Genomic DNA, 53250 nt, shown 5'->3' with positions numbered 1-53250 from the left:
GGGCGGCTGATTACGGCCTCTCCTCTTGGGGGCCTGTCTGCTTACTTTCCGCTCTTCTAAAAATCTCGCTTCGCTGGTTTTACAATATTTTTTGGGCGGCTGATTACGGCCTCTCCTCTTGGGGGCCTGTCCGCTTACTTTCCTCTCTTCTAAAAATCTCGCTTCGCTGGTTTTACAATATTTTTGGGGCGGCTGATTACGGCCTCTCCTCTTGGGGGCCTGTCCGCTTACTTTCCTCTCTTCTAAAAATCTCGCTTCGCTGGTTTTACAATATTTTTTGGGCGGCTGATAAGGGCCTCTCCTCTTGGGGGCCTGTCTGCTTACTTTCCTCTCTTCTAAAAATCTCGCTTCGCTGGTTTTACAATATTTTTTGGCGGCTGATTACGGCCTCTCCTCTTGGGGGCCTGTCTGCTTACTTTCCGCTCTTCTAAAAATCTCGCTTCGCTGGTTTTACAATATTTTTTGGGCGGCTGATTACGGCCTCTCCTCTTGGGGGCCTGTCTGCTTACTTTCCGCTCTTGTAAAAATCTCGCTTCGCTGATTTTTACAATTTGCTGGCTAGCTGGGCGGCGCGCGTCTATGCTCCCTTTTTATCTTGGGGATCTGGGCCGGGCAGGCGTTTCCCGGTTTTACTTTCGCGCCGCCGCAAGGACAAGGTCGCCTCCGGCGGCCAGGGCTTCTCGCCCTGGACCTCGGCAGGAGCATTGCCCCTGCACCCTTCTATCTGCCGGTCTTTTCTGGCGCTTCCTTTCTTTTACACACTATTCTCTTAGGAGTGATTCATCATGTATCGTACCCACAACTGCGGCGAGCTCCGCCTCTCTCACACCGGGCAAACCGTCACCCTTACCGGCTGGCTGGAAAACCTCCGTGAGGTGGGCGGCGGCGTGGCCTTTTTGGTACTACGGGACTTCTTCGGCACCACCCAGGTGGTCATTGAAACCCCGGACCTGCTGGCCCAGGTAAAACCCCTGAACAAAGAGACCACCATCGCCGTGACCGGCTCTGTCCGGGAACGCACCAACAAAAACCCCAAGATCCCCACCGGCGATATTGAAATAGCTCCCAGCGAAATCCAGGTCCTGGGCCGCTGCCGCTACAACGAGCTGCCCTTTGAGATCAACTTCTCCCGGGACGCCGACGAGGCCCAGCGCCTGCGCTACCGCTACCTGGACCTGCGGAATCCCCAGGTAAAGGGCAATATCGTCCTGCGCAGCCGGGTGGTCAGCGCCCTGCGCCACGCTATGGAGGACCAGGGGTTTTTGGAGATCACCACCCCCATCCTCACCGCCTCCTCCCCAGAGGGGGCCCGGGACTACCTGGTGCCCTCTCGCAAGCACCCGGGCAAGTTCTACGCCCTGCCCCAGGCGCCCCAGCAGTTCAAGCAGCTGCTGATGGCCTCTGGCTTTGACAAGTACTTCCAGATCGCCCCCTGCTTCCGGGACGAGGACGCCCGGGGGGACCGGTCGCCAGGCGAGTTCTACCAGCTGGATATGGAGATGGCTTTCGCCACCCAAGAGGATGTGTTCGCCGTGCTGGAAAAGGTGCTGCCCCCAGTCTTTCAGCAGTTCGGCTGCTACAGCCGGACCAGCAGCGGACCCTTTGTGCGCATCCCCTACCTACAGGCCATGGAGGACTACGGCAGCGACAAGCCCGACCTGCGCATTGACCTAAAGCTGCGGGACGTCACCGGTTTATTGGGCGGCTGCGGCTTTGGCCCCTTTGAAAACGCGGTGGTCAAGGCCGTACCTGTAAGCGGCTGCGCCCTGGCCCGCAAGGCCATTGACAAAATCTGCGCCGAGGTAGAGGTGCAGACCGCCCAGAAAGTCTACTGGTTCAAGGTGGACGAGAAGGGGGAGATTGTCGGGGGCATCGCCAAGTTCATGAACAGCGACCCCGCCCTGGCCGCAAAAGTCATAGACGCGTTAGAGCTAAAGCCCGGGGCCCTGGTCATGCTGGCCGCAGGCCCCAAAGCCGCGGCCCAAAAGACCGCCGGCGTGGCCCGCAGGCTGCTGGGGGCCGCCTGCCCGGAGCATATGGACGAGGACCAGTACGCCCTGTGCTGGATTGTGGACTTCCCCATGTATGAGATTGGCGAGGAGAGCGGCCAGCTGGAGTTTGGCCACAACCCCTTCTCCATGCCCAACGGCGGCATGGAGGCCCTCTTAAAGGCCGAGCGGGGCGAGCTGGACCCCCTGGACCTGCGGGCCTGCCAGTACGACCTGGTGTGCAACGGCTACGAGCTGGCCTCTGGCGCGGAGCGGAACTATGACCCGGAGATTATGGTAAAGGCTTTCCAGCTGGTGGGCCTGACCGAGGAGGACGTGCGGGGCAAGTTCCCGGCCATGTACAGTGCTTTTTGCTACGGCGCGCCCCCCCACGCGGGCGCGGCCCCTGGAGTGGACCGGCTGATTATGCTGCTCACCGGCGAGAGCTACATTCGGGAGGTCATCGCCTTCCCCATGAACCAGAGCGCCCAGGACGTGATGATGGGCGCTCCCAGCCAGGTGACCGAGGCACAACTGCGGGAACTGAATATAGCGGTGACAAAAGAGGAGGAGTAAGGGCGGCTTCTCTTAGAAAACACTGGCGGCGCGGGGCCTTGCGGGGCCCCTTTGCCATACCTATATTTTGGGTTATATCTCTGGGATGATTTTTTATTCACACAAGATATAGTGCAAAGCATAGAAAGAAGGTATTGACAGCCCGGCGCTTTTGTCTTATAATAAAAACTGTGCCCTCCCAGGGAAGCTTTCTCCCGGGGGCGTTCTCCAGGGGCTTTTGTCCCGCGCCATTACCGAAACTACCGCTGCATTTAGCTTAAACATATCAGGGAGTTGAATCCATCAAGATGCCAAACATCATTGTCAAACGCAACGGCCAAGAGGTCAAATTCGACGCCACCAAAATTCGCAACGCCATCTTCAAGGCCAACGTCCGCCTGGCCGCCGAACGCTTTACCGAGGCCGACCTGGACCAGCTGACCGCCCAGGTGGTGGCAGAGCTGGAAAAAATGAAGGAAACCCCCACTGTAGAGCGCACCCAGGATATTGTGGAGGAAAAGCTCATCACCGCCGGGTACGCCAAAACCGCCAAGGCCTATATTCTCTACCGGGCCCAGCACCAGCGCCTGCGGGAAATGGACGACGAGCTGGTGAAAATCTACTCGGCCCTCACCTTTGTCCCCGCCGAGGACGTGGACCTGAAGCGGGAAAACGCCAATATTAACGCGGACACCGCCATGGGCACCATGCTGAAGTATGGGTCCGAGGGAGCCAAGAGCTTTTATGACAAGTACGTCATCCCCCCCCACCTGACCAAAGCCGACGAGGAGGGGGACATCCACATTCATGACAAGGATTTCTACACCCTTACCGAGACCTGCTGCCAGATTGACCTGATCAAGCTGTTCAAAAACGGGTTCTCCACTGGCCACGGCTACCTGCGGGAGCCAAAGGACATCCGCAGCTACGCGGCCCTGGCCTGCATTGCCATTCAGGCCAACCAAAACGAGATGCACGGGGGCCAGAGCGTGCCCATCTTCGACTACTCCATGGCCCTGGGGGTGGACGCCACCTATAACAAGGAGTATTTTAAGGCCCTCACCCAGTTCTTTCAGCTTATGAAGGTCATGCCCCACGGCCAGGCCGAGGCCATGGTAGAGGCCGCCCGGGTGGCCCTGCACAGCAAGGTTACCATGAAGAACGTGGACCAGTATGCAGAGCGCTTTGCCAAATTCCTGCCCAAGCACCAGAAAGACAGCGGCTTTGAAGAGGTCACCTGGGAGGAGGCCAGCGACGCTGCGGCCTATGCCAAAGAGACCGCCTGGCGGGAGACGGACAAGGCCACCTATCAGGCCATGGAGGCCCTGGTGCACAACCTGAACACCATGAACTCCCGGGCAGGGGCCCAGGTGCCCTTCTCCTCTCTGAACTACGGCACCGACACCAGCGAGCAGGGCCGCATGGTCATCCGCAACCTGCTGCTGGCCACCGAGGCCGGCCTGGGAGACGGGGAGACGCCCATCTTCCCGGTGCAGATCTTCAAGGTAAAGGAAGGGGTCAACTATAGCGAGGGCGACCCCAACTACGACCTGTTCAAACTGGCCATGCGGGTCTCCGCCAAGCGGCTGTTTCCCAACTTCAGCTTTATTGACGCGCCCTTTAACCTGCAATACTACAAGGCCGGGGACTACGACACCGAGGTGGCCTATATGGGCTGCCGCACCCGGGTGATGGGCAATGTCCACGACCCGGACCGCCAGACCACCTGCGGCCGGGGCAACCTAAGCTTTACCTCTGTCAACCTGCCCCGCATCGGCATTGAGGCCAAGGGGGACGTGAAAAAGTTCTACACCATCCTGGATGAGCGCATCGCTATGTGCGTAGAGCAGCTTTTGCACCGCTTCAAAATTCAGTGCAGCAAAAAAGCCTATAACTACCCCTTCCTCATGGGACAGGGGGTGTGGATCGACTCGGAGAAGCTGGACCGCAACGACTCCGTGGCCGAAGTCTTAAAGCACGGCACCCTCTCGGTGGGCTTCATCGGCCTGGCCGAGACCCTAAAGGCCCTGACCGGCAAGCACCACGGGGAAAGCGAGGAGAGCTACAAGCTGGGGCTGGAGATCATCACCTATATGCGCAAAAAGATGGACGGCCTCTCGAAAGAGACGGGGCTGAACTTCACCCTGCTGGCCACCCCGGGCGAAGGGCTTTCCGGCACCTTTACCCGCATTGACAAAAAGAAGTTTGGGATCATCCCCGGGGTCACGGACCGGGATTACTACACCAACTCCTTCCACATTCCCGTGTACTATCCCATCAGCGCCTTTGAGAAAATCCAGAAAGAGGCCCCTTTCCACGCCCTGACCAACGCGGGGCACATCAGCTATGTGGAGCTGGACGGGGACGTCTGCAAGAATATCGACGCCTTTGAGAGCGTGATCCGCTGCATGAAAGAGGCCGGGGTGGGCTACGGCTCGGTGAACCACCCGGTGGACCGGGACCCGGTTTGCGGGTATAACGGCATCATCGATGAGGTCTGCCCCCGGTGCGGCCGCCACGCGGGAGAGGGCGTGCCCCTGGAGAAGCTGGAGGAACTGCGGAAAAAGTACCACGACGTACCGGACTATTCCAGCCTTATCAGCTAAAAATAGAGGGAATGAGGTCTTTTGGCCCAAAAGCGGTGAATTGCAAGGAGAAAGCCGCGGGCTGTACCGCCAGCGAGAGGGGCTGACCCCGAAAGAGTCCGCTTTCTTGGTAAAAAGGCGGCGCTTGTGATTGTTCCAACAAGTTCTAATACCCCTTTGACAAAATCTTATATTTTTGATATAATTTACTTATAAGGAGGAACTAACTATGTCTAACACTTCTAAGAAAAACGCCATGATTTCCGGCACGGATCAAATCACTGTGGGCGAGGGCCGCGACTTCGAGCGCATTCGCCGCATTACCGGCTACCTGGTGGGCACCACGGACCGCTGGAACAACGCCAAACGCGCCGAGGAGCGGGACCGGGTAAAGCACTCCCTGGCCAGCCGGGGTTAACCCCCGCTATATTTCGGGAAAGGAAGGTCGTACATGAATATCCTGCTTGTAAACGACGACGGTATTAACGCCTCTGGCCTTTGGGCCCTTTCGGGCGCGTTAATGCGCAGTCACATGGTCACTGTGGCAGCCCCCACCCAAAACCGCAGCGCGGTGGGCCATGGCGTCACCCTGCACGAGCCGCTTTTTGCCCACAGCGCGGACTTTCCCCATGGGGTAACGGCCTGGTCTGTTTCCGGCACTCCTGCCGACTGCACCCGCCTGGGCCTGCTGAACTTTGCCCCCGGCCCGGTGGACCTGGTGATTTCCGGCCCCAACAACGGCCAGAACACCGCCCTGGACGTGCCTTATTCCGGCACGGTAGCCGCCGCCCTGGAGGCCGCCATGATGGGCGTAAAAGCCATTGCCCTTTCCGCCCCCCAGGGCACGGACGAGCAGCTGATTGTTGAGACCTTTCTATGCCTGTTTGACCTACTGGACATTGAAAACGACTTTGACCAGGTGCTAAACATTAACATACCGGGCCTGCCCATTCAGCAAATCAAGGGCATCCGCTGGGCCCCTCTGGGCAGCAACCCCTGGAAAGGCACTTATGAATACCGGACCTCGCCCAATGGGCAGAGCTACTACTGGCCGCCCTCCCTGTGCCCCAAGCACACCCCAGGTGAAACCGATGACTGGAACAGCCTGAACGACGGTTACGTAACCCTTACGCCCCTAACCTATCGGCAAGAGCAGTCCATTGAAAACCGCCGCCCCATCCCCTGGCAATAGCAGCCGCCCAGCGCAAGCAACGTGACGTTGCATCCAATGTCGCGGGGGCGTTCGCTTGGGCTCACTTGCCGGTGTTAGCTTCTGGCCCAGCCAGCGCGGACAGGGGCCGAAGGAGTGGGGCCCGTATTGGCTAAAGAGATACATAAAGAAAGGCCCATGCCGGGAGCGTCACGCTGCCCGGGAGTTTCCAGAGGAACGCGCTGGCTATGCTAACGGTTTACACCTGCGAGTGAGCCAGGGCGAACGACTCCGCGACTAAAGGTGCAGCGCTTGCGCTGCCCGGGAGTTTCCAGAGGAACGCGCTGGCTATGCTAACGGTTTACACCTGCGAGTGAGCCAGGGCGAACGACTCCGCGACTAAAGGTGCAGCGCTTGCGCTGCCCGGGAGTTTCCAGAGGAACGCGCTGGCTATGCCAATGGTTTACACCTGCGAGTGAGCCAGGGCGAACGACTCCGCGACTAAAGGTGCAGCGCTTGCGCTGCCCGGGAGTTTCCAGAGGAACGCGCTGGCTATGCTAACGGTTTACACTGACGAGGGCGCAGCTTTGCCCGACTCCGCGACATTGGATGCAACGTCACGTTGCCCGCGACATTGGGTGCAGCGCTTGCGCTGCTGCGCTGTGGAAAGGATGTTTATGACTCTTCAAGTGGCAGGTATTGTAAAGGAATCGATTGTGGATGGCCCTGGTATACGTTATGCGGTGTTTGTCCAGGGCTGCCCGCACCATTGCCCTGGATGCCATAACCCCCAGTCTCTGCCCTTTCAAGGGGGGCGCGAGATGGACACCCAGGACATTTTTGCCCAGTTTCAAGGGAATCCCATCCTAAAGGGTATCACCCTTAGCGGGGGCGAACCCTTTTGCCAGCCAGAGCCCCTGGCCCACCTGGCCCGGCTGGTGCACGGCACGGGCAAAGACGTGGTGGTGTACACAGGCTATACCTATGAGGAGCTGCTGGACCTGCCCAGCCCTGGGGTAAAGGCCCTGCTGGACGAAACCGACCTGCTGGTGGACGGCCCCTTTATAGAGGCAAAGCGCAATTTGGAGCTTTCTTTTCGCGGCAGCGAAAACCAACGGCTGATCGACCTAAAAAGGACCCGGACCAGTGGCCAGGTGGCGCTGTGGGAGCCCATACATTGAATTTATTAAGGAGAAAGCCAGATGTTATACGGCATTTACTACGCCTACTGGGAGCAGGAATGGGGCGGAGACTTTATCCCCTATGTGGAAAAAGTGAAAAGGCTGGGGTTCGATATTTTAGAGGTGGCCTGCCAGAAGTTGACCGAGGCCAGCGACCAGTATTTGCTGGAGCTGCGGGAAAAGGCCCAGGAGGCTGGAATTATTTTAACCGGCGGCTACGGCCCCAGCCGCGCCTATCATATCGCGGACTCCGACCCAGCGGTGGTAAAGGCCGCCTTTGCCAAATACCAGGGCATCTTTGAGAAGATGAAGCTGGCAGGCATAGAAAAGCTGGGCGGGGGGCTGTACTCCTATTGGCCAGCGGACTACTCTGTTCCCCCAGACAAGCCTGGAGACCTGCGGCGTAGCGTGGCAAATACCCGCGCCCTGGCAGATATGGCGGCGGACTACGGCATTACCCTGGGTATGGAGGTTTTGAACCGTTTCGAGGGGTATCTGCTAAACACCTGCCAGGAGGCTGTAGACTTTGTGGTTCAGGTGGACCGGCCCAACGTAAAGGTGATGCTGGACACTTTCCACATGAACATTGAAGAGGACTCCTTTGGGGCAGCCATCCGCCTGGCGGGGCCGTATCTTGGGCACCTGCATGTGGGCGAGGCCAACCGCCGCCCGCCCTTCCCCGGCGGACGCATCCCCTGGGAGGAGATTGGGGAGGCCCTGGGTGATATTGGCTATACCGGCACAGTGGTGATGGAGCCCTTTGTGCGCATGGGCGGAACTGTGGGGCGGGATATTCGGGTGTGGCACGACCTATCCCAGGGCTGCCCAGAGGAAAAGCTGGACCAGGACGCCGCCGCCGCAGTGCGCTACCTGCGGGGGCTTTGGGGATAATGGCGAAAACCACCGCCCCGGCGCAAAAAGAGCTTGCATTTTGGCCGGGTTTGTGGTATGATACATGTTGTATAGTGATGGGTAAGGAGGTGTTACGCTTTGCCAAACATCAAATCTGCAAAAAAGCGCGTGAAGGTCATTGCTACAAAGACCCTGCAAAATAAGGCTGTTAATTCCCAGCTCAAGACGCAGATCAAGAAGGCTAACGTGGCCATTGAGACCAATGCCAGCGATAAAGCCGCCGTTGTGTGCGCAGCTGTGAAGAAAATAGACCAGGCCGCTGCAAAGGGCATTATCCACAAAAATAACGCCGCCAGAAAGAAAGCCGCTTTAGACAAAAAGCTGCACGCCGGTGCGTAAGCTCCGTTTCCTTTTTGTCTCGTCCTGTTGTGATACAGGCTCTATAAATTCGGCCGCAGGGCTTGGGGTTCGTTTTTCGCAAACGAACGCCCGGGCCTTTTCTGTTTATAGGGCGCCTTTGAAGTTTTAAGGAGATGGAAACAGGGCGGTGGGTTTTCGATTTTTCAAACAATTTTCAGTTGTTCACAAGTTTTATATTGACTTTTCCCACAAAAATGAGTATGATTTACATAGAGTCTATTCTTTGGGCGGAAAACGGCCCTTTAGCCGCAATAAACGCCGCCTTTTGGCAAATACTATTTTTCTGCCAGCCTTGCTTCATTCCTGAAAAGAAAGAGGGTCACCACCATGAAAAAAGGGACAAAAATTTCTCTGTTCATCGGTATCATTACCGCCATTGCGGCCGTCGCGGCCTCTATCACTGCGCTGCTGCTCTACCTGGACCACAAAAAGGACGAGGAAGAGCTGGAACACTATCTGGACTGCTCCATCCAGTAAAGGCCCAAAAATCAGGCCCTGCGGCCCTTGTACGGGTGCTTGTCATTTTCGTTATGGCATCATCCGTCCGGCGGGGGCTGGTAAACAGGATAACGGGTATTCGGTGAAAGCCGGGCACCCGTTATTTTTTGCCCATGGATAAAAGCAAGGTCATTCGCCCACATTTTACCAACGATGGAGCCAGAAATGGGCAAGACAAAATCGTTTCAGCCGTCTCACAGCGCTGCGATGAACAGGGAATGTTTTTGCGGGCGTGTCCAAAGGGAATATTTTGGGGTGATTATTATGCTATGAAGTAGCAAATGGTCTCCGGCAGGGAAGAGTTTGCATCCTCATTGATTTATTTACACATGCATGATATAATGAGGGAGTATATAAGCACAGAGGACGGCTTTACAGGGATACTATATAAAAAGCTTTTGAAGCGCAATCATTACTGATTTCTTGATGCCATTGAGAAGATCTGCGGGACGCTTCATAATGGTGTTGAGGATATTCTCGATTTTTATGATGAACCCAGGGAAGGACAAGACAATGCCTGATATAAACGCATTACTTGATTCTATGGTCAATCGCCTTTTTGAAGAGGATTGCCTTGAATGTATGAAGCGAATTCCAGACGCCGCTATTGACATGATTCTTTGCGATTTGCCCTATGGAATGACTCAAAATCAGTGGGATAGCTATATTCCATTAGATTTGCTTTGGGAACAATATTTACGAATTATCAAACCAAACGGGGCCATTGTGCTTACTTCCCAAGGACTGTTTACCGCAAGATTAATTCTTAGCCAGCCAAAGTATTACAAATATAAATGGATCTGGGAAAAATCAAAACCCACAAATTTTCTCAATGCCAAAAAGCAGCCTTTAAGAAAGCACGAAGACGTCTGTGTGTTTTATAAAAAGCAGCCAACGTATCATCCGCAAATGACAAAAGGGGAGCCGTATGACAAAGGGGTTAGAAAAGATCAATTAAGCGGCAGTTATGGAGATTTTCAGCCTGTCCATGTTACCAGCGAAGGGGAACGCTACCCCACTGACATTATTTATGTTAAAACCGCTGAATGCGAAGGCGAGGTGGTCCACCCTACCCAAAAGCCCATTGAGCTGGGCCGATACTTTATTCGTACCTATTCAGACCCTGGAGATGTAGTTCTGGATAATACATTTGGAAGCGGTTCCTTTTTGGTTGCCGCCCTTATGGAAGGCCGCAACTTTATTGGCATTGAAAAAAATGAAGATGTCGCTTTATTCAAAAAGGATGAAATCAACTACATTGAGGTCGCAAAACGGCGCCTGTTTTTGGCCTGGGAACGTTTGGACCAAGAGACGCGGCAGCATATTGCACAAACCAATCTCATAAAAGATTTTACAGAAAAGGCAGGGATTACTGTGGGAGCGACCCTCCGAAAAAACGAACGCAGTTGGGCAATAGAACTGATCTCAAAAATCAATGCTATTACCTCTGCCAATGATTTGATGATCAAGCGGGCTGGGGGTGAAAGCACCATTTCCACCGGGCGGGGAAACGCCATGTTTCCCGATGTCATTCTTTACGGGAACCAGGAGCAGAACATCATTTTACAGGGTTGGGAACTTAAGATGCCTGATGTGCCCATTGAGGATGAAACCTTCATCAAAGATGCGCAGCGAAAAGCCATTGCCCTAAATTTGAATAGTTGTTTAATTTGGAACTTCTCCTACGCGGTTCTTTACATAAGGGACGACCAAAACAATTTTACAAAGTTCAAGCAATGGGACGCAACCAGCCATATTCATTCTAGAGCAGATGTGGAGACATATCGTGGGGATTGGGAAAAGCTTCTGGAACGAATTATCCTTGAGATTAACGGCTATTTTGTATCCGGCCAATTTCGCAATGCCAGTTTTAGGGACGTTATTTCTGAAAGCATGATGGCAACCCTTATTCTTCGGAATAAGGACGCCGTAGCGGATGCTCTAAAAGCGGCTGCTTTCCGCGACTCGGTTATGGCGGCTTATATTGACCGCTGGTGGATGGGAATTAAATCGGAATACGAGCATGACGAAACGGACAAATACAAAGCCTATGCAAAAACCATTATTTTGAATTGGTCAAACCGCATTATCTTTGCTCATGTCATTAAAAACAGACAAAATAGCGCGTTGATGATTCATGATCTTGATTACGCCACCACACCCAATGGAGCAAACGAAATTTTCAAAAAAATTACATCCAGATGCGATTTTTACAATGTGTTTTCCCCAATCAGGTACGATGACGTTTTGCCAGACATGTCTTGGCAGGATTTTGTGGAGTTTTCAAACTTTTTGAAGGATAATGGAATCGAAAAGCTTAACCAAGAGGCCTTACAAAACATCTTGGAGGGAACTGTCGCAACAAGCAAACGGGCTATGAATGGGCAGTATACAACGCCGCCTGAATTGGCAAACCTGCTTGTCCGTTTAGCCGTAAAAGATTGGGCGGATACCGTATTGGATTGCTGCTGTGGAACCGGAACGATTTCAAAGGCTGTTATTCAGATTAAAAAAGAGCGGCTTTCTCCCAAAGACGCCGTTGAAACGGTGTGGGCCTGCGATAAATACCAATATCCTTTGCAAATCGCGAATCTTAGCATGACAGACGCGGATACCATCCATCTTGCTAACCGGCTGTTTCAGCACAACGCGCTTTCTTTATCCATTGGGGACGATGTGGCAATTGTCAACCCAGAAACAGGCAAGGAAATGCATCTTTCCCTTCCCGCTTTTGGATCAGTAGTTTCTAATTTTCCCTTTGTCCCCTTCGAGATCATTCCAGAGGACGACAAGGATGAGATATCAAACATGGAATGGGTCGGCGAACTGAATGTAAGATCAGATTTGTATTGCTATATTGCCGCAAAGATCGCCGATGTGCTTAAGCCGGGCGGTACGCTGGGCATGATTGTTTCCAATTCATGGCTTGGCACCAACGCGGGCGTTGAGTTTATTGAGGTCTTAAAGCAACGATATCATATTAAACAAGTTCATATCAGCGGAAAGGGCCGCTGGTTTAAGAACGCCGATGTTGTGACAACCATCATTGTATTAGAGAAGAAGTCCAACACCCCAAGCCCTCATACAGATTTCTGGCTTTGGAAACGGTCTTTGGAAGATTTATCAAGGGACCCTGATGGGGAAAAAACTCTGCTAAATTCCGCTTTACTTGGAACAGAAATTGACAAAACCGTTTCCAAACTGTCAAGGTATTCTCAAAAACAGATAGAGGACATTTTAAGCCTCAATGTTTGTTATAACACACTATTTCACAACGTGGAATGGTTACTGGATGTAAAAGACAAGATGGTTCCTCTTAACAAAGTTTTTCGTGTTTTTAGAGGAAGCCGCCGTGGGTGGGACGCCTTATTCTACCCACAAAAAGGGCAGCACAGAATTGAAAACACCTATTTAAAAAAGGTCCTGATCAATGCAAGAAATGTAACCGGGCTTACCGCAACCGCGGACCACGACGCGTTTTGCTGTAACGCGTCTTTAAGCGAATTAAAGGCACTTGGGCACACCGGCGCATTGGAATGGATTTCTAAATTTGCCGACCAAAAAAACGGTGTTGGAGAACCGCTGCCAAGCGTTTTGAAGAGAAAGGGAATGGAATGGTACACGCTGCAAGACCATGAGATCGCGGAGATATTTACCATGATGAATCCCGACCAAAGACTGTTCTTTGCAAAATTTGAAACTCCGTCTTTTGTGAACCAGAGGTTGATTGGTCTAACACATAAGGCGGCCTATCCCGATGAAGAGCTGAACCATGCTTTGCTGAACTCAATATTCACGATGTTTTATATTGAAGCCTCGGGTTTTGGGCGGGGGCTTGGGGTTTTAGATATAAACAAAGACAATATCGCAAATTGTTATATGCTAAACCCGAAGTTGGTAAGCGCTTCGGACCGCCAAAAAATTTTGGAGGCTTTTGAAAAACTGAAAGCAAGAAAAATTAAGAAAGTCTCTGAAGAACTATGTGATAAAACCCGTTCCGCTTTTGAGTATGAGGTTCTGCGCAGTTTTGGCATGGATGAATACTTTGATAAGATAAAATCTTCGCTTCTTTCTATGCAGGAGGCAAGAGCAACCGCCAGGGAATAGTATAAAAATAGAGGCGATCAACCATATAAGTTGGTCGCCTTCTATTATGCTAAACAGAAACAGCTATCATGGGAGAAATATTCACAGAAAAGGGGGAGCAATACCATCCGCTGGAAGTCCCGGACAAGTTCCGCCGCGGAATATTTGTATTTCTTAATGGCCTTGCGGGCTTCCTCCTCATAAAACAACGGCGAAAACAGAAAACGGCAGGCCAAAGCCATGCCGCTCCTGAAAAAACCATGGTCCTCTCTTAGGCCTCTAACCGCTTGCCGCAAGCCGGTCTTTATGACTTATCCCGAGACTTGGACAGAAGCGCGGCTAAATAGCCGAAAAACACCGCCGCCGTGGTGCCCGCCGCGCCTGCTGTAAGGCCGCCGGTAAAAACTCCTATAAACCCCTGTTCCACCACAGCCTTGCGAACCCCTTCGGACAGCGCCCAGCCAAAGCCGCACAGGGGCACCGTGGCCCCGGCCCCAGCATAGTCTACCAGGGGGCCATACAGCCCCAGGCCCCCCAGCAACACCCCCAGAGTGACAAACAGCACCATGATACGGGCAGGGGTCAGCTTGGTCAAATCAATAAGCAGCTGGCCCACTACGCAAATAGCGCCCCCCACCCAAAACGCGTTGAGATATTCCAAAAAAATCCCTCCTTTGGCAATAGCCTTTCCAGGCAGCGGAAAGATATGCACCGGGCGGGCCATGTCTGCTCATTTCTTATCTTTCTGTCTCTGGGCCCAGACAAGCCGCCAGCTGGCCCAGGTCGCCAAACACTAGGTCCGGCTTTATCTTACTGCCGGCCAGCATCTCCGGGGTGGTCTCGCCGCTCATCACCAAAATGGAGGTCACCCCGCTGCCCGCCGCCACGGCAATGTCTGTATACAGCCGGTCCCCCACCACAGCCAGCTCCTCCCCCCGGCGGCCAGTTTTTTCCAGCAGATAGTTCAGGGTGTGGGCCGAGGGCTTGCCAAAAAACTGGCACTGCACCCCGGTAGAGGCCCTCACCAGGGCCGCAATGGACCCGCAGTCTGGGATAAAGCCCCCCTCCACCGGGCAGTTCCAGTCCGGGTTTACCCCATACACCGGCGCGCCCCGGCGGATAAAATCGCAGGCCAGCCGCAGCTTCTCATAGGTCAGGGTGGTGTCAAAGCCCAGCACCACGTAGCCGGGGCTCGTGCTCTCCGGCTCAATGCCCGCCGCCCGGAAGTCCTCCCGCAGGGCGGGGGTCCCCACCACATAGGCCTGCTCTCCCGGGTGGTGGGCCAGCAGCCAGCGGAGAATCACCCCGTTAGAAATCAGCATCTTCTCCGGCGGCACGTCAATGCCCATGTCCCCCAGCTTTTGCAGATAGGCCTCTCGGTTTTTGGAGCTGTTATTGGTGAAAAAACAGTAGTCCCGGCCTGTGGCCAGCACCTTATGCAAAAAATCTTTGGTATAGGGAAACAGCCGGTCCCCCAGATAGATGGTGCCGTCCATATCCAGCACAAAGGTTTTAACAGCGTCCAGCCGGGATGCATCCATGGCGCGCCCTCCTCCTTTACTCTACTGTCACAGATTTGGCCAGGTTCCTGGGCTTGTCGATGTCGCAGCCCTTCATAGAGGCCACGTAATAGGCGAACAGCTGCAAGGGCAGAATGGACATGGAGGGCAGCATAAAGTCCGCTGTCTTTGGCACACAGAACTGGTAGTCCGTCTCCTGGGCCAGGCGCTGGCGCAGGTCCTCTGTGGTAATACCCAGCACCACCGCGCCCCGGGCCTTGACCTCCCGGATATTGGCCATCATCTTGTCAAACAGCTGCTCATAGGTGCAGATGGCAATGACCAAAGTGCCTTCCTCGATCAGGGAGATGGGCCCGTGCTTCAGCTCACCGCCGGTGTAGGCCTCGGAGTGGATGTAGGAGATCTCCTTCAGCTTCAGCGAAGCCTCTAAAGAGGCGGCGTAATCCACATTGCGACCGATAAAGTACATATCCTTGGCGTTAAAGTACTGGGAGGCAAAGTACTGGATGGTCTCCTTGTCCTCCAGGCAGGCCTGGGCCTTTTGGGGCAGGTCCTCCACCTGGGCAATGAGCTCTGCCAGCTGTTCCCTGGGCAGGGCGCCCAGTTCTTGGGCCATATACAATACGATCAGGTCCATCAGGGCCAGCTGGGTGCTGTAGGCCTTGGTAGAGGCCACGGCTATCTCCGGCCCGGCCCAGGTGTACAGCACGTCGTCCGCCTCGTTGGCAATGGTGCTGCCCACCACGTTTACCAGGGCCAGGGTGCGGGCCCCCTGGCGTTTGGCTTCCCGCAGGGCGGCCAGGGTATCGGCAGTCTCGCCGCTTTGGCTGATGATGATTACTAGGGTCCCCTGGTCCAGGATGGGCTCCCGGTAGCGGAACTCGGAGGCCACGTCCGTCTCAATGGGAATGCGCAGCAGCTTTTCAAAGGCGTACTTGGCCACAGCCCCCACATGGTACGAGGTGCCGCAGGCCACGATATACACCCGGTTAAGGTCCCGTATCTGCCGGGCGCTTAGCTCTATGCCGTCCAGCTGGACGCGCCCCTCTCGGACGCGGGGAAAGATGGTCTTTTGCAGGGCCTCGGGCTGCTCGCAAATCTCCTTCATCATAAAGTGTTCGTACCCGCCCTTTTCGGCGGCGGCCACGTCCCACTGGACCAGCTCGGGCTCCTTTTCCAGGGGGTCCAGGTCGCTGTCGAAAAAGCTGGCCCGGTCCCGCTCCAACACGGCGATCTCCCCGTCGTTCAGGCGGCAGATCCGCCGGGTGCGGCCCAAAATGGCGGTGACGTCCGAGGCGATAAAGTTCTCGCCCTCTCCCAGGCCCACAATCAGCGGGCTGTCCTTGCGCACCGCGAACACCTTTTCCGGGCACTGGGCGCAGAGGATGCCCAGGGCGTAGCTGCCCTCTACCCGGGCGGTGACCTGGCGGATGGCCTCCAGCACATCGCCCTTATAGTAATATTCCAGCATCTGGGCCACTACCTCGGTGTCCGTGTCCGAGGCAAAGGCCACCCCCCGGCGGGCCAGGTGATTTTTTAGGTACAGGTAGTTTTCGATAATGCCGTTGTGCACCACGGCAAACAGGCCCCCGTCGCTGACCTGGGGGTGGGAGTTCACGTCGCTGGGGGCCCCGTGGGTGGCCCAGCGGGTGTGGCCAATGCCCACCGTGCCGGGCAGCTTTTGTCCCTGGTCCAGCAGGCCCTTCAAGGCGGCCAGGCGGCCCTTGGACTTCACCACATGCAGGCCGGTGTCGTTGTACACCGCCACTCCGGCCGAGTCATAGCCCCGGTATTCCAGCTTTTCCAGGCCCTCCAACAATACGGGCGAGGCCTGGTCCTCCCCGATATAGCCAACGATTCCGCACATAGGCGTACCTCCAAGTGAATGATTTTGAGTAAAACGGCGGGGTGCCCGCGCTGCTGGTTTGTGTCTTTGGGTGATTTTATCGTAAACGCACTTAAAAACCGATACATGGCGATTTTCAAGCAGAGCGGCGCGGGCATCCCCGTGCCGCCAGGTTCCAAAGAGGTATCCCCTCTTTGGATCTGCGTTAACCATAAGGCACTGCCTCTTTAGGGACCACTCTGCGGCGGGTCTTTCCGCTGCGCCGCCTGGCGCAGTAGCTGGCGGGCCGGGCGGTTTTAGTTTGGGAATTTCGTGGCGCTGGCTCTTTGGGGGCATACTGCTGCGAGCCCGCTGTTTCGGCGGCGTTCCGCCGGCGAAAAGCGCTGCTTTTTTGCGGCGCGGGCGGGTGGGCCCCACTGAAAAACATATTGCTCTTTTGATTACTGCTCCCCGCTGATCTCTCCGCGCCGCTTAGGTCAAGGGATTAGGTCGCCTCCGGCGGCCAGGGCTTCTCGCCCTGGACCTCGGAAGGGGCCTCATGCCCCTTCACCGCGCTCTCGCTTCGCGTTCTGTTCCTCTGGCCCGCGCTTACTTTCTATAAATCATATGCTCCCGGCTGGGGCCGTTTGACACAATTGTTACCGGCACCCCCAGGCCCTTTTCCGCAAACTCCACGTACCGCCGGGCGTTCTCCGGCAGGTCCTCATACCGGGCGACCCCGCTGATATCGCACTTCCATCCAGGCAGCGTCTCCAGCACCGGCTTGCAGCGCTTCAGCTGGGCCGTGGGCGGGAAATAGTCGATGCGCTTGCCGTCCAGCTCATAGGCCACGCAGACCGGAATCTCGTCCAGATACCCCAGGGCGTCCAGCACGGTAAAGGCCACGTCTGTGGCCCCCTGCACCATGCAGCCGTACCGGGCGGCCACCAGGTCCAGCCAGCCCACCTGCCGGGGGCGGCCGGTGGTAGCCCCATACTCGCCCTTATCGCCGCCGTGCTGGCGCAGGGCCTCGGCCTCCTCGCCGAAGATTTCCGAGACGAACTCCCCGGCCCCCACCGCGCTGGAGTATGCCTTTACCACGCAGTAGATTTTCTGGATGGCATAGGGCGGGATGCCCCCCGCCCCCACCGCGCCGTAGCCAGCCAAAGGCGAAGAGGAAGTGGTCATGGGGTAAATGCCCATGTCCGGGTCCCGCAGAGAGCCCAGCTGGCCCTCCAGCAGAATGGTCTTGCCCTGTTTCACCGCATTGTACAGCAGGGCGGTGGTGTCCGCCACATAGGGGGCCAAAATCTCCTTATAGCCCATTAAAGTCTGGTAGATTTCCTCCCGGTCCAGGGGCGGGCGGTGGTACAGCTGGGTGTACAGCACGTTTTTCAGGCCCAGCACGTGGTCAATGCGCTCGTAGAGGCTGTCCTTATCGTCAAACAGGTCGCTGACCTGAAAGCCGATTTTGGCATATTTATCTGAGTAAAAGGGCGCAATGCCGGACTTGGTGGAGCCAAAAGCCTTATCTGCCAGGCGGGCCTCTTCCAGGCCGTCCAGCTCTTTGTGATAGGGCATCAGCACCTGGCAGCGGTTGGAAATTAAGAGATTGGGGGTGGGCACGCCGCCCTTCTCCACATATTTTAGCTCGTCGACGAAATTTTCCACCGACAAAGCCACGCCGTTGCCAATGATATTAATGATATTCTGCCTAAAAATGCCCGAGGGCAGCTGGTGCAGGGCGAAGCGGCCGTACTCATTGATAATAGTATGCCCCGCGTTAGAGCCGCCCTGAAAGCGGATGACGATGTCAGAATTTTCCGCCAGCGCGTCCGTAATTTTCCCCTTACCCTCATCGCCCCAGCAGGCGCCTACAATTGCTTTTACCATGTTGATCCTTGCCTTTCGATTTTTATAGTATTGCGGAGCGGCCTTTGGCTACCCCTTCTGCCGCCAGTTCTCCCGCTTCAGCGAGAGGTGCAGCAGGCCCTCTTCTTCTCTCTCCACCTGAAACCCCGCCGCCCGGTGAATACGCAGCGCCGCCTTTCGTTCTGGCTGAAAGCAGTTGGTTGCCTCCTGGGCGCCCATCTTGGCAAAGGCCTGGTCCAGCAGAAGAGCCAGACCCGCCTGGGCGCGGCCCCGGCCCCTGTGGGCGCTGTGCAGCACAATGCCTATTTCGTACACCCCGGGGGCGGTGGGGTACAGGCTTACCTCCCCTAAGAAGGCCCCCGCTTCTTCCAGGTAGGCGTAAAAGCGTCCGGGATCCTCCACCCAGCGGGCATACCAGGCGGCCCAGGCCTCCCTGGGGAAGTCTATGCAGCCGGTATCCTCATGATACCCGGCAAAGCCCAGTCCGCAGCCCTTATTATAGCTCATGGTGGCAGGGTCCGCCAGCAGAGCCTGGCGAAAGCCCAGCTCGTCTAATTGGGGGATGTAGAGTTGCATACAGGTTCCTTTCTTTGGGTGATTTGATAAATTTTTTGTCATAATGATACCCGGCAAAGCCCAGTCCACAGCCCTTATTATAGCTCATGGTGGCAGGGTCCGCCAGCAGAGCCTGGCGGAAGCCCAGCTCGTCTAATTGGGGGATGTAGAGCTGCATATGGGTTCCTTTCTTTGGGTAATTTGATAAATTATTTGTCATACGGAGCGGCCTTCGGCAGGGTCGCGGGGCTTTGCACCACACCCCATTTAGGAATCTTTTTGAAAAAAGCTTCTTAAAAATCCTCAAAAACTTTTACTTTTCCCCCCTCCGAAGTGGGAATTTGGGGCTATACTGTCACTTCCGCGCTGCCGGTATCCACATCTTTATATTTTGCCAATACGGGCTCCACCTGCTCCTCCAGGAACTCCAGGGTCTGCTGGGGGGCGCGGCCCACATACTTTTCTGGCTGAAGAATGCCGCCCAGCTCTTCCAGGGTCACCCCAAAGATGGGGTCCGCGGCAATGCGCCGCAAAAGGTCGTTCTCGCCGCCCTCTTCCTTGATCACTTTGCCCGCGGCCATGGAGTGTACTCGGATGGCCTCGTGAAGCTGCTGGCGGTCGCCGCCCCGCTTTACCGCGTCCATCATGATGTTCTCTGTGGCCATAAAGGGCAGCTCTTTTAAGAGATGCTGCTCAATCACCTTGGGGTACACCACCAGGCCTTCGGCCACATTGGCGTACAGGTTCAAAATGCCGTCCACCGCCAAGAAAGCCTCGGGCACACTTAAACGCTTGTTGGCCGAGTCGTCCAGGGTGCGTTCAAACCACTGCCCCGCCATGGTGAAAGCCGGGTTCAGGCTGTCCACCATTACGTACCGGGCCAAAGAGGCGATGCGCTCGGCGCGCATGGGGTTGCGCTTGTAGGCCATGGCGCTGGAGCCGATCTGCCCCTTTTCAAAAGGCTCCTCCACCTCTTTTAGGTGCTGCAAAAGCCGGATGTCGTTAGAGAACTTCGCCGCGCTTTGGGCAATGCCCGAGAGTACAGAGAGCATTTGGCTGTCCAGCTTGCGGGAATAGGTCTGGCCTGAAACCGCAAAGCAGGCGCTGTAGCCCAGTTTTTCCGCAATCTTTTGGTCCAGCTTTTTCACCTTTTCGCCATTGCCCTCAAACAGCTCCATAAAGCTGGCCTGGGTGCCCGTGGTGCCTTTGCTGCCCAGCAGTTTTGCCTTGGAGAGCTGATACTCCACATCCTCCAGGTCCATCAAAAGGTCCTGCATCCACAGGGCCGCGCGTTTGCCCAGGGTGGTGGGCTGGGCGGGCTGGAAGTGGGTAAAGGCCAGGGTGGGCTGGCCGTGGTGCTCTTTTGCAAAGGGGGCCAGGGCCCGCAGCACCCCCACCAGCTTGTTGCGGATCAGGCGCAGGGCCTCTGTCATAATAATAATATCCGTATTATCCCCCACATAGCAGGAGGTGGCTCCCAGGTGGATAATCCCCGCCGCCTTTGGGCACTGCTGGCCATAGGCATACACGTGGCTCATCACGTCGTGGCGCACCTGCTTTTCTCGGGCCTCGGCCACCTCATAGTTGATGTCCGTGGCGTGGGCCTTCAGCTCGTCCACCTGTTCCTGGGTGACGGGCAGGCCCAGCTCCATCTCGGCCTCGGCCAAGGCAATCCATAGCCTGCGCCAGGTGCGAAACTTCATATCCGGGGAGAAAAGGTACTTCATCTCTTTGCCGGCATAGCGGGCGGAAAGAGGCGATTCGTAGACGTCTTTATGATTCATTGGCAAGGAGCTCCTTCCAAAAATTTTACAAATTTGACGGGAAAAGTAGTGGAAATTGCAAAAGAGCCAAAAGGGGAAAGCTCTCTGCCAGAGTGTGGGGACGAGCGTCCGCCATGTGGCAAAGAGTTGATGCGGAGCATCCACGCTAGCTGTGAACCGGCCGAAGGGGCGGCTAAGACTTGGCCCCTCACGACCTTAAAACAGCGGCCTGCCGGCCCCTTGCCCCCACCAGGAGGAACCAGCCCAAGGCATCCCAGCCCACGGGCAGGGCCCGTATCAGCGGGCAAATTCACTTTTTCCCATGCCAATTTATTGTAATACATACCACCCGCCCCTGTCAACCGCAAAAGCCCCTTTTTCAACAATTTTGCAACATCAACAGTTCCCTTTTGTAATTTTTTAAAACTTTCTCTCCCTTTTCCCTTGCAATATCCGCTGTTCTGTGGTAAGATAAACATATAATTTTGAAAGATTTATGCCAGAAACTTGCATTTTGGAGGTAATCCCTATGTCTTATGTATCGGTACAGCTGGACCTTTTGAAGGCCAAAAACGCCCATGAGCCCGAGTTCATCCAGGCCGCCACCGAGGTGCTCACCTCTTTAGAGCCTGTCATCGCGGCCAATCCCAAATATGAAGAGGCCGGTATCCTGGAACGTATCACCGAGCCCGAGCGCCAGATCATCTTCCGGGTACCCTGGGTGGACGACCAGGGCAAAGTTCGGGTGAACCGCGCCTTTCGGGTGCAGTTCAACTCCGCTATTGGCCCCTATAAGGGCGGCCTGCGGCTGCATCCCTCGGTAAATCTCAGCGTTATCAAGTTCCTGGGCTTTGAGCAGATTTTTAAAAACAGCCTCACCGGTCTGCCCATTGGCGGCGGTAAGGGCGGCAGCGACTTTGACCCAAAGGGTAAGTCCGACCGGGAGGTTATGGCGTTCTGCCAGAGCTTTATGACCGAGCTGTTCCGCCATATTGGCGCGGACACCGACGTGCCCGCCGGAGATATTGGCACCGGCGCCCGGGAGATTGGCTATATGTTTGGCCAGTATAAGCGTCTGAAGAACAGCTTTGAGGGCGTGCTTACCGGCAAGGGCCTGACCTACGGCGGCTCTTTGGCCCGTACCGAGGCCACCGGCTATGGCCTGCTGTACTTTACCAACGCCATGCTGGAAAAGAACGGCCACCAGTTGGCCGGAAAGACCGTGGTAATTTCTGGCGCGGGCAATGTGGCCATTTACGCCGCTGAAAAGGCCTACCAGCTGGGGGCAAAGCCTGTGACCATGTCTGACTCCACCGGCTGGGTGTATGACCCAGAGGGCATTGACCTGAAAGCCATTAAGGAGATCAAAGAGGTCAAACGCCAGCGCCTGACCGAGTACAAGAACTACCGGCCCAACGCGGAATATCACGAGGGCAAGGGAGTTTGGTCCGTGAAGTGCGACGTAGCTCTGCCCTGCGCCACCCAGAACGAGCTGGACGCGGCGGACGCCAAGGCCCTTATTGCCAACGGCTGCATTGCCGTGGCCGAGGGAGCCAACATGCCCACCACCCTGGAGGCTACCCAGCTGCTGCAAGAGGCCGGGGTGCTGTTTGCCCCAGGCAAGGCCTCTAACGCCGGCGGCGTGGCCACCTCCGCCCTGGAGATGAGCCAGAACAGCCAGCGGCTCTCTTGGACCTTTGAAGAGGTGGACCAAAAGCTGAAGGGCATTATGGAGAACATCTTCCAGAGTGCCGACGCGGCCGCCGAACAGTATGGCCACGCCAAAAACTATGTGATGGGCGCCAACATTGCCGGCTTTGTAAAGGTAGCCGACGCCATGATCGCCCAGGGGATTGTGTAAACTTACTGTAACCATATAGCTTCCTCATGAAAAAGACCGCTGCCCAGTATAGGAGCAGCGGTCTTACTTTATGCGCTTTTATAGGCGGCAGCCAGTTACTTCCCCAGCTCCACCACAGGCTTTCCATCTTTATCCAGCAGCGGCGTAAGGCCTCCCGCGTATCCGTCTTTGTGGAATAGGTACAGAACGCCGGTTTCCGTATCCCGCCAAATCTCCGTCACGGTAATCTTTCCTTGGTTATAAACTTTTTCAAAGCGGTTCATTTGTGGTCCTCCTATGTAATCAGAAATTTTCGTATAAATTATATCATCCAACTCCTTAGATGTCAAGGACTCTTTTGATTTAGAGCTCGCTTGAACATAGAGAGAACGACGAATTTTTGACCCGGGGAGATTCATTGCCAGGAGAAAACCGCAAGAAAGACGATTGCCCTTCTTACGGTTTTCCTTGAACCCTTCTTGTTTTCCCTTAAAAAACCCTGGCTCTTTTCCAGGTTTAAAACTGGCTCTATCCCAAAGCGCCTCTTTTAGTTTGCCTCAAAATAAGCCTTAAAGGCCCGGTATGCCATATACAGGTCCAGCTTTGAGATAACCTCAAAGGGCGCGTGCATGGAGAGCACCGGTACGCCAATGTCAATGACGTCCGCGTTCAGCCGGGCCACGTCATAGGCCACCGTACCGCCGCCGCCCTGGTCTACTTTGCCCAACTCGCCAATCTGCCACAGCACGTCCGCATCTTCCAGAACCCGGCGCACCCAGCCCAAGAACTCGGCCGACGCGTCATTGCTTCCGCCCTTGCCCCGGCTGCCGGTATACTTTGCAATGCCCACGCCGCGATTGAAGAAGGTGGAATTACCCAGCTCAAAGCAAGAGGCATAGGTGGGGTCATAGGCAGCGGTCACGTCTGCGGAAAGGCAGTTGGACATGCTCCACACGTGCTGGGGCTCCAGGCCCTCGGCCCGGGCCAGGTCGCTGACAAAGTAGTTCAGATACTCCGAGCACAGGCCCGTGTTGCCCACGCTGCCGATCTCCTCCTTGTCCGCCAACACGGTGATGGCCGTACGCTCTGGGGCTCCGCAGTCGAACAGGGCCTCCAGGGCAGGGTAGGCGCAGACCCGGTCGTCGTGGCCGTAGGCGCCAATCATGCTGCGGTCCAGGCCAATATCCACCGCCGGAAAAGCGGGCACAAATTCCAGCTCGGCGGAGATCAGGTCGCTCTCAATAATACCATACTGGTCGTGGAGGATCTTCATCACGTTCAGCTTGTACAGCTGCTCGCCCTCCTCGGTCAGGGGCAGGCTGCCCACCAACACATTTAGGTCCTCGCCGCTGAAGGCCTCGCCAATCTTCTTGACAGCCTGGTCCTTGCCCAGGTGGGGAAGAATGTCCGTGATACAGAACTGGGGGTCGCCGGGGTTCTCGCCAATGCAGACCGTTACCTCGCTGCCATCCTTGCGCACAATCTTGCCGTGCAGGGACAGGGGCATGGCGGTCCACTGGTACTTCTTGATGCCCCCGTAGTAGTGGGTTTTCAGCAGGGCCAGCTCGTTGCTCTCATACAGGGGAATGGGTTTTAGGTCAATGCGGGGGCTGTCAATATGGGCGGCGGCAATGCGCACACCCTCTGCCACGCCCTTTTTGCCAATGACGGCCAGGCACATGGCCTTGCCCCGGTTGTTATAGTAGATCTTCGCCCCCTCGCTATACTTCTTATTGGGGTCAAACTCCACAAAACCGGCAGCCTGGGCAGCTTTCACGGTCCAGTCCACGGTCTCCCGCTCGGTTTTGGCCGCGGTGATAAAGTCCTTGTATCCCTCGCCAAAGTCCATGGCCTTGTCCATCTGCTCCAGGCAGACCTTCACGGCCTTTTTAGAACGATCCATCAAAAGCTGTTCGGCCAGTTGTTTAGCCTGGTCCTTTTTTGCGTTTTCTTCCATGATTAAGAGCCTCCTTTTGGCAATGTCTTACTGCGGTTCATTCTACTCTTTCCCAGAAGAAATGTCAAGGGGCGGGGAGCTCAAATAAGCCGCGGAACGCGGCAGGGGGCCTGGGGGAAACTGGTTTCCCCCAGCAGGGTCCAGGGACAGAGTCCCTGGCCGCCGGAGGCCTTCTCGTGCGTCAAGCACTTTATGGGCATTTTCTATGAAAATGCCCATCTGGGGGAACCCCCGACGAGGGTTCCCCCATGAGAAACGTCCCACCGGGACGTTTCTCTGTCCCCTTCCTGCGTTGTTTTCTCAGGATATTAAGGGCGAGACCGTGGGGGCTTCTCGCCCCCACACCCCATCGGAAGGGGCCTAACGCCCCTTCACCGCGCAATATTTCCTACTGTCAAGTTCCGGGGTAATAAAAAACACTCTACCCCCCGCCATACAGCCTTTCATAAATTTCCCGGCTTTTCAGCACCTTCTTCACATAGGCCGCTGTCTCTGGAAAGGGGATGCTGTGCAGGGTCTCCCCGTCTTTGGAGTGTTCCCCTTCCTCCAGCCAGCGGTCTACATTCCCAATGCCCGCGTTATACGCTGCCAGGGCCACCTCCATACTCCCGTTATAGTGGTCCAGCAGCCGCCGCAAAAGAGCGCACCCGCAGTGAATGTTGTCGTTCACGTCGAACATATCCCCGCCCCCATTCTCCGGCGGATATTCCTCGGCCATCCAGCGGAACGTCTCCTCGGTCAGCTGCATCAGTCCCCTGGCCTGGGCCCGGGAAGTGGCCCTGTGGTCAAAGCCGCTCTCGGTCTTGATCACCGCGTACACCAGCTCTTCTTCCAGGCCGAACTCCCTGGCCTCTTGGGCCACCACCTGGCTATAGTCCCGGGGATAAATCCGTACCATCACCCACCCGGCCAGCCTGGGCCCTGCCGCCACTGCCCCAAGGCACAGAACCAGCAGCACCAAACCGGCTATGCACAGCTTCCTCATGGCCATCACCCGCCTTTCAGTTGGGCCACAATGGCCCTTACGCTTTCCGTTAGGTCCTCTCCTCCGGAATTTTCCACCACCCAGTCTGCCCGCTGGGCGTAGAATTCCGGGGGTTGCTGGGCCGCGAACCGCATCCGGGCCTGCTCTTCGCCTATACCGTCCCGGACCATTACCCGCTCCAGCCGCAGCTCTTCTGGGGCGGTTATTGCAATGATCCGCCTGCACATGCTGTCCAGTCCGGCCTCAAACAGCGTGGGGGCGTCCAACACCACAGGGCCAGCGGCCTCCCCAGCCAGCCGCCGCACCTGGGCCGTGATGCGGGGAAAGGTGATCTCACCCAAACGCCGCCGCCCCTGGGGGCTGGCAAAGGCCCGGTTTGCCAAAAGCCGCCGGTTCAGGCGCCCTTCTGGGGCCACATCCCGGCCAAAAGCCTGACGCAGCTCCTCCAAACAAGCCCCGTCATATACCTGGGGGCTGCGGGTTAGGCCGTCGCAGTCAATGACTGTCAGCCCCCGCTCCTCCAAAAGCTTTGCTACTGTGGACTTCCCCGCGCCGCTTTGCCCCACCAGCCCCGCCACCAGAGGGCCAGGCGCTTTCCGCACCCGGTGGGCCGCTGCCCGTATCAACCGGTTATACACCGCTAGGCCTATCCCCCGCTGCCCGGGGCGCTGGGCAAAGACCTCCTCTGCCCCCAGATAGTCCAACTGGTGCAGGACCCCAAACAGCCGTCGGGCCTGCTCCCCCTGGTCATACCGGGGTCCATAGGATAGGCTGGGGCCAGTAAGCAGAGGCTTTGTCTCGTCAAAGCAAAGGGCAAAGCACCCGGGCCGGGCATTGACAAAGGCCGCGAACTCCTGGGGGGAACCGTCAAAAATACTCACCTTTGCGGCCGGGGCGTAGTGCTGGTACTTCATGCCCGGCGACAGGGCCTTCTGCCCCGGCTCCAGCCGGCTGAGCACCGCTGGGTCCACCTCTATTTTCCCCAGCACCGCCTCCAGCTGAGCAAGGGTCACCCCCCCTGGGCGCAGCAGCCGTGGGGCCTCCCCCGCCAGGGACACCACGGTGGACTCTACCCCCACGGGGCAGTCCCCCCCGTCTAAAATGGCGTCCACCCGGCCGTTCATGTCCTCATACACATGGGCAAAGCTGGTGGGGCTGGGCCGGCCAGAGCGGTTGGCCGAGGGCGCGGCCAGGGGAACCCCCGCCGCCTGTATCACCGCCCGGGCCGTGGGGTGGCTGGGAAGGCGCACCGCCACGGTAGAAAGCCCGCCGCTGGTCTCTGGAGGTATTCTGTCCGATTTTTCTAAAATTATGGTCAGCGGCCCTGGCCAAAAGGCCCTGGCCAGCTTTTTGGCTGTCTCCGGCACCTGCTGTACCAAGGGCGCCAGCTGGTTCCAGGACCCAATATGGGCAATCAGCGGGTTATCGCCCGGGCGGCCCTTAGCGCCAAAAATTTTTTTCACTGCTTCTCCGTCCAGGGCGTTGGCCGCCAGGCCGTACACGGTCTCGGTGGGAATGGCCACCAGCCCCCCGGCCCGGAGGATCTCCCCGGCCCGGGCCACTCCCTGGGGAGAACTGTCCAGTATCTCCGTCACCATCAGGCCTCTGTCTCCTCCCTTAGCTTCTCTGCCCGGTCGGCGGCAATCAGACTGTCCACAATCTCGTCCATGCCCCCAGCCAGCACCTCTTCCAGCTTATACAGGGTCAGGCCAATGCGGTGGTCCGTTACCCGGGATTGGGGGAAGTTGTAGGTGCGGATGCGCTCAGACCGGTCGCCGCTGCCCACCTGGCTGCGGCGCTCCTCTGCCACCTGGGCGCTGGCCTTTTCCCGCTCTTGGCCCAGCAGCCGGGCCCGCAGCACTTTCATGGCCTTATCCTTATTCTTATACTGGCTGCGCTCGTCCTGGCACTCCACCACCATGCCTGTGGGCAGGTGGGTAATGCGGATGGCGGAGGAGGTCTTGTTGATATGCTGCCCCCCAGCCCCGCTGGACCGGAAGGTGTCTATTTGCAGGTCTTTGGGGTCAATGTCCACCTCCACCTCTTCGGCCTCGGGCAGCACGGCCACTGTGGCGGCAGAGGTGTGAATGCGCCCCTGGGTCTCGGTCTCGGGCACCCGCTGCACCCGGTGGGCCCCGCTCTCGTACTTCAGCTTGGAGTAGGCCCCTGCCCCGTCGATGAGAAAGCTTACTTCTTTAAAGCCCCCCAGTTCGGTCTCGTTCAGATTGACAATTTCTGTGTGCCAGCCCTGCTTTTCCGCATAGGCCGTGTACATACGGTACAGGTCATAGGCAAACAGGGCCGCCTCTTCCCCGCCGGCGCCCCCGCGTATCTCCATAATTACATTCTTCTCGTCATTGGGGTCCTTGGGCAGCAGGAGCAGCTTAATTTCTTCCTCCAGCTGGGCCAGGGCCCGCTCGTTCTCTTTGATCTCCTCCTGGGCCATTTCCCGCAGCTCCCGGTCCGAGGACTCCTCCAGCAGCTCCTTTGCCCCAGAAAGGGCCTCTTGGCAGCGCAGATAATTGCCATACGCCGTAACAATGGGCTCCAGCTCCCGGCTCTCTTTCATCAGCTGGGCAAAAAGAGCGGGGTCTGCGGCACTTTGGGGATCATAAAGCTTTTGGGTCAGCTCTTCATAGCGATTCTGAAATACTTGCAAGTTTTCAAACATAGTCGCGTCCTCTATTCTTATTCTATAAAATCATTACGCCTGGCGGCTTAAAGCAGGAAACACTGCCCGGTCGGAACGCGCAACCATACGTCATAAGGCCTAGAGCCTGTTCTAAGGCTGGAGAAAAGTAAGGATTTTTCGCACCGGGGCCACTGGTTTTCGGCGAAAAAGACATCTTCTTCATGTCTTAAAACAGACTCTAACCCCTTTTGGGGATGCGGCCCAGACCCACAGTCGCCTGTCCGCTTATAAAAGGAATCCCTTAATCCCGGATAAACCCCCGGTCGCTTTGGGGAATGTCCTCCTGGCCTCCGGCATACCGCTCTGCCCGCATATGCAAGTCATACTTTTCCCGCAGGCGGACAATCTCCGCCATCACCGGTCCGGCATGGTGGGCGTCCAGGGCCGCCTGGTCCCGCCAGCTGTCTATAAGCAGTATGGTTTCTGGGTCCTCCAGGGGGAGAAAATACTCATACCGCAGGTTTCCCTCCTCTGCCCGAATCTGGTCCACCAGGCCGGAAGCCCTCATCTCTTGGGCAAACTGCCGGGCGCTGCCCTTTTGCCCCTGGTAATAGATATGAATGGTAATTGCCATGCTAGCTCTCCTCCCGGATGACCTTCTTGATGTTTTTTTCACACTTCAGCCTGGGCAGCATCACTTCTCGCCCACAACCCAGACACCGGATTTTGAAATCCATTCCCACCCGCAGCACAAGAAATTCCCGGCTGCCGCAGGGGTGGGGCTTTTTCATTTGCAGCTGGTCCCCTACCCGCACATCCACGGGCAGCGCCTCCTCTCCTGACTCAAAGCGGCCTTTGCCTCAAAAGGCAAAAGCCGCCCTGGGTTTTTATTAGTCCGCGGGTGAAGCCACGTTCATCCTGGGCCGCTGAGAGTCCGCCTGGGCGTTGGCCTGAACGGACTCTGGGGCCATGGTCACCGTCATGGTATAAGTTCCTATCACCCAGCAATCCTCTCCTGCCGAGCCGGTAAGGGTTACTGTGGCCGGCACGTCTACGCTGCCCGCCTGGGCGTCTACATTGGTCATATCCAGCTGCACCATCAGGGCATCTCCGGTTAGCTTAGAGACCTGCGCCGCTGGCCCCAGCAGATTCACTTCCAGGGTGCGGGTGGTCAGGGTTGCCTCCAGCCCGCCAGCGGTAGGCGCGTTCAAAATTTGCACATTTCCCTCTGGCACGGTAACGGCGGCCTGGCGGTAGCCGTTTAGGTTAATGGTCACCTTGGCGGTGGCCACGGTGTTGGTAGAGGAGTTGCTCACTGTGTTGGTAATGTTCCGGGCCCCGGCTGGAATGGGAATCTCCATATTAAACACCGAGGTACGGTCGCTAAGCTCCAGGCTGGCAAAGTCAATGATCTCTTCCAGCCGTATTTCGGAAATACTGTCCAGGGTCTCTTGAGAGCCAGCTATGTCAATCTCCGCCGGCTCGATAATAATCCGGTTGTCCGGGAACCCGGTCGGCTGGTGGGCTGTAGTTACCCGCAAGGGAACGGTCTTTTTGGGCATAACCGGCATGGTCACCTGCACCGAATCAATATCGGTGGACAGGTACAGTCCGCTGGTATCGGTAATTTCCTGATTCTCCTGGTCAAAAAGCCGCAGCGGGCAGGTGGCCTCCACCGTCTCCCGCAGGGGACTTTCCGCGTTATAGGCCACCTCCACCCGGCTGATTTTGTTCACCGCGGACTCCGGCCCAGAGACAACCACCCGTTCCTCAGAGAGCACGGCGGTACCCGGGTAATAGCCCGTATCCGCCTTATAGTTCAAATTCATCTCAATGGGCAGGGCGGTCTCCCGAAAGCGGTCGTACTCAATATTGATCTCTTCCGGCTTTACAGAAACGATCTCATAGTCCGTCATAGAAGAGCGCTTAATGGCCCGCACCGCGGCGGTCATTTTTTGCATGGTGTTGCCTGTCAGTTTGGTGGAAGCTGGATTCAAAGAGGCTGTTACCTGAAAGTCTTCCGCTGTTAGCTTAGAGGTAATCACACTGCTGCCCGAAACTTCTATATCCACGTTGGCGTAGCTGGTGTTAAACACCCGCAGGCCATCGGCCTGGGCCTCCGCAGACAAATTCACCTCAATGGGCACATCGTAAATGGTATAGTTTACGTCGCTGGCGGAAATCATCACAAACCAGGCCACCAGCGCTGTTATAAAAGAGCACGCCAGCACAAAGCTGTTGTGGTATAGCAGCTGGCCCAGCGAGCGCTTTTTTTTGCCTTTGGCCGTTTCTTTCATAGCCAAGACCTCCTTTCACCTCACCTGTGGTTCAAAATCCACTTTACCGCTTTTTTGCGCGGCCAATCCCCAGCCGGCCCAGGATGTGGCCAGCGGGGTCGCTTTTTTCCTGTTCGCCAATAAGCAGCTCCTCCAGGGTCTCGGTCAAAGTCAACCGGGTGTAGTTCCGGGTCAGCCGTCCCCCCAGGGCAATAGAAATCTGCCCGGTCTCCTCAGAGACCACCACTACCACCGCGTCCGAGTTCTCGCTCATGCCCAGGGCCGCCCGGTGGCGGGTACCCAGCTCCGCGCTTACCGTAGTACTGCTGGTTAAGGGCAGAATGCACCCCGCAGCACAGATGCGCCCCTCCCGGATAATCATGCCCCCATCGTGCAACGGAGCTTTATTGAAGAAGATATTGGCAATTAACTGCCCCGAGGGCCCCGCGTCTACCAGGGCGCCGGTTTCGATAATCTCTCCCAGGCGGGTACTGCGCTCAAAGATAATCAGCGCCCCCATGCGCAGCTGCTGCAAAATGCCCGTGGCCTCCACCACCCCGGCAATTGCCTGGCGGGTCTCGGCCCGGCCGCTGTCCTTGTCCCGCACCCCCACGGCGGTGCCCAGGGTCTGCAAGGTTTTGCTGCGGCCCACCTGTTCCAGCGCCTTGCGAATTTCCGGCTGGAAAAGAATGACCACAATGACCACCGCAGACTGCAAGAAAGCCTTTAAAATCTCGTTCAATACCAGCAGTTCCCCGTAAAAAGAGAGCAGGTACAGGGCCACCAGCAGAATAATGCCTTTCACCAGCTGGCCGGCCCGGGTGTCCCGTACCAGCTTGATAATGCCATACAGCAATACTGTGACAATGGCCACGTCCAGGGCGTCCTTTAGGGTAAACAGACGGGCCCGGCTGAGCAGGACATTCCCAAACCGGGTGATATAGTCCATAATGGTTTCCACCGGCGTCATCCCTTTCTTATGTATAGGTATTTTTTCAGACCTGGCTTTGGAAAAACAGCCGCGGTCCCCTTGTATCCATTCGCTTATCTATTTTACCACAACCTGTGCGCAAATAAAAGCTTTTTTTGCGTTCTTTGTGAATTTCCCCAAAGGTCCGGCAGCTCTTCTCCGCAAAAAACAGGCGGCGCTTTTCCGCGCCGCCTGTCCTTCGCAATCTTTTCTCTTTGGTCCTTCCTTACATAGGCACAATCAGCGTGATAATACGCAGCACAAACAGCCCAAAGGCCACCCACATTACAGGGTGCACGTCTTTCACCTTACCCGTGCAGACCTTCAAAATAACCCAGGCCAAAACGCCGAACATGATGCCATTGGCAATCGAATAGGTAAAGGGCATCATCACCAGGGCTAAAAAGCCGCCCACTACGTCCGCGATGTCCCCGTCAAACTTCATCTTCAGCACAGACTTCATCATCAGCAGGCCCACAAACAGCAGGGCCGGGGTGGTGGCAAAGCTGGGGATGGCCAGGAAGATGGGGGAGAGGAACAGGGCCAGCACAAACATAATGGCACTGGAAATAGCGGTCAGGCCCGTGCGGCCGCCCTCCGCCACACCAGCGGTGGACTCCACATAACTGGTAACCGTCGAGGTGCCCAGCACAGCCCCCGCCACAGTGCCCACAGCATCACTCATCAGAGCCGGGCCCGCGTTGGGCAGCTCGCCTTTTTCGTTCAGCAGGCCGCCCTGGTCCGCCACGCCAATCAGGGTGCCTACCGTGTCAAACAGGTCCACAAACAGGAAAGCAAACACAATGGCCGCGAAGTTGATGAAATGCTGGGCCGCGAAGCCAAAGTCAAACTTAAAGAGAGTGGGGCCCAGAGAGGGGGGCAGAATGCCGCTGCTGAAATCCGGGATTAGGGAGATGCCCTGGTACCAGCCCGCCAGTTCCGCGATGATGCCCAGCACCCAGGTGCCCAGAATGCCCCAAAGGATGGAGCCCTTAATCTTAAAATGCCACATAATGCCAATGAGCACCAGGCCCAAAAAGGCCAGCACCACCTGGGCGCTGCCCAGATTGCCCAGGGCCACCAGGGTGGAGGAGCTCACCGTAGCGGCGCCGTCCTCACCTACAATGGCGAAAGCATCTGTGGTAACAATCCCTGCTCCCTTTAGGCCCACAATGGAGATGAATAAGCCAATGCCCGCGGAGATACCGTACTTCAGGTTGGCGGGCACAGAGTTCACCAGGGTCTCCCGGAACTTAAAGATAGACAGGATGATGAAGATAACGCCCTCCACCAAAATGGCGGTAAGGGCCACTTTCCAGGGGTCGGTGACGCCCATGCCGGCCACCATGGGGCAAACCGTGTAGGCAAAGTAGGCGTTTAAGCCCATGCCAGAGGCCAGGGCCACGGGGTAGTTGGCAAACACGCCCATAATAATGGTGGCAATGGCTGCCGAAACAGCGGTGGCTGTGAACACGGCGCCCTGGTCCATTCCAGACTCCGCCAGCATGCTGGGGTTAACCGCCAGAATGTAGGCCATGGAAAGAAATGTGGTAATACCGGCGATGACCTCGGTCTTTACGTCGGTGCCGTGCTCTTTGAGTTTAAAGTGAGCAAGCAGCTTTTCCAAAATTGTCGTCCTCCTACTAATAATTTGCGCGCCTTCGGGGCTTTATTTTAAAAGATTTTTTTGAAAATAAAGGAAGAAAGCACACAATGTAAGTATAAACGTCAATTCAAAAAAAATCAACTGTTTTGTCACAATATATTCATAAATCCCGAGAATTGTATTATAAGAAGGGTTGCCAGGAGAACAAGTTCCCCTGGACCCTGTTAACGCTGGCGGCTTATAAAGCCCCGCTTTCCTCAAAAGTTTTCTGTTACTTCCCCGTGTGATGTTCCCGTCCCTTACAGCTCTATCTGTTCTCCGGCCTCTTCCCCATCCGGCAGGGCTCCCAGAGCCGGCAGTTTTTTCCGGTAGCGGGCCGGGTTTTTTAGGTCCCCTTCCTCATACAGGACCGCGCTCATCACCCGCTGGCCCTTTTTCAAGTTCATAGCCTGCACCCCTTGGGTGTTCTTGGTGGTTTTGGCCGCTACCAGGCCTGTGTGGAACAAAAGCATCCGCCCCGAGCTGGCGGTAAGCAGTATCTCCCGGTCCTCTGCCAGCTGAATCACTGCCACAACCGGAGATTTATCGCTGTAGGCGTTCATCAGCTTCTTCCGGTTGGTCTTGGTCTGGTAGGCGGAAAGCTCCACCTTGGCCGCCTTGCCGTTCTCAAATATGAACAGCATGGCCCCGGTAAAGTCATTGGTATAGGCCATATAGAGGGCCCGCTCGCCCTCATCCATCTGTACCTTGGCAGGGATGTAGTCCCCCAAAAGGCTGGTTTTCCCGTCGTCAAAGTCCGCGGCCCGCTGCTTATACACCTGGCATTTGTCCGAGAAAAACAGCAGCTCCGTATTGTTGGCGGCCTCCGCGGTCTGGCTTAAGGCGTCGCCCTCCTTCAGCTTATGGTCGCCGCTCATGCGCAGGGACTGGGGGGTAATCTTCTTAAAATATCCCTCTTTGGTAAAGAACAGGTGCACCGGGTAGTCGGGGATCTCCTCTTTTATCTCCACCTCTTCCAGCTCGTCCGCGTACAGCAGAATGGTCCGCCGGGGCTTGCCATACTTTTTGGCCACTGCCTCCAGCTCCCGGATAATGATGTTCAAAATCTTCCCCCGGGACCCCAGCACGCCCTCCAGGTTTTTGATGTCCTGTTCCAGCTGTTCTGTCTCTTGGGTGCGTTTAAGGATGTACTCCCGGTTCAGGTGGCGCAGGCGGATCTCCGCCACGTACTCGGCCTGAATCTGGTCAATGCCAAAACCGATCATCAGGTTGGGCACCACCTCGGCCTCTTCCTCGGTCTCCCGGACAATTTTCACTGCTTTATCAATGTCCAGCAGGATTTTTTGCAGGCCCAGCAGCAGGTGAAGCTTCTCCTTTTTCTTGGTCAGCTCAAAGTAGGTGCGCCTGCGCACGCACTCCACCCGAAAAGCCGTCCACTCCTCCAGCAGCTGCCGCACCCCCAGCACCTGGGGGGCGCCTCCTACCAGCACGTTAAAGTTGCAGGCAAAGCTGTCCTCCAGGGTGGTCATTTTGTAGAGCTTGGCCATCAGCTTGTCCGGGTCCGTGCCCCGCTTTAGGTCAATGGTAATCTTCAGGCCCTCCAGGTCCGTCTCGTCCCGGACGTCGGCCACCTCCCGCAGCTTGCCCTGCTTTGCCAGCTCGATGATTTTCTCCACAATCACCTCCAGATTGGTGGAGGGAGGAATCTGGGTCACATCAATACAGTTGGCCGCCTTGTCATAGCTGTACTTGCTGCGCACCCGAAAGCTGCCCCGGCCGGTCTCGTAGATCTTCTCCATCTGGGCCCGGTCGAAAATCAGCTGGCCGCCCCCCGGGAAGTCTGGGGCCTGTAGGGTCTCAAACAGGTCGGCCTGGGGGTTGCGGATCAGGGCAATGGTGGTCCTGCACAGTTCCGCCAGATTAAAGGAGCAGATATTGCAGGCCATGCCCACGGCAATGCCCGTGCTGGTATTGGCCAGAATGCTGGGGAAGGTTACGGGCAGCAGTACCGGCTCTTTTGTGGTACTGTCGTAGTTATCCACAAAGTCTACAGTGTCCTTGTCAATGTCCTCAAACAGCTCCCGGCACACAGCCTCCAGCTTGGCTTCTGTGTAGCGGCTGGCCGCCCAGGCCATATCCCGGGAATAGGCCTTGCCGAAGTTGCCCTTGCTGTCCACATAGGGCAGCAGCATGGCCTCGTACCCCCGTGAGAGCCGCACCATGGTCTCGTAGTTCACCGCGTCGCCGTGGGGGTTCAGGGTCATGGTCCGCCCGGCAATATTGGCACTTTTGGTGCGCGCACCGGTCAGCAGCCCCATGCTGTACATGGTGTACAGCAGCTTGCGCTGGGAGGGCTTGAGCCCGTCAATTTCCGGCAGGGCACGGCTGAAAATCACGCTCATGGCATAGGGCATAAAGTTTTCCCGCAGGGTGTCTGCCACATTTTGTTGAACGACCTCCCCGGCCCCGGCAATATATCCTTTTATGTTGGGCCCTTTGGGGGCCCGCTTCTCTTTTTTTGGCATAATCTCACCTGTTTACAACTCATATTCCTCTATTATACAGTTTCCCAGCGAGTAGTGAAAAAACTCCTCGTTGGTCATGTCCCGAAAATAGGTGTTGATCACCCGGCACACCCCGCCGTGGCATACCAGCAGGACGTTTTCTTCCGGATATTTTACCTTAATCTCTTCCATCAGCCCATTGGTTAGTGGCCTGGGCAACAACTCCTGCTAATCAAAAAACCGCTCCATCAAGATATATATCTTCCCCTTGGCGTCCTCTTCCTGGGCCCCGGTGGGACAAAAGCCCATTTTTTCGTACAGCCTTTGGGCCACCATATTCCCCTCTATATAGCAGATCTCCACCCGGCGGTATTTCCCGTCCTCTCTCATGCTGTCTAGAATCAGCCCCATGGCCTGGGTACCCAGGCCTTTGCCCTGATACCGCTCATCAATGAAGAACTCGTCCACCACGTAGGAAGCGTATTCCTCGTTGCAGTCGCTGTACATCGCCATGCCTACCGGCGTATCGTCCTCATATATCAGGAACACCTGGGGCCTGTAATCCCGGAACACATAGGCCCGGGCCAAAATTTCCATGGTCTCTGGGCAAAAGTCCTTCTGCCACTGCGCTATGCGAAGCTCTGTCCTCCAATTCTTGGAAGTCACTGTCTCTAAATGTACCATGATTTCCTCCTTGATTCACGGCCAGGCCTCCCCTGGGGGGCTCCCCGCTGTCTGGCTCTCACTATACCGCTTGCGCCTTTACCAGCAGCATCATTGGGCGGCGCAGTTCATCTCTCATTCCCGGCAGGTCCAGCATCCCCGCCGGGGGCTGGGCCTCCTCCACAACTTCCAGAGAAAAGCCGGCGCGGCGCAGCCCCATGAGAATCTGGGTCAGGGTATGGTGGTATTTTACCACCTGGCACCCCAGGAAGTGGGTCTTTCGCTCTCCAGGCAGAAAGTATCCATCCACGGGCCAGCATTGTATCTCTCCTTCCCTATCATACAGCCAGTCCTGGCCCACCCCAGCGGTAAAGGTAGGATGCTCCATGTTCAAGAGGAACACCCCGCCGTCCTTCAGCGTGCGGCGCACCTTCTGAAAAACAGGGTCCAGCTCTTCGATATAGTGCAGGGCCAGGTTAGAGACCACCAGGTCCCACTGGGCCGCTGGATATTGGTACTCCTCGATGCCGCAGACCTGGTAGGTAATGTTCCGGCCGCTGTTCCGCCGCCTGGCCTCTTCCACCATGCGTTGGCTAAGGTCAATGCCCAGCACCCGGCAGGCCCCCTGCTCCTGGGCAAATTTACAGTGCCAGCCATAGCCGCAGCCCAGGTCCAGCACCGCCTTTCCCGAAAGCTCTGGAAACAGGGGCCTTAGCTGGCTCCACTCGCCGGCGGCGGACAGACCCTCTTTGCTGCGGGACATTTCCGCGTACTGCTGAAAGAACGCCTGGTTGTCATATTCATTGCGCACTCCTCTTGCCTCCTTTTAGCTTACATCCAGTTCTTCTGTATACTCGGCCCCGTGCTGGGCAATATAGTCTTTCCGGCTCGTCAGGTCATCTCCTAAAAGCACCTCGAACATCCGGGCCGCGTCCTCCATGTCCCCGGGGTTCACCTTAATCAGCCGCCGGGTCTTGGGGTTCATGGTGGTCAGGCTCATCATCTCCGCCTCGTTTTCGCCCAAGCCCTTGCTGCGCTGGATGGTGTACTTTTTCCCCTCCAGCTTTTTTAGGAACTCCGCCTTTTCCGTCTCGTCATAGGCAAAATAGGTCTCGTCCTTGCTGGTGATTTCGTACAGAGGGCTCTCGGCAATATACACCTTCCCGGCCTGAATCAGCTCTGGGGCCAGGCGGTAAATCATCGTCAGCAATTGGGTGCGGATATGGAAGCCGTCCACGTCCGCGTCTGTGCACAGGATAATCTTGTTCCACCGCAGGTTGTCCAGGTTAAACTCTCCCAGGTTTTTGTTCGCCCGGCTCTTCACCTGCACCCCGCAGCCCAGTACACGGATTAAGTCCGTAATAATTTCGCTTTTAAAGATGCGGTCATAGCCCACCTTTAGGCAGTTGAGTATCTTGCCGCGTATGGGCATCACGGCCTGAAAGCTGGCGTCCCGGGCCTGCTTTACCGAGCCCAGGGCCGAATCGCCCTCCACAATGAACAGCTCCCGCTGGGCCACGTCTTTGCTGCGGCAGTCCACAAACTTCTGCACCCGGTTGGCCATATCCATCTTGCCGGTCAGCTTGGTCTTGATGTTCAGCCGGGTCTTTTCCGCGTCCTCCCGGCTTCGCTTATTGATCAGCACCTGCCCGGCGATTTTCTCCGCGTCCAGGGGGTTCTCGATAAAATAGACCTCCAGACTGTGGCGCAGCATTTCGGTCATGGCTTCCTGGATGCCCTTATTGGTAATAGCTTTCTTGGTTTGGTTTTCATAGGAGGTCTGGGTAGAGAAAGACGAGATGACGATAACCAGGCAGTCCTCCACGTCCTGAAAGGTAATTTTCGACTCGCCCTTGGTGTATTTGCCGTTCTGTTTCAGGTAGGCGTCAATTTGGTTTACAAAGGCACTACGCACCGCCTTGTCTGGGGCCCCGCCGTGCTCCAGCCAGCTGGAATTGTGGTAATATTCCGTCACGTGCACCCGATTCGAAAAAGCCGCCGCCACGTTGATTTTGGTGTTATATTCCGCCATGTCGGCCCGGTCCTTCACCCGCTTCTCGCTCTGCCATAGCTGCACGGGGGTAAGGCTGTCCTCCCCCGCCAGTTCCCGGGCATGGTCCAGAATGCCGTTTTCATAGCAGAAGTCCGTCTGCTCAAAGGCTCCCGGGGCGGTCTCGTTCAGAAAATGGAAGGTAATGCCCGCGTTCACCACTGCCTGGCGCTTTAGCACATCCAGATAGTATTCGGCGCTAATGTCAATGTCTGTAAACACCTGTAGGTCTGGCTTCCACTTAAAGAGGGATCCTGTGTCTTTCTTTTTATAAGGCTCCTTGTGCAGGCCTCCCACATTTTCCCCGTGCTCAAAGTGCAGGGTATACAGGAAGCCGTCTCGGCGCACCTGCACGTCCATATACTCCGAGGCGTACTGGGTGGAGCATAGCCCCAGGCCGTTCAGGCCCAGAGAATACTCGTAGTTCTCGCCAGAGTCGTTGTTATACTTGCCCCCAGCGTATAGTTCGCAGAACACCAGCTCCCAGTTATACTTCTGCTCCTTTTGGTTATAGTCCACCGGGCAGCCCCGGCCGTGGTCCTCCACCTGAACAGAGTGGTCCAGAAAGCGGGTAACGGTAATCTCGTCCCCGCAGCCCTGGCGGGCCTCGTCAATAGAGTTGGACAAAATTTCAAACACCGAGTGCTGGCAGCCATCAATCCCGTCAGAGCCGAAGATCACCGCTGGCCGCAGCCGCACCCGGTCGGCGCCCTTTAGGCTTTGGATACTCTCGTTATCATAAACTGGTTTTTTAGGCATAATGTACTCTCCTTTTTTACCCAGGGGGAAGCTGGCCGGTCCTCTTCCCCTCACAACAAAGGCCCTGCCGCGCTGTTCACGGCAGGTCCTTTTTGGTCGCTTATTCCTATTCTTCCCCAGAAGGCTCGGGCTGTTCCGGGTCCTCTTCTGGCAAAACGTCCGCGCCCTCTCCCAGGCCTCCGCCTGCTTCTTGCGCACCGCCGCTTTCTTGGTTCCCGCCGCCCTCCAGGGCCTGCACGCTTCCGGCGCTGGGCAGCAGCGCGCCGCCCATCACCTGCTGGAACTCCTCCGCGTCCAGCTTTTCCTTCTCATACAGCACCCCGGCCAGCCGGTGCAGCTCGTCGATGTGATCACTAAGGATCTTCTCCGTCTTTGCATAGGCCTCGGAGATAATGCCTTGTATTTCCTCGTCAATCTCGCTGGCCGTGCGCTCGGAGTAGTTGCTGATATGCCCCATCTCCTTGCCCAAGAAGGGGTTGGACCCATCAGACCCATAGCTAATGGGCCCCAGCTTTTCGCTCATGCCATATTTGGTAACCATAGCCCGGGCAATCTTCGTGGCCCGCTCAATATCATTGCTGGCCCCTGTGGAAATATCATCCAGTACCAGGGCCTCGGCTACCCGGCCGCCCAGCAGCACCACCAGGTTCTCCCGCATCTCGTTGCGGCTCTGGTAAGACCGGTCCTCGGTGGGCAGGTGCATGGTATAGCCCCCTGCCATGCCCCGGGGGATGATGGAGATCTGATGCACCGGGTCCTGGCTCTCGCAGTAGTAAGTGGCCAGGGCGTGGCCCGCTTCATGGTAAGCGGTCAGCTTCTTCTCCTTTTCGCTCATCACCCGGCTCTTCTTCTCGGTTCCCACCACCACCTTAATGGTGGCCTCCTCAATCTCCGTCATGGTAATGGCTTTCAGGTTCTTCCGGGCCGCCAGCAGGGCCGCCTCGTTCAAAAGATTCTCCAGGTCCGCGCCGGTAAAGCCAGCCGTGCTCTTGGCAATGGTGGAAAGCACCACGTCTGGGGCCAGGGGCTTGCCCTTGGCATGCACCCGCAAAATCTCCTCCCGGCCCTTAATGTCCGGATGGCCCACCATCACCTGGCGGTCAAAGCGCCCGGGACGCATCAGCGCCGGGTCCAGAATATCCGGGCGGTTGGTGGCCGCGATCATAATGACGCCCTCGTTGGCCCCAAAGCCATCCATCTCTACCAGCAGCTGGTTTAGGGTCTGCTCCCGCTCGTCATGGCCGCCGCCCAGGCCCGCGCCCCGCTGGCGGCCCACGGCGTCGATCTCATCGATGAAGATAATACAGGGGTGGTTCTTCTTGGCCTTTTCAAACAGGTCCCGCACCCGGGACGCGCCCACGCCCACAAACATCTCTACAAAGTCCGAGCCGGAAATGGAGAAAAAGGGCACCCCGGCCTCGCCGGCCACGGCCCGGGCCAGCAGGGTTTTACCCGTGCCGGGAGGGCCCACCAGCAGCACGCCCTTGGGAATACGCGCGCCCAGAGAGTTGAACTTGCCAGGGCTCTTCAAAAACTCCACAATCTCCCGCAGCTCTTCTTTTTCCTCGTCGGCCCCGGCCACATCCGCAAAGGTGGTGCGGCGCTTTTCGTCGCTGATCTGCTTAATCTTGGCCTTTCCAAAGTTCATCTGCTTGTCGCCGCCCCCGGCAGCGCCCAGGTGCCGCATCATAAACACCCAGAAGAAGATGAGCCCGCCAAAAAGAATCAGCGTGGGCAAAAGACTAATCAGCCAGCTGGTCTCTGCCGGTCGGCTAATATCCTGCACCATCTTCTTGTCCGGGTGGGCGGCGTTATAGGCCTCTATGTTGTCTCCAGCATCCCGATAAAACAGGTCCACGCTGGGCATCACAAAGCCCACGGTGGTTTGGTCATCCAGCTTCAGCACCATTTCGCCCGTACCCAGGTTCAGCGAGTACTCGGTGACCCGGCCCGTCTCAAAATAGTTTAGTATATCAGAGTACTTGTAAGTTGCCCCCTGTGGGACCCTGTTGCTGAACAGGAAGATGATGATAAACAGTACCACCACCGGTATCCCGATATACAGCAGCAAGTTTCGCAGTTTCCTGCCATTATTGCCATCCAAAGATTTGCCCTCCTAAATATATAAATTAACTTATCCGCCGTGCCGCCGTTTATTCGTACACCCGGGGCTTTAAAACCCCCACAAACGGCAGGTTGCGGTATTTTTCCGCATAGTCCAGCCCATAGCCCACAATAAAGGCGTCCGGTATACGGGCCCCCACATAGTCGGGGTTCACGTCCGCTTCCCGGCGCTCGGGCTTGTCGAACAGGGTGCATATTTTTATGCTTCTGGGGTTTCTGGCCCGCAGTACATCCATCAGGTAGTGCAGGGTTTTGCCGCTGTCCAGAATGTCCTCCACAATCAGCAGGTCATAGTTTTCCAGGGGGATGTTCAGGTCCAGCACAATCTTCACCACGCCGCTGGTTTTGGCCCCCTTGCCATAACTGGAAACAACCATAAAGTCAATGCCAGCCGGTATGGTGACCGCCCGCATCAGGTCTGCCATAAACACCACCGAGCCCTTTAAGACGCTGACCATCAAAAGGTTCTTTCCCCGGTAGTCCCAGCTAATCTCCCGCCCCATGCGGGAGACAATGGCCGCCAGCTCCTCTTTTGTAAAGAGTTCCCGTTCAATGTCCTCCAGCATACTTTTTTCTTCCATCATTCAATACCCTCTCCTTGTCCCTCAGTCCATTCTACCACCAATACAACCCGGGTCTTTTCCGTAACCTGAAAGCCCTCTGCCACCCCGGCCCCTGGGCACCAGGCCAGCCGGCCCCCGCATTCCAGCAGCGGCAGGCTGGCCCGCCGGGCGGCAGGCGCCCGGTTTTCCTGAAAGATCTGCTTTAGGGGCTTGGAAACGCCCCGTCCCGCCGGGGCAAACCGGTCGCCAGGGCGGCGGGAACGCAACACTAAAGTTCCTGTCATTATATCATAGTCCAGCGCGTTTTTGAATAACAAATTTTTAATTTTTTGCTGATTTTCTGTTTCCGACCGTGTTTTTTTGCTCAAAACCAAAATTTTTCCCCCAGGCAGGGGGTTTTCTCCCAGTTTTGCCGGAAAGCAGAAGCCCCCGGGGTCCTCGTTTTTCCCCACAAAGAGCATCCCCTGGGCGCACCGCAGCCAAAGGCCCCCGGGCAGGTCCATGCCGCCGCCCCGGGCCAGCACTGCCAGGGCCTGGTCCAGGTGCTTTTTTTCCAGTCGTCCGCAGCCCTCCTCTTCCAAAAAGAGCTTTAGGGCCCGGCTGCTCAGGGGCCCTGGGGCCTCCCGCAGAGGGGCGGCCTCCAGTCCGCCGCTGGTTTTCGCCTTTTCCAGCAGCCGCCTGGCCTCTCCCCGCAGATACTCCCTGTCTGCGCTCAAGAGCTCCGCCGTCTGTCCCGCCGCCTGGACAAACCGGGGGTTCAGCGCCTTTAACACAGGCGCCACCTGGTGCCGCAGCCGGTTGCGGGCATAGCTGTCCGTCAGGTTAGAACTGTCTGTCACAAAGTCTAGGCCGTTTTGGGCGCAGTAGGCCTCAATCTCCTCTCGGCTCACCCCCAATAGCGGACGCAGGATTTTCCCCCTTACCTCCGGGATGCCGCACAACCCCTCCAGCGCCGCGCCCCGGCACAGATTCAGCAGCAAGGTCTCCGCGTTGTCCTCCGCGTTGTGGGCCGTTAAAATACGGTCCTCCCGCCCAGGAGCCAGCTGGTGAAAAAACTGGTACCGCACCTGCCGGCCACAGTCCTCCAGTCCCTGGCCCCGCTTTTTGGCCAAAGCGGCCACGTCGGCCTCCAGCACCCGGATGTTCAGCCCCCACCGGGCGGCAAAGGCCTGGGCAAAGGCCTGGTCCCGGTAGGCCTCCTCTCCCCGCAAGCCGTGGTTCACATGGGCCAAAAGAATGCGCCCAGGCTCTGCCTGGCCCATCAGCCAGTGGGCCAAAGCCGTGGAATCCGCCCCGCCGGAAAAGCCCACCACCAGCCGCCCGGCGGGGGGCAGCAGCTGGGCGCGGGCGGCAGATAAAAGGCTGGGCATCGTTATCCCTCCTAACGGGTTTGGTGTGGAGCAGAACAGCGCCGGAACGCCCGTGAGAAACGGGTTCAAGAGAGCCTGTTCTCCTGGCGGGGGGATGTGGTAACCGCCCGCTGGTGGCAAAGAGCGGATACAGAGCATTCTCTCTGGCCGCAAACCAGCCCAGGCGGGGCGGCTTTCCGGTTCCTTGGCGAACCCAAGGAATGGAAGTGTTCTCACCCGGGGCCCGCCGGCTTCATGGGCAGACGAGACCAGCCAAGACTTAGGGCAACACCGCACAATTCTAAGCACCGTCTTGCTTGCACATTTTCCGTGATAGCGCACAACTTTCGCTTGTCAATCTGTACACCCTGAAGAAAAATCTGACTGCGCAATACGGCACTTAGAATTCTGCGGTATTGCCTTAGCGCTCTATGGTCTTGGCCTTAAAACGCCTGCTCCAGGAGAGGCAAGCCCCCAGAAGGAGCCCTTCTGGCAAACCAAATATTACTTACCTAAAGGAGCGGACCCCAACTTTTCGCCCGGCGTCCCTTTCCTCCTATATCTCCCGGGTCGCATCCCGAGAAGTAAAGCGCATATACTCCGGCTGCCAATGCACCGGAATATCAATCGTGGCCCCGTGGCGATTTTTCGCCACGATGATCTCCGCCGCGCTGGTATCCATGTCCTCGGTCACCTGCCCCCCCTCGCTGGCCGCGTTATAGGCCTCCCGGTGCAGGAAAATCACAATGTCCGCGTCCTGCTCTATAGAGCCCGAGTCCCGCAATTCGGAAAGCCCCGGCCGGTGGTCCTTGGACCGGTCCCCAGGCCTACGCAGCTGGGACATGGCAATGACCGGTACATCCAGCTCCTTGGCCATAATCTTCAGGGTTCGGGTGATCTCGCTGACCTCGTTTACCCGGTTATCCGTGCGTTTGGTGCCGCTCATCAGCTGCAAGTAGTCAATGATCACCAGGTCCACATTCTTCAGCCTGCGCACCTTTGCCCGTATCTCCGGCACCGTGATGCCCGGGGTGTCGTCAAAGTACAAGTCCGCCCGGCTAAGAATGTCCCCCGCCTCAATGAGCCGGGTCCACTCCGCCTTGTCCAGGTCGCCGCTGCGCAGCTTTGTACCCTCTACCGAGGCCTCGGTGGAAAGCAGCCGGGAGGAGAGCTGCTCCTTTGCCATTTCCAAAGAGAAAAAGGCCACCCGCCGGCGTGACTTGATCGAGGCGTGCCGGGCAATGTTCAGCCCAAAACTGGTCTTTCCCACGCCAGGCCGGGCCGCCAGGATGATCAGGTCCGAGCGGTTCAGCCCCGTGATGGTGGAGTCTAAAAGGCCAATCCCCGTGGGAATGCCCTTGTACTGGTCGCTGTCCGCCGAGTTCAGCCGGTCCAGCCGGTCAAAGGTATCCAGCAAAATCTCCTTAATAGGCTGTAAGCCCTTCATGGCCTTGCCCCGGCGGATGTCGTAAATGCGCTGCTCCGCCGAGTCCAGCAGCAAAGAGGAATCCTCGGCCCCGGTATTGGCGTCGTCCAGAATCTCCCGGGCGGCCTGCATCAGGGTTCGCATATCGAAGCGGTCCCGGACAATGTTGGCATATACCTCCACATTGCTAATGGAAGGCACCAGCTGGGCCAGCTTGACCAGGTAGCCCCGGCCCGTCTCCCGGTCGAACTCCTTTACTTCCCGCAGTTTTTCCAGCACGGTGACAAAGTCCACCGGCTGGCCCAGGGTGTACATTTCCAGCATGGCGCCATAGATCAGCTGGTTGTTTACCCCGTAGAAGTACTCGGCCCGGGGCAGAATCTCCGCCACGGTAGAAAGGCACTGGGGGTCCAGCAGCACGGCCCCCAGCACGGACTGCTCGGCCTCTTCGCTAAAGGGCATCTGCATTCCAGGCTGGGCCTGGGTGTTTAAGTAGCTGGCCTGGTCGTAGTCCATAAGAGGGCCTCCTTTTTTTAATCATCACGAAGTAATTAAGCGGCCTCCGCCTCTGAACCTTTGAAACGCTGGAGGAAACTTTTACCGTTTTACCAGTAGACCGTTTCCCATACCTCCTCGGGGCCTAATCCTCCTTCGGAAGCGCCTTGGTTCGCCTTACCAGCTACACAACACAGGGCGCACAGCTTTTCGCGCCCTCGCGAAGTGGGTAAACGTTTACGCCTGCTCGCATACCGCCACGCTCATATTCGCGACAATGCCGTTATAGAACTTCACATCAAAGGAATAGGTGCCAAAAGCTTTAATATCCCCGTCCAGCACCACCTTGCGTTTGTCCACCTCAACGCCGTACTGGCGGCCGATCTCCTCGGCCAGCTCCTTGGAGGTCACCGAGCCGAAGAGCTTGCCACCCTGGCCCGCCCGGGCGTAGATCTTCACCTGGCGGCCGTCCAGGGCCTTTTTGTTCTCCTGGGCCTGCTCGGTCTCCTTCTTAATCTTGTACTCCTTGGCGGCCTCGGCGTTTTTAAACTCGTTCATAGCCTGGGCGTTGGCCTCCTTGGCCAGTTTTCGGGGCAGCAGAAAGTTCCGGGCATAGCCGTCGGAAACATTGCACAGGTCTCCTTTTTTGCCAATGGACTTTACGTCTTGCAAAAGAATTACTTTCATTTTAATTTCTTCCTTTCAAAACAGCCTATATTATTTTTTATTTTAGCCGATACGTACTCTGCCCGCTCTCTATCGCCGCGAACACAGCCTCCAGCTCCTGTCGGGCCCGGTCCTCGCCGGGGTACTGGGCAATAATGGGTTCTGAAAACAGCGCCCGGTCCGCGCTGCCGGTAGGGCAGTAGCCATACAGGCCCCACTGCTCTTCCTTCTTGCCGCCAAAAATTTTCTTTATGGTGAGCAGCTGGTACTTTCCCACAGTCCGCCCATCCTGAGACATAATATACATAGCGAGTCAGTCCTTTTCCCGCGCGGCTTGCGCGGCCATGTTCTTGCCAGTCTCCACCGCCGCCCGAAAGCAGATTTCCTCCAGGCCCCGGCCTTTTTCCCGTAGGATGCCGTGGTCCCAGCCCTCGCTGTCTACCGTGTCTGTGGCGTAGAAAAACTGAGCGAAGGATACCCCCCGGAACCGCGCCACCGCCGCAAGGCTTGCGCACTCCATCTCAACAGAAATACAGCCCTGTTCCCGGCGGCGGGCGGCCTTTTGCCTAGTCTCCCGGAAAAAAGCGTCTGTGGTCCAGGTCTTTCCCTCCACAAAGGGGACGCCCAGGCCGGCCAGGGCCTGGCGGCAGGCGGCGACGTTCTCTGGGGCCAGCTCCACCTCGTCAGCCGGGGGCAGGTAGTGGTACGAAAGCCCCTCGTCCCGCACCGCGGCGGTGGGCAGCAGCAGCTTGCCGTGAGAGACGCCCTTCTCCAGCACCCCGGCAGCGCCAAAATACACAAAGTACCTGCCGCCCTTAGGGATGCTCTCCTCCAGGGTGCCCGCCGCCCCGGGCCCGCCCACCGGGGGCAAAAACACCGCCGCGCTGGCGCCAAAGGCACGAATCTGGTAGATAGGAATATCCCCCAGGCAGCAGCGGAAACAGCTGATCTGTTCCCCGCCATAGGCATCCAGCAGCCATTCCAGGATGGGGCGGGAGAATATCCCCACGCAGATTTCTGGGAAGCCGGGCTCCGGGGCATAGCAGTCCTCCGGATTGATAATGGCCCGAGGGGCGGGATCAAATTCATTCCATAGCACAATCGACCACCTCTTTTCTTGGGAGTGAATGGAAAAAGGCCGCTGCGCCGTTTTCCTTTTTGCTTCATCAGTCCTGGGCCTTGGTCTGGTCCAGCTTGGAGTCCAGGGCCCGCAGCAGCCGCCTTCTGGCCTCGCCTACACTCACATTCTTCAGCTGGGCCCCCGCCATCGTAAAGTGCCCGCCGCCCCCGAACTCCTCCAGAATCAGCTGCACGTTCACATCTCCCAAGCTTCGGGCAGAGACGCTCACGTCTCCTCCCACCTTATACAGTACAAAGGAGGCCATAACTCCCTGAATGGACAGTAGTTCATCCGCGGCCTGGGCGGCGGAAACCCGCATATCGTCAAACTCCCAGCTGGTCGTGGCTATGGCGCAGCGCTTGTACAGCTCTGCCCCAGAAACCAGCTGGGCCTTGCGCTTATAGCTGTCCAGGGTATCGGAAAAGAGCTTTTTCACTGTCACCGTGTCTGCCCCCCGCCGCCGCAGGTAGGCCGAGGCCTCAAAGGTGCGCACCCCGGTTTTCAGGACAAAGTTTTTCGTGTCCAGCATAATGCCCGCCAGCAGCGCCTGGGCGTCTGTTCCGTCCAGGGCCGAAGATTTGATATACTGCACCAGCTCCGTCACCATTTCAGAAGCCGAGCTGGCATAGGGCTCGTGATAAAAGATCAGCGCGTTTTTAATGTGGCTCACCATCATCCTGTGGTGGTCAATGACCACCACCCGGGGCACCTGGTCCAAAATCTCCCGGTTCTCCACATAATTTACCGAATGGGTGTCCACAACGATTAAAAGGGAGCGCTCTGTAGCCAGCTGTAGAGCCTCGAAGGGGCTGATAAACACCCGGTCCTGGGGATAGGCCTCTTCCACCATGTCCACCAAAGAGGCCGCCAGGGTCTGGCCCCGGTTGATCACAATATTGGCTTGCTTTTCCAGGCCCTTATAGATAGCCGCCCACATCCCCACCGCAGAGCCCACGCTGTCCAGGTCCGAGTTGGCGTGGCCCATAATAAACACCCGGTCGCTGGCCATCACGTGGTCGGTCAGGGTGGCGGCAATCACCCGGGTGCGTACCTTATCCCGCTTTTCCACGCCCTTGGAAAGGCCGCCGAAAAACTCGTATGTATCGCCCCCCTGCATCACTGCCACCTGGTCGCCGCCCCGGCCCAGGGCCATGTCCATGGCCTGGCGGGCCCAGCGCTCACTTTCGGCCACAGTGGCCGCGCCCCGGCCCACACCAATGGATATGGTGGCGCTCATATTGTTTTTGCTGTTTTTTATCTCCCGTACCCGGTCCAAAACCCGAAAGCGCTTCTGCTTGGCCTCTTCAATATGGGCGTCGTCTGTCACCAGCAGATAGCGGCCATTGGAAAGCTTGCGGATAAATCCGCCCAGCTCCTCCAGCACCCAGCCCCGCAGCACAGCCTCCACCTCGGCCGTCATGCGGGACTCTTCGCCCCCCAGGCCGTCCCGGGCCATCTCCTCCTGGTTGTCAAACACCGCCAGGCACACCACCGGCCGGCGCTCCCGGTACTCCCGGCTTATGGACTTAAAATAGGTATCGTCCACAAAATAGAGCACATATCCCCGCTGGGCCTTGGCCCCATACACCGTGTACTCTTTGCCCCCGTGGGACACGGCCGCACCCTTTTCCTCCATCACTTGGCGGAACGTCTTGGGGTACACATACTTCAGCACATCCTCCCCCAGCACAGGCTTCCCCCGGCCCAAAGACTCCACAAAGGCCTGGTTGGCCCACACCACGTCTCCGGCAGGGGCCACCACGGCCACCGGCAGGGCGAACTCTTGCAGGTCCTCCTCCTCTTCGGCAGAGAGGACCCGGCCCGCCGCTTTCACAGTGGTTGCCACGTTCTGCCGGTAAATCAGCCCAGAAGCCGCCACCGCCAGGGCGCACAGGCCGGCCACGGTGCACTCCACAATAAATATAATTCTGTTATAGGGGTAGCTGGCTATGGCCATAGCCAGCAGCGCCACCGCCATGAGATACATTAGCGGCGACGTTACCCACACCTTTTTTCTGCGCACGTCCTCACTTCCTCGCTGCGAACTATCGGGCTGTCCTTACATCTCTAAGACAAAGCCCCCTCTGCCAATACGGGCGTGGGCCCAGGGCCCTTCTGTCTCTATTTTATAGCAGGGTTGATCCGCCGGTTTTCAAGACCCTGGTGGCTTTGCCCCCAACCCCTTACAAGTTTTCCCTTGGTCCCTGGCGCGTTCTGCGCCTTTTCCGCTATACCTCCATGATGATGGGCAGTATCATGGGGTTGCGCTGGGTCTTGCGGTACAAAAACTTGGACAGCTCGTCCTTTACGTTCTGTTTTACCCCGCTCCAGTCCCGCACCTTGCGGTTAGCGCATTCCTCCAGGGTGTTATAAACCAGCTTCTTCGCCTCGCCCATCAAGGCCTCCGACTCCCGCACGTACACAAACCCCCTGGACACAATGTCCGGCCCGGCCACCACGTGCCCGGTGGAGGCCTCGATGGAACACACCGCCACGATGAGCCCGTCCTCGGCCAGGTGCTTGCGGTCCCGCAGCACCACACTGCCCACGTCGCCCACGCCCAGGCCGTCTACCATCACGCTGCCGGCCGGCACGTCCCCCAGCTGGCGCATGTGGTCCTCGTGCAGCTCCAGCACGTTGCCGATATTGCCAATAAAGATGTTCTCCCTAGGCGTCCCCATGGCCATAGAGAGCCCCGCGTGCTTTTGCAGGTGCTTCTGTTCGCCGTGGACAGGCACAAAGAACTTGGGATTGGTCAGTCCCTGTATCAGCTTCAGCTCCTCCTGGCAGGCGTGGCCTGAAACATGCACCTCGTACATAGATTCATAGATCACCGTACATCCCTGCTTCAGCAGCTCGTCCACCACCGCGCCCACAGTCTTTTCGTTGCCGGGAATGGGCCGGGCCGAAAGGATGATAAAGTCCCCCGGGCCAATGGCCACCTGCCGGTGGTCGGAAAAGGCCATGCGGGTTAGGGCGGACATGGGCTCCCCCTGGCTGCCGGTGGTAATCAGCACCAGCTGGCCAGGCTCGTAGCGGTTGATCAGGTTCAGGTCTATGAGCACCCCGTCCGGGATGTTTAGGTAGCCCAGCTCTCCGGCAATGCCCATAACATTTACCATGCTGCGGCCCGAAAGAGCCACCTTTCGGCCATACTTTACCGCACAGTTGATAATCATCTGCACCCGGCTGATGCTGGAAGCAAAGGTGGCCACAATGATGCGCTTGCCCTGGGCTTTCATAAAGAGCGAGTCCAGCGAGTCGTTCACCCGCTGCTCGGTTTGGGTATAGCCCGGGCGCTCAGCGTTCGTAGAGTCCGCCAAAAGGGCCAGCACCCCCTGCCGCCCCAGCTCGGCAAACCGGGCCAGGTCAATCATCTTCCCCTCCGCGGGAGTAAAGTCGATTTTAAAGTCTCCGGTGTGCACAATAACCCCCGCTGGGCTGTGGATGGCCAGAGAGACCGAGTCGGCAATGGAATGGTTCACGTGGATAAGCTCCACCTCCATGCACCCCAGGCGGATACGGGACCCCGGGGGAGTCACGTTCAGCCGGGCCGAAGAGGTGAGGCCGTGCTCCTTGAGCTTGCTCTCAATCAGCCCAATGGTCAGGGCGGTGCCGTACACAGGCACGTTCAGCTTTTTCAGCAGATAAGGCACCGCGCCAATGTGGTCCTCGTGGCCGTGGGTAATCACCACCCCCCGGATACGGTCCCGGTTCTTTTCCACAAAGGTAAAGTCCGGTATCACCAGGTCCACACCCAGCATCTCCTCATCAGGAAAAGCCAGGCCGCAGTCCACGATAATCATGTCCTCCTGGCACTCGTACAAGGTAAAGTTTTTGCCGATTTCATTGAGCCCGCCCAAGAAATATACCTTAATAGACGGCTTCTGGGACTTTTTCGGCCGGCCCCTGCCCCGTTTTTGCTGGGGGGCCGCCTGGGCGGCCTGCTGGGCGGCCCGCTGTGCCGCGGTAATGGGCGCTGTGCCCATTACCTGGCGCTTGCCTCCCTGGGGGGGCTGCTTTTTGGGGGCCGGAGATTTTTGCTTTTGCCCTGGCTTTTGCTTTCTCTGCCGGCGCTGGACTTGCCCCTGCTGGGCCCCTCCTCCCGATTTTTCCACAGGGGTCTTGGGCCCCGCTATTTTCCCAATGCGAGGAGCGTCCGCCGCGCCGCTTAGGGCCTGGTCCTGGGGCCTCTCCCTGCCGGGCTGCCGGCGAAACCTGCTATTCTTTTTTTCATTGCCTGCCACTGATCTTCCTCCTTAATTTTGTAAGCCCGGGAGCGCCCCGGTTCCGGCCTTCTCTTGGCCACGCTAAAACATTAATAATAGAAATTATAAATAAAAGCGGCGTCCGCCGCGTTCAGCCAAAGTTAAACCTTTACGAAAGAGATAAATACACTTTATTTTACTATTTCCTGGCAGGTCTGTCAACCCCAGGGAAAGGTCCTTCCCTTTGGCTACCTCCCCAAAGCCGGCCCCCAGGCGCCGCACCCCTTACAATTTCCTTTCAATGGCCAAAACGCCTTGATCAGGATCTTCGCTTTCTGTATAATATTGTTAAGGCAACACCGCACAATCCACCTGCACCTGGCAAAGCTGGATTACAACCGTATTTATCTAAAATCTATTCTTTAAATAAAAGGAGGCCTCCCGCTATGAAAACCCGCAAAATCCTGCGCAACCTTTTCGCCGCTCTAACCGTTCTGCTCTCCTGTTGGATGTGCGCGGCTGTGGCCTATAACTACTGCGCCTTACAGTGGGGCGGGCAGTACGCCGGCTACAGCGCGCCGCCCTCTGTTGCCTTTTTCCTGGCGGTCCCCTTTGGGGTGGGCATTGGGGCCAGCGGTGGGCTGGCGGTTTTCTTCCACCGCCGGGTAAAAAAGTTATCCTCCCGTTTGTCCAAATAGTTTCGGCTTTCTTCCTCCAGTTTATTCCACCTTTTCCTAAAAAATCCTCACCTTCTTTGTTTCTTCCTCTTGACAAAGTATACTAAATTGGTATATATTTATCTTGCCGGGGGAAAATACCCCTCAACTGAATCGAAAGGAAGTCTTAATAATATGGACAACGCGGTAAGAAACGTCTATGCGGACAACGCCGCAACCACCGCTGTTTCTGAGGAAGTTTTGGCGGCCATGCTGCCCTTTTACCGGGAAAATTATGGAAATCCCTCCAGCCTATACGCCATTGGACAAAAGGCCAAGGCGCCCCTGGAGCAGGCCCGGGCTACAGTGGCCAAGTGCCTGGGGGCAAACCCCAATGAAATCTACTTTACCAGCTGTGGCACCGAAAGCGACAACTGGGCTATTAAAGGAACCGCCCGGGCCCAGCTGAAAAAACATGGTAAAAACCACATTGTCACCTCTGCCTTTGAGCATCATGCGGTGCTGCACACCTGCCAGGCCCTGGAAAAGCAGGGGTTCACTGTTACCTACCTGCCTGTGCACCGCGAGGGTCTGGTAGACCCCGCCGAGCTGGAGGCCGCCTTGACAGAAAAAACGGCCCTGGTCAGCATTATGTATGCCAACAACGAGATTGGCACCATTCAGCCCATCCCAGAAATTGGCGAAATCTGTAAAAAGCACGGAATCCCCTTCCACACCGACGCGGTACAGGCCATTGGCAATGTGCCCATTGATGTGAAAGCCCAAAATATTGACATGCTCTCTCTTAGCGGCCACAAAATACACGCCCCCAAGGGGATCGGCGCCCTGTACATTCGGGCTGGGCTTGCTGTGGACACCTTTATGGATGGCGGCGCGCAAGAGCGCGCCAGGCGAGGGGGCACGGAGAACGTGGCGGAAATTGTGGGCCTAGCCAAGGCCATGGAGACCGCCGCCGCCACAGTAAATGAGCGCATTGCCAAGCTAACCCCCATGCGGGAAAAGCTCATTGATGGGGTGTTGAAAATTGAGCGCAGCCGCCTAAACGGCAGCCGGGAGCACCGCCTGCCTGGCAATGCCAGTTTCTGCTTTCAGGGGGTGGAGGGGGAGTCCCTTCTGCTTATGCTGGACATGAAGGGCATCAGCGCCTCTTCCGGCTCGGCCTGCACCAGCGGTTCTTTGGATCCCAGCCATGTGCTGCTGTCCATCGGCCTGCCCCACGAGGTAGCCCACGGGTCTCTACGCATTTCTTTTGGAGACTACAACACCATGGAGGACGTGGACTATATTTTAGAGACGCTGCCAAAGATTATTGACCGGCTGCGGAACATGTCCCCCCTGTGGGACGCCATTCAAGCCAAGAAGGTAGATTATGACAAATATATGTAAAAAGCGCCGGATGTTCCCCGCCGCCTGGGCAAGGCTGCGTAAGATCTTTTTGCGGGCTCTGATTTTGAGCTTGCCCACCCTTGCCATTAATCTGATGGTTCAGGGGTGCAGGGAGTTTCGGCCGGAGTTAGAGTCGCATCGAAA

45 protein-coding genes are annotated in these 53250 nt (G+C 57.0%); 14 read left to right on the top strand and 31 right to left on the bottom strand.

Features of this window, described 5'->3' with window-relative positions:
• The 11 genes from U8U68_RS05100 to U8U68_RS05050 all read left to right on the top strand — a co-directional run.
• On the top strand, positions 1 to 431 hold a 431-nt coding region (locus tag U8U68_RS05100), incomplete at its 5' end, for a hypothetical protein (protein WP_322199744.1).
• Positions 432 to 785: 354 nt separating this feature from the next.
• Positions 786 to 2564, top strand: a complete 1779-nt coding sequence (aspS, locus tag U8U68_RS05095) for an aspartate--tRNA ligase (protein ID WP_322199743.1) — start codon at positions 786 to 788, stop codon at positions 2562 to 2564.
• A gap of 287 nt (positions 2565 to 2851) precedes the next feature.
• Positions 2852 to 5149, top strand: coding sequence for an anaerobic ribonucleoside triphosphate reductase (locus U8U68_RS05090; RefSeq protein ID WP_322199742.1), 2298 nt, complete (start codon positions 2852 to 2854; stop codon positions 5147 to 5149).
• A gap of 208 nt (positions 5150 to 5357) precedes the next feature.
• Positions 5358 to 5546: an anaerobic ribonucleoside-triphosphate reductase gene (nrdD, locus tag U8U68_RS05085; RefSeq protein ID WP_322199741.1), complete on the top strand. Its 189-nt coding sequence runs from the start codon at positions 5358 to 5360 to the stop codon at positions 5544 to 5546.
• 33 nt (positions 5547 to 5579) lie between these two features.
• Entirely contained in the window at positions 5580 to 6320 is a 741-nt protein-coding gene (gene surE, locus U8U68_RS05080) for a 5'/3'-nucleotidase SurE (protein ID WP_322199740.1), read from the top strand.
• A 635-nt stretch (positions 6321 to 6955) separates the two neighbouring features.
• Entirely contained in the window at positions 6956 to 7459 is a 504-nt protein-coding gene (gene nrdG, locus U8U68_RS05075) for an anaerobic ribonucleoside-triphosphate reductase activating protein (protein ID WP_322199739.1), read from the top strand.
• Positions 7460 to 7480: 21 nt separating this feature from the next.
• Positions 7481 to 8350 (top strand): D-psicose 3-epimerase, encoded by an 870-nt coding sequence (locus U8U68_RS05070; RefSeq protein ID WP_322199738.1) that lies wholly within the window; start codon positions 7481 to 7483, stop codon positions 8348 to 8350.
• Between the two features lie 99 nt (positions 8351 to 8449).
• On the top strand, positions 8450 to 8710 hold the full coding sequence (rpsT, locus tag U8U68_RS05065; RefSeq protein WP_322199737.1) for a 30S ribosomal protein S20: 261 nt from the start codon (positions 8450 to 8452) through the stop codon (positions 8708 to 8710).
• 348 nt (positions 8711 to 9058) lie between these two features.
• Positions 9059 to 9208: a hypothetical protein gene (locus U8U68_RS05060; protein WP_322199736.1), complete on the top strand. Its 150-nt coding sequence runs from the start codon at positions 9059 to 9061 to the stop codon at positions 9206 to 9208.
• 507 nt (positions 9209 to 9715) lie between these two features.
• Positions 9716 to 13336, top strand: coding sequence for a DNA methyltransferase (locus tag U8U68_RS05055; RefSeq protein ID WP_322199735.1), 3621 nt, complete (start codon positions 9716 to 9718; stop codon positions 13334 to 13336).
• Between the two features lie 68 nt (positions 13337 to 13404).
• Positions 13405 to 13590, top strand: a complete 186-nt coding sequence (locus U8U68_RS05050; RefSeq protein ID WP_322199734.1) for a hypothetical protein — start codon at positions 13405 to 13407, stop codon at positions 13588 to 13590.
• A 29-nt stretch (positions 13591 to 13619) separates the two neighbouring features.
• Here U8U68_RS05050 and spoVAE read toward each other — a convergent pair whose 3' ends face one another.
• From spoVAE to purB, 7 genes are all read right to left on the bottom strand, one after another.
• The gene (spoVAE, locus tag U8U68_RS05045; protein WP_322199733.1) at positions 13620 to 13976 is read right to left on the bottom strand and encodes a stage V sporulation protein AE; all 357 of its coding nucleotides are present in this window, start codon (positions 13974 to 13976) and stop codon (positions 13620 to 13622) included.
• Positions 13977 to 14052: 76 nt separating this feature from the next.
• Complete coding sequence (locus tag U8U68_RS05040; RefSeq protein WP_322199732.1) at positions 14053 to 14856, bottom strand: HAD-IIA family hydrolase; 804 nt, start codon at positions 14854 to 14856, stop codon at positions 14053 to 14055.
• A 16-nt stretch (positions 14857 to 14872) separates the two neighbouring features.
• Complete coding sequence (gene glmS, locus U8U68_RS05035) at positions 14873 to 16702, bottom strand: glutamine--fructose-6-phosphate transaminase (isomerizing) (RefSeq protein WP_322199731.1); 1830 nt, start codon at positions 16700 to 16702, stop codon at positions 14873 to 14875.
• Between the two features lie 567 nt (positions 16703 to 17269).
• Positions 17270 to 18553 carry an adenylosuccinate synthase gene (locus U8U68_RS05030; protein WP_322199730.1) on the bottom strand — a complete coding sequence of 428 codons (1284 nt, stop codon included), beginning with the start codon at positions 18551 to 18553 and terminating at the stop codon, positions 17270 to 17272.
• Between the two features lie 48 nt (positions 18554 to 18601).
• Entirely contained in the window at positions 18602 to 19108 is a 507-nt protein-coding gene (locus tag U8U68_RS05025; protein WP_322199729.1) for a GNAT family N-acetyltransferase, read from the bottom strand.
• A complete protein-coding gene (locus U8U68_RS05020; RefSeq protein WP_322199728.1) occupies positions 19029 to 19265 on the bottom strand; it encodes a hypothetical protein in 237 nt (78 codons plus the stop codon). Before U8U68_RS05020 ends, U8U68_RS05025 begins: the two co-directional genes overlap by 80 nt.
• A gap of 169 nt (positions 19266 to 19434) precedes the next feature.
• The gene (gene purB, locus U8U68_RS05015) at positions 19435 to 20871 is read right to left on the bottom strand and encodes an adenylosuccinate lyase (RefSeq protein WP_322199727.1); all 1437 of its coding nucleotides are present in this window, start codon (positions 20869 to 20871) and stop codon (positions 19435 to 19437) included.
• Positions 20872 to 21379: 508 nt separating this feature from the next.
• On the opposite strand from purB, the gene gdhA reads away from it, so the two are divergent.
• Positions 21380 to 22711, top strand: coding sequence for an NADP-specific glutamate dehydrogenase (gene gdhA / locus U8U68_RS05010; RefSeq protein ID WP_322199726.1), 1332 nt, complete (start codon positions 21380 to 21382; stop codon positions 22709 to 22711).
• Between the two features lie 95 nt (positions 22712 to 22806).
• On the opposite strand, the gene U8U68_RS05005 is transcribed toward gdhA, so the two are convergent.
• The 24 genes from U8U68_RS05005 to U8U68_RS04890 form a co-directional block, all read right to left on the bottom strand.
• Positions 22807 to 22974, bottom strand: a complete 168-nt coding sequence (locus U8U68_RS05005) for a DUF6440 family protein (protein WP_322199725.1) — start codon at positions 22972 to 22974, stop codon at positions 22807 to 22809.
• Positions 22975 to 23237: 263 nt separating this feature from the next.
• Positions 23238 to 24647, bottom strand: coding sequence for an aminopeptidase (locus U8U68_RS05000; protein WP_322199724.1), 1410 nt, complete (start codon positions 24645 to 24647; stop codon positions 23238 to 23240).
• A gap of 421 nt (positions 24648 to 25068) precedes the next feature.
• Positions 25069 to 25632 (bottom strand): lytic transglycosylase domain-containing protein, encoded by a 564-nt coding sequence (locus tag U8U68_RS04995; RefSeq protein WP_322199723.1) that lies wholly within the window; start codon positions 25630 to 25632, stop codon positions 25069 to 25071.
• 5 nt (positions 25633 to 25637) lie between these two features.
• Positions 25638 to 27230 (bottom strand): L-threonylcarbamoyladenylate synthase, encoded by a 1593-nt coding sequence (locus tag U8U68_RS04990; protein WP_322199722.1) that lies wholly within the window; start codon positions 27228 to 27230, stop codon positions 25638 to 25640.
• Positions 27230 to 28303, bottom strand: a complete 1074-nt coding sequence (prfA, locus tag U8U68_RS04985) for a peptide chain release factor 1 (RefSeq protein WP_322199721.1) — start codon at positions 28301 to 28303, stop codon at positions 27230 to 27232. The genes U8U68_RS04990 and prfA overlap by 1 nt, the downstream gene beginning before the upstream one ends.
• 262 nt (positions 28304 to 28565) lie before the next feature.
• A complete protein-coding gene (locus U8U68_RS04980) occupies positions 28566 to 28898 on the bottom strand; it encodes a putative quinol monooxygenase (RefSeq protein ID WP_322199720.1) in 333 nt (110 codons plus the stop codon).
• 1 nt (position 28899) lies between these two features.
• Positions 28900 to 29085, bottom strand: a complete 186-nt coding sequence (locus U8U68_RS04975) for a DUF951 domain-containing protein (protein WP_322199719.1) — start codon at positions 29083 to 29085, stop codon at positions 28900 to 28902.
• A 69-nt stretch (positions 29086 to 29154) separates the two neighbouring features.
• Positions 29155 to 30561 carry a CdaR family protein gene (locus U8U68_RS04970; protein ID WP_322199718.1) on the bottom strand — a complete coding sequence of 469 codons (1407 nt, stop codon included), beginning with the start codon at positions 30559 to 30561 and terminating at the stop codon, positions 29155 to 29157.
• A 43-nt stretch (positions 30562 to 30604) separates the two neighbouring features.
• Positions 30605 to 31510, bottom strand: coding sequence for a diadenylate cyclase CdaA (gene cdaA / locus U8U68_RS04965; protein WP_322199717.1), 906 nt, complete (start codon positions 31508 to 31510; stop codon positions 30605 to 30607).
• A gap of 226 nt (positions 31511 to 31736) precedes the next feature.
• On the bottom strand, positions 31737 to 33137 hold the full coding sequence (locus U8U68_RS04960) for an NCS2 family permease (protein WP_322199716.1): 1401 nt from the start codon (positions 33135 to 33137) through the stop codon (positions 31737 to 31739).
• Between the two features lie 278 nt (positions 33138 to 33415).
• Positions 33416 to 35641, bottom strand: coding sequence for a DNA gyrase subunit A (locus U8U68_RS04955; protein ID WP_322199715.1), 2226 nt, complete (start codon positions 35639 to 35641; stop codon positions 33416 to 33418).
• 12 nt (positions 35642 to 35653) lie between these two features.
• Positions 35654 to 35839 carry a histidine phosphatase family protein gene (locus U8U68_RS04950; RefSeq protein WP_322199714.1) on the bottom strand — a complete coding sequence of 62 codons (186 nt, stop codon included), beginning with the start codon at positions 35837 to 35839 and terminating at the stop codon, positions 35654 to 35656.
• Between the two features lie 9 nt (positions 35840 to 35848).
• Positions 35849 to 36304 (bottom strand): GNAT family N-acetyltransferase, encoded by a 456-nt coding sequence (locus U8U68_RS04945; protein WP_322199713.1) that lies wholly within the window; start codon positions 36302 to 36304, stop codon positions 35849 to 35851.
• A 61-nt stretch (positions 36305 to 36365) separates the two neighbouring features.
• Positions 36366 to 37094, bottom strand: a complete 729-nt coding sequence (locus tag U8U68_RS04940; protein WP_322199712.1) for a class I SAM-dependent methyltransferase — start codon at positions 37092 to 37094, stop codon at positions 36366 to 36368.
• A gap of 15 nt (positions 37095 to 37109) precedes the next feature.
• Entirely contained in the window at positions 37110 to 39092 is a 1983-nt protein-coding gene (locus U8U68_RS04935; protein WP_322199711.1) for a DNA gyrase/topoisomerase IV subunit B, read from the bottom strand.
• 106 nt (positions 39093 to 39198) lie between these two features.
• Positions 39199 to 41196: an ATP-dependent zinc metalloprotease FtsH gene (ftsH, locus tag U8U68_RS04930; protein WP_437124414.1), complete on the bottom strand. Its 1998-nt coding sequence runs from the start codon at positions 41194 to 41196 to the stop codon at positions 39199 to 39201.
• A gap of 49 nt (positions 41197 to 41245) precedes the next feature.
• Positions 41246 to 41800 carry a hypoxanthine phosphoribosyltransferase gene (gene hpt, locus U8U68_RS04925; RefSeq protein WP_322199710.1) on the bottom strand — a complete coding sequence of 185 codons (555 nt, stop codon included), beginning with the start codon at positions 41798 to 41800 and terminating at the stop codon, positions 41246 to 41248.
• On the bottom strand, positions 41797 to 43149 hold the full coding sequence (gene tilS, locus U8U68_RS04920; RefSeq protein WP_322199709.1) for a tRNA lysidine(34) synthetase TilS: 1353 nt from the start codon (positions 43147 to 43149) through the stop codon (positions 41797 to 41799). Before tilS ends, hpt begins: the two co-directional genes overlap by 4 nt.
• A gap of 535 nt (positions 43150 to 43684) precedes the next feature.
• Complete coding sequence (gene dnaB / locus U8U68_RS04915) at positions 43685 to 45070, bottom strand: replicative DNA helicase (RefSeq protein ID WP_322199708.1); 1386 nt, start codon at positions 45068 to 45070, stop codon at positions 43685 to 43687.
• A 216-nt stretch (positions 45071 to 45286) separates the two neighbouring features.
• Positions 45287 to 45736: a 50S ribosomal protein L9 gene (gene rplI, locus U8U68_RS04910; protein WP_322199707.1), complete on the bottom strand. Its 450-nt coding sequence runs from the start codon at positions 45734 to 45736 to the stop codon at positions 45287 to 45289.
• A 37-nt stretch (positions 45737 to 45773) separates the two neighbouring features.
• Positions 45774 to 46022 (bottom strand): hypothetical protein, encoded by a 249-nt coding sequence (locus U8U68_RS04905; RefSeq protein ID WP_322199706.1) that lies wholly within the window; start codon positions 46020 to 46022, stop codon positions 45774 to 45776.
• Between the two features lie 6 nt (positions 46023 to 46028).
• Entirely contained in the window at positions 46029 to 46814 is a 786-nt protein-coding gene (locus tag U8U68_RS04900) for a nucleoside phosphorylase (RefSeq protein ID WP_322199705.1), read from the bottom strand.
• Positions 46815 to 46881: 67 nt separating this feature from the next.
• A complete protein-coding gene (locus U8U68_RS04895) occupies positions 46882 to 48858 on the bottom strand; it encodes a DHH family phosphoesterase (RefSeq protein WP_322199704.1) in 1977 nt (658 codons plus the stop codon).
• A gap of 205 nt (positions 48859 to 49063) precedes the next feature.
• Entirely contained in the window at positions 49064 to 51082 is a 2019-nt protein-coding gene (locus U8U68_RS04890) for a ribonuclease J (protein ID WP_322199703.1), read from the bottom strand.
• A 407-nt stretch (positions 51083 to 51489) separates the two neighbouring features.
• Between U8U68_RS04890 and U8U68_RS04885 the strand changes: the two genes are divergently transcribed.
• Both U8U68_RS04885 and nifS read left to right on the top strand, forming a co-directional pair.
• Positions 51490 to 51741: a hypothetical protein gene (locus U8U68_RS04885; protein ID WP_322199702.1), complete on the top strand. Its 252-nt coding sequence runs from the start codon at positions 51490 to 51492 to the stop codon at positions 51739 to 51741.
• A gap of 153 nt (positions 51742 to 51894) precedes the next feature.
• Positions 51895 to 53106 carry a cysteine desulfurase NifS gene (nifS, locus tag U8U68_RS04880; protein ID WP_322199701.1) on the top strand — a complete coding sequence of 404 codons (1212 nt, stop codon included), beginning with the start codon at positions 51895 to 51897 and terminating at the stop codon, positions 53104 to 53106.
• The last annotated feature ends 144 nt before the right edge of the window (positions 53107 to 53250 follow it).

The sequence above is a fragment of the Acutalibacter intestini genome (assembly GCF_034334985.1).
Lineage (GTDB): Bacteria > Bacillota > Clostridia > Oscillospirales > Acutalibacteraceae > Acutalibacter > Acutalibacter intestini.
This window is presented reverse-complemented; position numbering and strand designations above follow the sequence as displayed.

Bases quoted from the DNA above. Each gene is read 5' to 3' on its own strand.
- aspS (WP_322199743.1), top strand. From the start codon at position 786: ATGTATCGTACCCACAACTGCGGCGAGCTCCGCCTCTCTCACACCGGG.
- U8U68_RS05090 (WP_322199742.1), top strand. From the start codon at position 2,852: ATGCCAAACATCATTGTCAAACGCAACGGCCAAGAGGTCAAATTCGAC.
- nrdD (WP_322199741.1), top strand. From the start codon at position 5,358: ATGTCTAACACTTCTAAGAAAAACGCCATGATTTCCGGCACGGATCAA.
- surE (WP_322199740.1), top strand. From the start codon at position 5,580: ATGAATATCCTGCTTGTAAACGACGACGGTATTAACGCCTCTGGCCTT.
- nrdG (WP_322199739.1), top strand. From the start codon at position 6,956: ATGACTCTTCAAGTGGCAGGTATTGTAAAGGAATCGATTGTGGATGGC.
- U8U68_RS05070 (WP_322199738.1), top strand. From the start codon at position 7,481: ATGTTATACGGCATTTACTACGCCTACTGGGAGCAGGAATGGGGCGGA.
- U8U68_RS05060 (WP_322199736.1), top strand. From the start codon at position 9,059: ATGAAAAAAGGGACAAAAATTTCTCTGTTCATCGGTATCATTACCGCC.
- U8U68_RS05055 (WP_322199735.1), top strand. From the start codon at position 9,716: ATGATGAACCCAGGGAAGGACAAGACAATGCCTGATATAAACGCATTA.
- U8U68_RS05050 (WP_322199734.1), top strand. From the start codon at position 13,405: ATGGGAGAAATATTCACAGAAAAGGGGGAGCAATACCATCCGCTGGAA.
- U8U68_RS05040 (WP_322199732.1), bottom strand. From the start codon at position 14,856: ATGGATGCATCCCGGCTGGACGCTGTTAAAACCTTTGTGCTGGATATG.
- glmS (WP_322199731.1), bottom strand. From the start codon at position 16,702: ATGTGCGGAATCGTTGGCTATATCGGGGAGGACCAGGCCTCGCCCGTA.
- U8U68_RS05030 (WP_322199730.1), bottom strand. From the start codon at position 18,553: ATGGTAAAAGCAATTGTAGGCGCCTGCTGGGGCGATGAGGGTAAGGGG.
- U8U68_RS05025 (WP_322199729.1), bottom strand. From the start codon at position 19,108: ATGCAACTCTACATCCCCCAATTAGACGAGCTGGGCTTTCGCCAGGCT.
- U8U68_RS05020 (WP_322199728.1), bottom strand. From the start codon at position 19,265: ATGCAGCTCTACATCCCCCAATTAGACGAGCTGGGCTTCCGCCAGGCT.
- purB (WP_322199727.1), bottom strand. From the start codon at position 20,871: ATGAATCATAAAGACGTCTACGAATCGCCTCTTTCCGCCCGCTATGCC.
- gdhA (WP_322199726.1), top strand. From the start codon at position 21,380: ATGTCTTATGTATCGGTACAGCTGGACCTTTTGAAGGCCAAAAACGCC.
- U8U68_RS05005 (WP_322199725.1), bottom strand. From the start codon at position 22,974: ATGAACCGCTTTGAAAAAGTTTATAACCAAGGAAAGATTACCGTGACG.
- U8U68_RS05000 (WP_322199724.1), bottom strand. From the start codon at position 24,647: ATGGAAGAAAACGCAAAAAAGGACCAGGCTAAACAACTGGCCGAACAG.
- U8U68_RS04995 (WP_322199723.1), bottom strand. From the start codon at position 25,632: ATGAGGAAGCTGTGCATAGCCGGTTTGGTGCTGCTGGTTCTGTGCCTT.
- U8U68_RS04990 (WP_322199722.1), bottom strand. From the start codon at position 27,230: ATGGTGACGGAGATACTGGACAGTTCTCCCCAGGGAGTGGCCCGGGCC.
- prfA (WP_322199721.1), bottom strand. From the start codon at position 28,303: ATGTTTGAAAACTTGCAAGTATTTCAGAATCGCTATGAAGAGCTGACC.
- U8U68_RS04980 (WP_322199720.1), bottom strand. From the start codon at position 28,898: ATGGCAATTACCATTCATATCTATTACCAGGGGCAAAAGGGCAGCGCC.
- U8U68_RS04970 (WP_322199718.1), bottom strand. From the start codon at position 30,561: ATGAAAGAAACGGCCAAAGGCAAAAAAAAGCGCTCGCTGGGCCAGCTG.
- cdaA (WP_322199717.1), bottom strand. From the start codon at position 31,510: ATGACGCCGGTGGAAACCATTATGGACTATATCACCCGGTTTGGGAAT.
- U8U68_RS04955 (WP_322199715.1), bottom strand. From the start codon at position 35,641: ATGCCAAAAAAAGAGAAGCGGGCCCCCAAAGGGCCCAACATAAAAGGA.
- U8U68_RS04945 (WP_322199713.1), bottom strand. From the start codon at position 36,304: ATGGTACATTTAGAGACAGTGACTTCCAAGAATTGGAGGACAGAGCTT.
- U8U68_RS04935 (WP_322199711.1), bottom strand. From the start codon at position 39,092: ATGCCTAAAAAACCAGTTTATGATAACGAGAGTATCCAAAGCCTAAAG.
- hpt (WP_322199710.1), bottom strand. From the start codon at position 41,800: ATGATGGAAGAAAAAAGTATGCTGGAGGACATTGAACGGGAACTCTTT.
- tilS (WP_322199709.1), bottom strand. From the start codon at position 43,149: ATGCCCAGCCTTTTATCTGCCGCCCGCGCCCAGCTGCTGCCCCCCGCC.
- dnaB (WP_322199708.1), bottom strand. From the start codon at position 45,070: ATGGACTACGACCAGGCCAGCTACTTAAACACCCAGGCCCAGCCTGGA.
- rplI (WP_322199707.1), bottom strand. From the start codon at position 45,736: ATGAAAGTAATTCTTTTGCAAGACGTAAAGTCCATTGGCAAAAAAGGA.
- U8U68_RS04905 (WP_322199706.1), bottom strand. From the start codon at position 46,022: ATGTATATTATGTCTCAGGATGGGCGGACTGTGGGAAAGTACCAGCTG.
- U8U68_RS04885 (WP_322199702.1), top strand. From the start codon at position 51,490: ATGAAAACCCGCAAAATCCTGCGCAACCTTTTCGCCGCTCTAACCGTT.
- nifS (WP_322199701.1), top strand. From the start codon at position 51,895: ATGGACAACGCGGTAAGAAACGTCTATGCGGACAACGCCGCAACCACC.